This is a genomic window from Paenirhodobacter sp. YD-8, from assembly GCF_056590935.1.
In genome coordinates, this window is the sequence record NZ_CM152649.1 from 56,482 (window position 1) to 112,273 (window position 55,792).

49 protein-coding genes, 1 tRNA gene and 1 pseudogene (2 of these 51 running past the window's edge) are annotated in these 55,792 nt (G+C 69.4%); 22 read left to right on the forward strand and 29 right to left on the reverse strand.

Annotated features, from left to right (window positions below):
* A protein-coding gene (locus tag AC0QTQ_RS00260) for a MarR family winged helix-turn-helix transcriptional regulator (RefSeq protein WP_480257780.1) crosses the window boundary here: on the forward strand, window positions 1-100 show its end. It extends 398 nt beyond the left edge of the window; the window shows 100 of its 498 coding nt (coding positions 399-498); the start codon falls outside the window, past its left edge; the stop codon is at window positions 98-100.
* A gap of 429 nt (window positions 101-529) precedes the next feature.
* Window positions 530-768 (forward strand): annotated as a pseudogene (locus AC0QTQ_RS00265) (hypothetical protein); the annotation flags it as partial.
* A gap of 225 nt (window positions 769-993) precedes the next feature.
* Here AC0QTQ_RS00265 and AC0QTQ_RS00270 read toward each other — a convergent pair.
* Window positions 994-1,069 (reverse strand) — tRNA-Lys (locus AC0QTQ_RS00270).
* A gap of 117 nt (window positions 1,070-1,186) precedes the next feature.
* Between AC0QTQ_RS00270 and dapF the strand changes: the two genes are divergently transcribed.
* The 5 genes from dapF (at window position 1,187) to AC0QTQ_RS00295 (ending at window position 5,808) form a co-directional block, all read left to right on the forward strand.
* Window positions 1,187-2,017 carry a diaminopimelate epimerase gene (dapF, locus tag AC0QTQ_RS00275; protein WP_480257781.1) on the forward strand — a complete coding sequence of 277 codons (831 nt, stop codon included), beginning with the start codon at window positions 1,187-1,189 and terminating at the stop codon, window positions 2,015-2,017.
* Window positions 2,014-3,273, forward strand: coding sequence for a tRNA (N(6)-L-threonylcarbamoyladenosine(37)-C(2))-methylthiotransferase MtaB (gene mtaB / locus AC0QTQ_RS00280; RefSeq protein ID WP_480257782.1), 1,260 nt, complete (start codon window positions 2,014-2,016; stop codon window positions 3,271-3,273). Before dapF ends, mtaB begins: the two co-directional genes overlap by 4 nt.
* A gap of 89 nt (window positions 3,274-3,362) precedes the next feature.
* Entirely contained in the window at window positions 3,363-3,785 is a 423-nt protein-coding gene (gene arfB / locus AC0QTQ_RS00285) for an alternative ribosome rescue aminoacyl-tRNA hydrolase ArfB (protein WP_480257783.1), read from the forward strand.
* A gap of 4 nt (window positions 3,786-3,789) precedes the next feature.
* Window positions 3,790-4,233 carry an NUDIX hydrolase gene (locus AC0QTQ_RS00290; RefSeq protein WP_480257784.1) on the forward strand — a complete coding sequence of 148 codons (444 nt, stop codon included), beginning with the start codon at window positions 3,790-3,792 and terminating at the stop codon, window positions 4,231-4,233.
* Between the two features lie 102 nt (window positions 4,234-4,335).
* On the forward strand, window positions 4,336-5,808 hold the full coding sequence (locus AC0QTQ_RS00295; protein WP_480257785.1) for an inorganic phosphate transporter: 1,473 nt from the start codon (window positions 4,336-4,338) through the stop codon (window positions 5,806-5,808).
* Here the strand turns inward: AC0QTQ_RS00295 and pncB are convergent.
* The gene (gene pncB / locus AC0QTQ_RS00300) at window positions 5,805-7,112 is read right to left on the reverse strand and encodes a nicotinate phosphoribosyltransferase (protein WP_480257786.1); all 1,308 of its coding nucleotides are present in this window, start codon (window positions 7,110-7,112) and stop codon (window positions 5,805-5,807) included. The two genes, AC0QTQ_RS00295 and pncB, sit on opposite strands and share 4 nt — an antisense overlap.
* A 14-nt stretch (window positions 7,113-7,126) precedes the next feature.
* Window positions 7,127-7,735: a bifunctional nicotinamidase/pyrazinamidase gene (gene pncA / locus AC0QTQ_RS00305; protein WP_480257787.1), complete on the reverse strand. Its 609-nt coding sequence runs from the start codon at window positions 7,733-7,735 to the stop codon at window positions 7,127-7,129.
* Between the two features lie 93 nt (window positions 7,736-7,828).
* Between pncA and trhO the strand changes: the two genes are divergently transcribed.
* Entirely contained in the window at window positions 7,829-8,746 is a 918-nt protein-coding gene (trhO, locus tag AC0QTQ_RS00310) for an oxygen-dependent tRNA uridine(34) hydroxylase TrhO (RefSeq protein ID WP_480257788.1), read from the forward strand.
* Here trhO and AC0QTQ_RS00315 read toward each other — a convergent pair.
* On the reverse strand, window positions 8,731-8,883 hold the full coding sequence (locus AC0QTQ_RS00315) for a hypothetical protein (RefSeq protein WP_183077541.1): 153 nt from the start codon (window positions 8,881-8,883) through the stop codon (window positions 8,731-8,733). The genes trhO and AC0QTQ_RS00315 overlap by 16 nt on opposite strands.
* Window positions 8,884-9,039: 156 nt before the next feature.
* Here AC0QTQ_RS00315 and mbfA point away from each other — a divergent pair, with 156 nt between their 5' ends.
* From mbfA to AC0QTQ_RS00340, 5 genes are all read left to right on the forward strand, one after another.
* Window positions 9,040-10,017: an iron exporter MbfA gene (gene mbfA, locus AC0QTQ_RS00320; RefSeq protein WP_121534314.1), complete on the forward strand. Its 978-nt coding sequence runs from the start codon at window positions 9,040-9,042 to the stop codon at window positions 10,015-10,017.
* Window positions 10,018-10,121: 104 nt separating this feature from the next.
* Window positions 10,122-11,036 (forward strand): AEC family transporter, encoded by a 915-nt coding sequence (locus AC0QTQ_RS00325; RefSeq protein ID WP_480257789.1) that lies wholly within the window; start codon window positions 10,122-10,124, stop codon window positions 11,034-11,036.
* A gap of 9 nt (window positions 11,037-11,045) precedes the next feature.
* A complete protein-coding gene (gene fghA, locus AC0QTQ_RS00330; RefSeq protein ID WP_480257790.1) occupies window positions 11,046-11,876 on the forward strand; it encodes an S-formylglutathione hydrolase in 831 nt (276 codons plus the stop codon).
* Window positions 11,873-12,328, forward strand: coding sequence for a YaiI/YqxD family protein (locus AC0QTQ_RS00335; protein WP_480257791.1), 456 nt, complete (start codon window positions 11,873-11,875; stop codon window positions 12,326-12,328). Before fghA ends, AC0QTQ_RS00335 begins: the two co-directional genes overlap by 4 nt.
* Window positions 12,321-12,938 carry an HAD family hydrolase gene (locus tag AC0QTQ_RS00340; RefSeq protein WP_480257792.1) on the forward strand — a complete coding sequence of 206 codons (618 nt, stop codon included), beginning with the start codon at window positions 12,321-12,323 and terminating at the stop codon, window positions 12,936-12,938. Before AC0QTQ_RS00335 ends, AC0QTQ_RS00340 begins: the two co-directional genes overlap by 8 nt.
* A gap of 81 nt (window positions 12,939-13,019) precedes the next feature.
* Here the strand turns inward: AC0QTQ_RS00340 and dxs are convergent, their stop codons facing one another.
* The 8 genes from dxs to AC0QTQ_RS00380 form a co-directional block, all read right to left on the reverse strand.
* On the reverse strand, window positions 13,020-14,930 hold the full coding sequence (dxs, locus tag AC0QTQ_RS00345; RefSeq protein WP_480257793.1) for a 1-deoxy-D-xylulose-5-phosphate synthase: 1,911 nt from the start codon (window positions 14,928-14,930) through the stop codon (window positions 13,020-13,022).
* 13 nt (window positions 14,931-14,943) lie between these two features.
* Window positions 14,944-15,750: a polyprenyl synthetase family protein gene (locus tag AC0QTQ_RS00350; RefSeq protein ID WP_480259250.1), complete on the reverse strand. Its 807-nt coding sequence runs from the start codon at window positions 15,748-15,750 to the stop codon at window positions 14,944-14,946.
* A gap of 59 nt (window positions 15,751-15,809) precedes the next feature.
* Window positions 15,810-16,058 carry an exodeoxyribonuclease VII small subunit gene (locus tag AC0QTQ_RS00355; RefSeq protein ID WP_121534307.1) on the reverse strand — a complete coding sequence of 83 codons (249 nt, stop codon included), beginning with the start codon at window positions 16,056-16,058 and terminating at the stop codon, window positions 15,810-15,812.
* Window positions 16,059-16,387: 329 nt separating this feature from the next.
* Complete coding sequence (locus AC0QTQ_RS00360; RefSeq protein ID WP_480257794.1) at window positions 16,388-17,008, reverse strand: queuosine precursor transporter; 621 nt, start codon at window positions 17,006-17,008, stop codon at window positions 16,388-16,390.
* 93 nt (window positions 17,009-17,101) lie between these two features.
* Entirely contained in the window at window positions 17,102-18,016 is a 915-nt protein-coding gene (locus AC0QTQ_RS00365) for an esterase-like activity of phytase family protein (protein ID WP_480257795.1), read from the reverse strand.
* Complete coding sequence (mepA, locus tag AC0QTQ_RS00370; protein ID WP_480257796.1) at window positions 17,989-18,885, reverse strand: penicillin-insensitive murein endopeptidase; 897 nt, start codon at window positions 18,883-18,885, stop codon at window positions 17,989-17,991. The genes AC0QTQ_RS00365 and mepA overlap by 28 nt, the downstream gene beginning before the upstream one ends.
* Window positions 18,882-20,237 carry an MFS transporter gene (locus tag AC0QTQ_RS00375; protein WP_480257797.1) on the reverse strand — a complete coding sequence of 452 codons (1,356 nt, stop codon included), beginning with the start codon at window positions 20,235-20,237 and terminating at the stop codon, window positions 18,882-18,884. Before AC0QTQ_RS00375 ends, mepA begins: the two co-directional genes overlap by 4 nt.
* Before the next feature lie 94 nt (window positions 20,238-20,331).
* Window positions 20,332-20,859 carry an acyl-CoA thioesterase gene (locus AC0QTQ_RS00380; RefSeq protein ID WP_121534302.1) on the reverse strand — a complete coding sequence of 176 codons (528 nt, stop codon included), beginning with the start codon at window positions 20,857-20,859 and terminating at the stop codon, window positions 20,332-20,334.
* A gap of 136 nt (window positions 20,860-20,995) precedes the next feature.
* Between AC0QTQ_RS00380 and AC0QTQ_RS00385 the strand changes: the two genes are divergently transcribed.
* Together AC0QTQ_RS00385 and recQ are read left to right on the forward strand one after the other, a co-directional pair.
* Window positions 20,996-21,289, forward strand: a complete 294-nt coding sequence (locus AC0QTQ_RS00385) for a YggT family protein (protein ID WP_121534301.1) — start codon at window positions 20,996-20,998, stop codon at window positions 21,287-21,289.
* A gap of 1 nt (window position 21,290) precedes the next feature.
* Window positions 21,291-23,354 carry a DNA helicase RecQ gene (recQ, locus tag AC0QTQ_RS00390; RefSeq protein WP_480257798.1) on the forward strand — a complete coding sequence of 688 codons (2,064 nt, stop codon included), beginning with the start codon at window positions 21,291-21,293 and terminating at the stop codon, window positions 23,352-23,354.
* Here recQ and AC0QTQ_RS00395 read toward each other — a convergent pair whose 3' ends face one another.
* Entirely contained in the window at window positions 23,355-25,574 is a 2,220-nt protein-coding gene (locus tag AC0QTQ_RS00395) for a response regulator (protein ID WP_480257799.1), read from the reverse strand.
* A 150-nt stretch (window positions 25,575-25,724) separates the two neighbouring features.
* Between AC0QTQ_RS00395 and AC0QTQ_RS00400 the strand changes: the two genes are divergently transcribed.
* Entirely contained in the window at window positions 25,725-31,172 is a 5,448-nt protein-coding gene (locus AC0QTQ_RS00400) for an alpha-2-macroglobulin family protein (protein WP_480257800.1), read from the forward strand.
* Entirely contained in the window at window positions 31,169-33,211 is a 2,043-nt protein-coding gene (pbpC, locus tag AC0QTQ_RS00405; RefSeq protein ID WP_480257801.1) for a penicillin-binding protein 1C, read from the forward strand. Before AC0QTQ_RS00400 ends, pbpC begins: the two co-directional genes overlap by 4 nt.
* Before the next feature lies 1 nt (window position 33,212).
* Here the strand turns inward: pbpC and AC0QTQ_RS00410 are convergent, their stop codons facing one another.
* The 5 genes from AC0QTQ_RS00410 to AC0QTQ_RS00430 all read right to left on the reverse strand — a co-directional run bounded on the left by AC0QTQ_RS00410 (window position 33,213) and on the right by AC0QTQ_RS00430 (window position 38,397).
* Window positions 33,213-33,461: a helix-hairpin-helix domain-containing protein gene (locus AC0QTQ_RS00410; RefSeq protein ID WP_121534297.1), complete on the reverse strand. Its 249-nt coding sequence runs from the start codon at window positions 33,459-33,461 to the stop codon at window positions 33,213-33,215.
* Window positions 33,461-34,636, reverse strand: coding sequence for an acetyl-CoA C-acyltransferase family protein (locus AC0QTQ_RS00415; protein WP_121534296.1), 1,176 nt, complete (start codon window positions 34,634-34,636; stop codon window positions 33,461-33,463). Before AC0QTQ_RS00415 ends, AC0QTQ_RS00410 begins: the two co-directional genes overlap by 1 nt.
* A gap of 95 nt (window positions 34,637-34,731) precedes the next feature.
* Window positions 34,732-35,463 carry a metallophosphoesterase gene (locus tag AC0QTQ_RS00420; RefSeq protein WP_480257802.1) on the reverse strand — a complete coding sequence of 244 codons (732 nt, stop codon included), beginning with the start codon at window positions 35,461-35,463 and terminating at the stop codon, window positions 34,732-34,734.
* Between the two features lie 81 nt (window positions 35,464-35,544).
* Entirely contained in the window at window positions 35,545-37,140 is a 1,596-nt protein-coding gene (serA, locus tag AC0QTQ_RS00425; RefSeq protein WP_113901879.1) for a phosphoglycerate dehydrogenase, read from the reverse strand.
* Window positions 37,141-37,251: 111 nt separating this feature from the next.
* Complete coding sequence (locus AC0QTQ_RS00430) at window positions 37,252-38,397, reverse strand: phosphoserine transaminase (RefSeq protein WP_113901880.1); 1,146 nt, start codon at window positions 38,395-38,397, stop codon at window positions 37,252-37,254.
* A gap of 169 nt (window positions 38,398-38,566) precedes the next feature.
* On the opposite strand from AC0QTQ_RS00430, the gene serB reads away from it, so the two are divergent.
* Entirely contained in the window at window positions 38,567-39,439 is an 873-nt protein-coding gene (gene serB, locus AC0QTQ_RS00435) for a phosphoserine phosphatase SerB (RefSeq protein WP_113901881.1), read from the forward strand.
* Here serB and nagA read toward each other — a convergent pair.
* Window positions 39,415-40,563: an N-acetylglucosamine-6-phosphate deacetylase gene (gene nagA, locus AC0QTQ_RS00440; protein ID WP_480257803.1), complete on the reverse strand. Its 1,149-nt coding sequence runs from the start codon at window positions 40,561-40,563 to the stop codon at window positions 39,415-39,417. The two genes, serB and nagA, sit on opposite strands and share 25 nt — an antisense overlap.
* Window positions 40,551-41,369 (reverse strand): glucosamine kinase nucleotide-binding domain-containing protein, encoded by an 819-nt coding sequence (locus AC0QTQ_RS00445; protein WP_480257804.1) that lies wholly within the window; start codon window positions 41,367-41,369, stop codon window positions 40,551-40,553. The genes nagA and AC0QTQ_RS00445 overlap by 13 nt, the downstream gene beginning before the upstream one ends.
* Before the next feature lie 191 nt (window positions 41,370-41,560).
* Between AC0QTQ_RS00445 and AC0QTQ_RS00450 the strand changes: the two genes are divergently transcribed.
* The 3 genes from AC0QTQ_RS00450 (at window position 41,561) to AC0QTQ_RS00460 (ending at window position 43,491) form a co-directional block, all read left to right on the forward strand.
* Window positions 41,561-42,211, forward strand: coding sequence for a hypothetical protein (locus tag AC0QTQ_RS00450; protein WP_121534292.1), 651 nt, complete (start codon window positions 41,561-41,563; stop codon window positions 42,209-42,211).
* Window positions 42,212-42,356: 145 nt separating this feature from the next.
* Entirely contained in the window at window positions 42,357-43,130 is a 774-nt protein-coding gene (locus AC0QTQ_RS00455; protein ID WP_480257805.1) for a DUF6478 family protein, read from the forward strand.
* Between the two features lie 10 nt (window positions 43,131-43,140).
* Window positions 43,141-43,491 carry a hypothetical protein gene (locus AC0QTQ_RS00460; RefSeq protein WP_480257806.1) on the forward strand — a complete coding sequence of 117 codons (351 nt, stop codon included), beginning with the start codon at window positions 43,141-43,143 and terminating at the stop codon, window positions 43,489-43,491.
* Window positions 43,492-43,573: 82 nt separating this feature from the next.
* On the opposite strand, the gene AC0QTQ_RS00465 is transcribed toward AC0QTQ_RS00460, so the two are convergent.
* The 5 genes from AC0QTQ_RS00465 to AC0QTQ_RS00485 form a co-directional block, all read right to left on the reverse strand.
* Window positions 43,574-45,586: an oxidoreductase gene (locus tag AC0QTQ_RS00465; RefSeq protein ID WP_480257807.1), complete on the reverse strand. Its 2,013-nt coding sequence runs from the start codon at window positions 45,584-45,586 to the stop codon at window positions 43,574-43,576.
* Between the two features lie 81 nt (window positions 45,587-45,667).
* Window positions 45,668-46,768, reverse strand: a complete 1,101-nt coding sequence (locus AC0QTQ_RS00470) for an ABC transporter permease (protein ID WP_121534288.1) — start codon at window positions 46,766-46,768, stop codon at window positions 45,668-45,670.
* Window positions 46,769-46,770: 2 nt separating this feature from the next.
* Entirely contained in the window at window positions 46,771-47,916 is a 1,146-nt protein-coding gene (locus AC0QTQ_RS00475) for an ABC transporter permease (protein WP_480257808.1), read from the reverse strand.
* A complete protein-coding gene (locus AC0QTQ_RS00480) occupies window positions 47,913-49,673 on the reverse strand; it encodes an ATP-binding cassette domain-containing protein (RefSeq protein ID WP_480257809.1) in 1,761 nt (586 codons plus the stop codon). Before AC0QTQ_RS00480 ends, AC0QTQ_RS00475 begins: the two co-directional genes overlap by 4 nt.
* Window positions 49,674-49,678: 5 nt before the next feature.
* Window positions 49,679-50,665, reverse strand: coding sequence for an HlyD family secretion protein (locus AC0QTQ_RS00485; protein WP_480257810.1), 987 nt, complete (start codon window positions 50,663-50,665; stop codon window positions 49,679-49,681).
* Window positions 50,666-50,768: 103 nt separating this feature from the next.
* On the opposite strand from AC0QTQ_RS00485, the gene AC0QTQ_RS00490 reads away from it, so the two are divergent.
* Entirely contained in the window at window positions 50,769-51,422 is a 654-nt protein-coding gene (locus AC0QTQ_RS00490) for a TetR/AcrR family transcriptional regulator (RefSeq protein WP_480257811.1), read from the forward strand.
* On the opposite strand, the gene AC0QTQ_RS00495 is transcribed toward AC0QTQ_RS00490, so the two are convergent.
* The 4 genes in view from AC0QTQ_RS00495 to iolD are tightly spaced (at most 28 nt apart) and all read right to left on the reverse strand, a layout consistent with a single transcriptional unit that may run on beyond the window.
* Window positions 51,412-52,191: a TIM barrel protein gene (locus AC0QTQ_RS00495; protein ID WP_480257812.1), complete on the reverse strand. Its 780-nt coding sequence runs from the start codon at window positions 52,189-52,191 to the stop codon at window positions 51,412-51,414. The two genes, AC0QTQ_RS00490 and AC0QTQ_RS00495, sit on opposite strands and share 11 nt — an antisense overlap.
* A gap of 24 nt (window positions 52,192-52,215) precedes the next feature.
* Entirely contained in the window at window positions 52,216-53,022 is an 807-nt protein-coding gene (iolB, locus tag AC0QTQ_RS00500) for a 5-deoxy-glucuronate isomerase (protein WP_480257813.1), read from the reverse strand.
* A 28-nt stretch (window positions 53,023-53,050) separates the two neighbouring features.
* A complete protein-coding gene (gene iolE, locus AC0QTQ_RS00505) occupies window positions 53,051-53,953 on the reverse strand; it encodes a myo-inosose-2 dehydratase (protein ID WP_480257814.1) in 903 nt (300 codons plus the stop codon).
* 23 nt (window positions 53,954-53,976) lie between these two features.
* Window positions 53,977-55,792, reverse strand: the 3' portion of a protein-coding gene (iolD, locus tag AC0QTQ_RS00510; RefSeq protein ID WP_480259251.1) for a 3D-(3,5/4)-trihydroxycyclohexane-1,2-dione acylhydrolase (decyclizing). It continues 17 nt past the right edge of the window; only the last 1,816 of its 1,833 coding nucleotides appear in the window; the start codon falls outside the window, past its right edge; the stop codon is at window positions 53,977-53,979.

Below are 55,792 nucleotides of genomic sequence, written 5' to 3' on the forward strand. Positions count from 1 at the left end.
GAAGGCGCTGTTGGCCCCGCTTTCAGATAACGAGATCGCCGCACTGGATAACGGCTTGCGCAAGCTGATGGCGGCGGCAGAGCGGGATAGCGGTCACTGACGTACCTGCAGAGAATGCCCGCTTCGTCCGCTAATTGCCCTTTCGGGCTGTGCCTACCCAAGACAAAACCAGTGACGAAAAAGGGCACTTTGGTTGCCGATCCAAAATCGAGCCGAGTGTTTTCAAGGCGTTGGCACGGGCCAAAAGGACAGATCCTGTGACTCTCGACACCAGGCTTCACGAAACTCGCTTTGGTCGCAGGCTTTCGGCTCCGCCGGGCTTGTCGCGCTTATCGATGAAGGGGTTTCAGCCTTGGCAACCTGAGGTTTGGATTTGGGGCATGCCAAAGCCGGCCTCTTCCCGCTGCCGCACCACGAACCGGTCCGATCACAACGCCTCGCGCAGACGTCGCGGCTCCGGTCGGCCTCGCTCGACCCTGGCAGGGATTGGGACGCCGCTCGGACCGGCAAGCGCGGCCACGCCGAGCCGATCATTCCGGTCCGCCGAAACAGCCGGGCGTGGAAGCCGGAGTGCGCCGGGCGATCTGGAGAAAATGGGCCGGAGATCTTGTCCGAAGTCGGGTCGAGGCTCCGATGATGCCGCTGAAGCTTCTCGGCGGGCCGATCATCGCGCGCGATCCAGATCGGCAGACCGCCGGAATCCAGATCCGCATCCCGCGCGGCTGCGCCAGAACCAGTGGCGCTTGCTCCTCGGTCATGAACCGCTGATCGAAGCCGTCGCCTGAAGGCACCGGAAAGGGGGACGACAAGCACAAAGAGGCCGGCCCGGGCGGCAAATCTGCGGCAAGAACCGCACCATGGCGGCGCACCGGGCACGGGCGCGATGAAATTGCCGACTCGCGGCAAGACCGACCTGCCCCGCGGAAGATTGGCCCAAAAGCAGAACCCCGCCGGATCGGCGAGGCTTTTTGCTTTGCAAGGTTTTGGAAACAGTGGTGAGCCGTGCAGGATTCGAACCTGCGACCCACTGATTAAAAGTCAGTTGCTCTACCAACTGAGCTAACGGCCCACATGCTGGGGCGCTCTCTACAGGCAGCCCCCCCACGGGTCAAGACGCTGCCCGCCAAAAAAATCACGGCACTGGAAAAAACGGCGGCGCAGGTCTATATGCGCGGCCATGACCGACATGCGCACTCCCCCCGCCGGCCTGCCCTTCCTGAAGATGCACGGCCTTGGCAATGATTTCGTGGTGATCGACGCCCGCATGGGCGACGACCCGGTGACGCCTGCGCTCGCCCGCGCGCTTGGCGACCGGCATCGCGGCGTGGGCTTCGACCAGCTTGCGGTGATCCGGCCGGCGACGGAGACCGACTTCACCCTCGAGTTCTGGAACTCGGATGGCTCGATCGCCGGCGCCTGCGGCAATGCCACGCGCTGCGTCAGCGACTGGATGATGCGCGCGCTTGGCCGCGATGCCGTCAGCCTGACCACCGCGCGCGGCACGCTTTACGCCCGCCGCCGCGACGACGGGCTGGTGTCGGTGAACATGGGCGCGCCCATCCTGGACGCCGCGGCGATCCCGGTTGCGGGCGACCCGATGGCGCTGCCGCTTGCGGGCGACCCGGTTGCCGTGGGCATGGGCAACCCGCATTGCATCTATTTCGTCGAGGATGCCGAGGCGGTGGATGTCGCGGGGCTTGGCGCCGCGATCGAACATGACCCGCTGTTCCCCGAGCGCACGAATGTCGAGTTCGCCTCGCGTCTCGGCCCCGATCACCTGCGGATGCGGGTGTGGGAGCGTGGTGCGGGGATCACCCTTGCCTGCGGCTCGGGCACCTGCGCGACGGCGGTCGCGGCGCATCTGAAGGGGCTGACCGGGCGGCACGTGATCGTCGATGTCGACGGCGGCCGGCTGGAGATCGACTGGCGCGAGGACGGCGTCTGGATGACCGGCCCGACGGCGCTGGTCTTCGAGGGGCGGCTCACGCCCGCTTTCCTCGCGGCGGTCGGGGCATGAAACCGCCGGTCTTCGCCACGCTCGGTTGCCGGCTGAACGCCTATGAGACCGAGGCGATGAAGGAGCTTGCCGCCGCGGCGGGGGTCGAGGGCGCGGTCGTCGTCAACACCTGCGCCGTCACCGCCGAGGCGGTGCGCAAGGCCAAGCAGGAGATCCGCAGGCTGGCCCGCGAGAACCCCGGCGCGCCGGTGATCGTCACCGGCTGCGCGGCGCAGACCGAGCCCGAGACCTTCGCCGCGATGGCCGAGGTGACGAAGGTCATCGGCAATCACGAGAAGATGCAGCCCGACACCTGGGCCGGGCTGGTCCCGCAGGGCCCTGATTTCATCGGCGAGACCGAGAAGGTCAGCGTCGACGACATCATGTCGGTGAAGGAGACCGCGGGCCATCTGATCGACGGATTCGGCCGGCACCGCGCCTATGTGCAGGTGCAAAACGGCTGCGACCACCGCTGCACCTTCTGCATCATCCCCTTCGGCCGCGGCAATTCGCGCTCGGTCCCCGCCGGCGTGGTGGTCGAGCAGATCCGCCGCCTTGTCGACCGCGGCTTCAACGAGGTGGTGCTGACCGGGGTCGATCTGACCTCCTGGGGCGCCGATCTGCCCGGCGAACCGCGGCTTGGCGATCTGGTGATGCGGATCCTCAAGCTGGTGCCCGACCTGCCGCGGCTGCGGATCAGCTCGATCGACAGCATCGAGGCGGACGAGATGCTGATGCAGGCGATCGCCACCGAGCCGCGGCTGATGCCGCATCTGCACCTCAGCCTGCAGGCCGGCGACGACATGATCCTGAAGCGGATGAAGCGGCGCCATCTGCGTAATGACGCCATCCGCTTTTGCGAGGAGGCGCGCAAGCTGCGCCCCGGCATCGTCTTCGGTGCCGACATCATCGCGGGCTTTCCGACCGAGACCGAGGCGATGTTCGAGAACTCGCTGAAGCTCGTCGACGACTGCGGGCTGACCTTCCTGCACGTCTTCCCCTATTCGGCGCGCAAGGGCACGCCGGCCGCACGGATGCCGCGGGTGGCTGGGCCGGCGATCAAGGAACGGGCCGCGCGGCTGCGCGCGAAAGGACACGAGGCGCTCTTGCGTCACCTCGAGGCCGAGGTCGGGCAGGAACGCGCGGTTCTGGTCGAGGGCGGGCTGGCCGGGCGGACCGAATATTTCACCGAGGTCCGGTTCGACCGCGAGATGCCCGAGGGCACGATCCTGACCCTGCGCATCACCGGCCACGACGGCGAAAAATTGCGCGCCTGAGCGGGGCTCTGCCCCGCACCCCGAGGTATTTGCGGCAAGATGAAGCGGCGCCTCTTTCGTTTTCATCCGAGGTGGTTAGGGTTTCCCGCATGTTGTGGATCAATGACAGCGTGGCGATTGCCGACTGGGAGCTGAGCGAGAGCTTCAACCGCGCGCAGGGGCCGGGCGGGCAGAACGTCAACAAGGTGTCGACGGCGGTCGAGCTGCGCTTCGAGGCGGAGCGCTCGCCCAATCTGACCGCGGCGGTGAAGGCGCGGCTGAAGCGGCTGGCCGGGCGGAAATGGACGCTCGACGGGGCGATCGTGATCCGCGCCGAGGAGACCCGCAGCCAGCTGCGCAACCGCGAGATCGCGCGCGAGCGGCTGGCCGAGATGATCCGACAGGCCCTGATTGCGCCGAAGCGGCGGGTGGCGACGAAGCCCACACTCGGCAGCCAGCGCCGGCGGCTGAAGGCGAAGACGGTGCGCGGCGAGGTGAAGGCCCTGCGCGGTCGGGTGGACGAGGAGGGCTGAGGCGATGATCCGGTTTCGCGAGATCGTGTCGGGGCTGATGGGGCGCCGGCCGAGCCCGCTGCAGGTGGGCGCGCTGTGCCTGCGCCACCGCAAGGGCGCGCCCGAGGTGCTGCTGATCTCCTCGCTCGATACCGGGCGCTGGATCATCCCGAAGGGCTGGCCGATGCGCGGGCGCAGCCTCGCCGGCGCGGCGCTGCAGGAGGCCTGGGAAGAGGCCGGGGTCCGTGGCCGGGTGCGGCACGAGGCGCTTGGCAGCTTCAGCTATCACAAGGTCCGCTCGGGCGGGCTGGCGCAGCGCTGCGAGGTCCGGGTCTTCGCGATCGAGACCGAGGCGGTGGCCGAGCGCTTCCCCGAGATGGGCCGGCGCCGGCGCGAATGGCTGCCCCCGGCCGAGGCCGCCGCGCGGGTATCCGAGCCGGAACTGAAGGCGATTCTGCGCAGCCTGTGACCATTCGAGCGTTGTCTTGAACGGCCAAACCGGCTACTCGCGCCACGACTGTGACGGTTAGGTTGCAGTATCGTGACAATGCGCAGGGTGCAGGGGGACAACGTGGCCACGCCGCCGGTGAACCAGTGGAAGACGCTCGACAAGGATCTGAAGCGGATCGGCCGGCTCGAGGAGGCAACGCAATTCGTCGCACGGCCGCTGGTGGCGCCGGGCCTTGCCATCGCCTTCATCGTGCTGGCGGGCGTCGTCGCGGGGCTGGTGATCGGGGCACAGCCCGGGCACCTGATCGTGGTCGCGGCCGCGGTGATCGGCGCCTACATGGCGCTGAACATCGGTGCGAACGATGTCGCCAACAACATGGGCCCGGCGGTCGGCGCGAATGCCCTGACGCTGGGCGGCGCCCTCATCATCGCGGCGGTGTTCGAGACCGCCGGCGCGCTGATCGCCGGCGGGGACGTGGTCAAGACCGTCTCGACCGGCATCCTTGCCCCGGGCGCGGTCAGTGATTCCGCGCATTTCATCTGGGCGATGATGGCGGCACTGCTGGCCGCAGCGCTGTGGCTGCATCTGGCCACCTGGCTTGGCGCGCCGGTCTCGACCACCCATTCGATCGTCGGCGGCGTCGTCGGCGCGGGCGTCGTGGCGGCGGGGTTCGGCGCGGTGAACTGGGGCGCGCTCGGCTCGATCGCGCTGAGCTGGGTGATCTCGCCGGTGCTCGGCGGAGTGGTCGCGGCGGCCTTCCTCGCCTTCATCAAGGCGCGGATCATGTATGTCGAGGACAAGATCGCGGCCGCGCGGCTGTGGGTGCCGGTGCTGATCGGGATCATGGCCGGCGCCTTTGCCGCCTACCTTGCGATCAAGGGGCTGAACAAGCTGTTCCACGTCTCGCTCGGCCTCGCGACGCTGATCGGGCTGGCGACCGGGGTCCTGTGCTGGGCCGCCTCGGTGCCGCTGATCCGGCACCAGTCGGAGGGGCTCGAGAACCGCAAGCGCTCGCTGCGCAAGCTGTTCTCGCTGCCGCTCGTCGCCTCGGCGGCGCTGCTCTCCTTTGCGCATGGTGCGAATGACGTGGCCAATGCGGTCGGCCCGCTTGCCGCCATCGTGCATTCGGTCGAGGTCGGCGACATCGCCTCGACGGTGGGAATCCCGGTCTGGGTGATGGTCGTCGGCGCGCTCGGCATCTCGGTCGGGCTGATGCTGTTCGGGCCGAAGCTGATCCGCCTTGTCGGGTCCGAGATCACCAAGCTGAACCCGATGCGCGCCTATTGCGTGGCGCTCTCGGCGGCGGTGACGGTGATCGTGGCTAGCTGGCTCGGCCTGCCGGTCAGCTCGACCCATATCGCCGTCGGTGCGATCTTCGGCGTGGGCTTCTACCGCGAATGGCACGCCGAGCGGCGGGCGCGGATGCTCGGGCTGCAGAAGGGCAAGCCGGTGCCGCCCGAGGAACGCTCGCGCCGCCGGCTGGTGCGACGCTCGCACATGCTCACCGTCGCCGCAGCCTGGATCGTCACCGTGCCGGCCTCGGCCGGGCTCTCGGCGCTGCTCTACCTGCTGATGATCGCCTTCGCGCGCTAGACCACGACCTTCATCGCCTGCTGCTCGCCGACGCCGAAGACCCGCTTGTACCGCGCGATCTCCTCGGCGGGGCCGGTGGCCTTGCTCGGGTTGTCCGACAGCTTCACCGTCGGGCGCCCGTCGGCCGAGACCGCCTTGCACACCAGGCTGAAGGGGGCGAGCGCGTCATTCGGCACCAGCCCGCGGAAGTCGTTCGTCAGCAGCGTGCCCCAGCCGAAGCTGACCTTGACCCGCCCCGAAAAGAGGCCGTGCAGGCGCTTCATCTCGGCCACGTCGAGCCCGTCCGAGAAGATCACCAGCTTCTGCCGCGGGTCCTCGCCGCGCGCCTTCCACCAGGCGATCGCGGTCTCGGCGCTTTCGACCGGATCGCCCGAGTCGATGCGGATGCCGGTCCAGCCCGCCAGCCAGTCGGGCGCGCGTTCGAGGAACCCCTTCGTGCCGAAGGTATCGGGCAGGATGATGCGCAGGTTGCCGTCATGCTCCTCGTGCCAGTCGGCCAGCACCTTGTAGGGCGCCTGGCTCAGCTCCTCGTCATTCTGCGCCAGCGCGGCATAGACCATCGGCAGCTCGTGCGCATTCGTCCCTACCGCCTCGAGGTCGCGCCGCATCGCGATCAGGCAGTTCGAGGTGCCGGTGAAGGCGCCGCCCTTCGCGGCATCGCCCAGCCCCTCGATCATCGCCTGCACGCACCAGTCCTGCCACAGGAAGCCATGCCGGCGCCGGGTGCCGAAATCGGCGATCTTCAGCCCGGGGATGGTGCGCAGCTCCTCGATCTTTTCCCACACCCGTGCCATGGCGCGGGCATAGAGCACCTGCAGCTCGAAGCGGCGCATCTGGTTCAGCACGGCCCGGCCGCGCAGCTCCATCAGGATCGCGAGCGCCGGGATCTCCCACATCATCACCTCGGGCCACTTGCCCTCGAAGGTCAGCTCATACTGCCCGTCGCGTTTCTCGAGATGATAGGGCGGCAGCTGGAAATTCTCGAACCACTCCATGAAATCGGAGCGGAACATCTGCCGCTTGCCATAGAAGGTGTTGCCGCGCAGCCAGGTGCTTTCGCCCCGCGTCAGCCGCAGCCCGCGCGCGTAATCGAGCTGCTCGCGCAGCTCGCCCTCGTCGATCAGCTCGGCCAGACGCACGTCCTTGGCGCGGTTGATCAGGCTGAAGGTGACGGTCGTGTCCGGCTTGTTGCGGAAGATCGACTGGCACATCAACAGCTTGTAGAAGTCGGTGTCGATCAGCGAGCGCACGATCGGGTCGATCTTCCACTTGTGGTTATAGACGCGGGTGGCGATGTCGACCATGGGGCGGGGTCCTTTCACTTCTCGAGCACGACGCCCGCGGCGCGCATCGCGTCCCGGGCCGCGGCAAGCGATCCGGCAAGGTCGATCGCCCGGCACGCGCCTTCCAGCACGCGGGCGCGGAAGCCGAGCTTCGCCGCGTCGATCGCCGACCAGGCGACGCAATAGTCGAGCGCCAGCCCGACGAAGGTCAGATCGGTGATGCCGCGCTCGCGCAGATATCCTGCCAGCCCGGTGGGGGTGGTGTGGTCATTCTCGAAGAAGGCGGAATAGCTGTCGACCTCGGCGCGGAAGCCCTTGCGGAGGATCAGATCCGCCGGGTCGATCGACAGCGCCGGATGGAAGGCCGCGCCCGCGCTGCCCTGCACGCAATGCACCGGCCAGAGCGTCTGCGGCCCATAGGGCATCTCGATCGTCTGGAACGGCGCGCAGCCCGCATGGATCGCGGCGAAGGAGCTGTGCTCCTCTGGGTGCCAGTCCTGGGTCAGCACGGTGACCGGCAATTCCTGCATCAGCGCGTTGACGCGCGGGATGATCTCGTCGCCGCCCGCCACCGCCAGCGCACCGCCGGGGCAGAAGTCGTTCTGGATATCGATCACGATCAGGGCTTCGGTCACATCGGCCATGGCGCTCTCCCTTGGTTTTGCAATGGGTAAGGCCCATGGGCGGCGGGGTCAATCACGCTTGCGGGAGGGCGGGGCGGCGGCGTAAGGGAAGCCATGTTCACCGTTGCCGCACTTTACCACTTCACCCGCTTTGACGATCCGGCCGCGCTGCGCGGCCCGCTGCTGGCCTGCGCCGAGGCGGGCGGGGTGCGCGGCTCGCTGCTGCTGGCCCGCGAGGGGATCAACGGCACCGTCGCCGGCCCCCGCGCGGGCATCGACGCGCTCCTTGCCCATATCCGCGCCCTGCCCGGCTGTGCCGGGCTGGTGTGGAAGGAAAGCGGCGCGGCCGAGATGCCCTTCGGACGGATGAAGGTGCGGCTGAAGCGCGAGATCGTCACGATGGGCGAGCCCGACGTCGACCCGCGCGCGGCCGTCGGCCATTACGTCGAGCCCGCCGAGTGGAACGCGCTGATCTCCGCCCCCGATGTCGTGGTGATCGACACCCGCAACGATTACGAGGTCGCCATCGGCAGCTTCGAGGGCGCGATCGACCCGCAGACGAAGTCTTTTCGGGATTTCCCGAAATGGTGGAAGGAAAACGCCGCCCGCTTTCACAACAAGCGTGTGGCGATGTTCTGCACCGGTGGCATCCGCTGCGAGAAGTCCACGAACTACCTGCTGGCGCAGGGTGTCGAGGAGGTCTTCCACCTGAAGGGCGGGATCCTGAAATACCTCGAGGAGGTGCCCGAGACCGACAGCCTGTGGCACGGCGACTGCTTCGTCTTCGACGGCCGCGTCAGCCTGCGCCACGGGCTGCGACAGGGCGACTACGAGCTTTGCCACGCCTGCCGCCGACCGCTTGCCCCTGCCGACCGCGCCCGTCCCGAGTTCGAGGACGGCGTCAGCTGTCACCACTGCCTTGGCGAGTATTCAGACGCCGACCGCGCCCGGTTCCGCGAGCGCGCGCACCAGATCCGCCTGGCCGGGGAACGCGGCAGCGCGCACCTTGGTGCGGTTCACCGCCCCGACTGACCGGCACCCGTCGTCTGCGTCACCGGCGCCTCTTGGCTCGGGAAGCTGAAACGCGGAAGGTCGATGCCGAAGCCGCCCGCAGCTGCGGCACGGACGGTCAAGGCAAGCACGAAGAGGCCGGATGCGATGCGGTTCATGAGGTTCTCCACGATCTGAACTTGTCGGTTCACTTCCGCAATCTGAACCCGGAAGTTCAGATTCGCAAGCAGATAGTGAACTGGAAAGTTCAGATTTCGCAGTTGCAAAACATCTGCCCCCGGCTATTTTGGAATCATTCTAAAAAGGACGTCTCGATGATCCCCGGATTCGCCTCCCGCCGCCGTTTCTCGGAATTGTCCGAGCAGGAAGTCCTCGCCCTCGCGATCTCGTCCGAGGAAGATGACGCGCGCATCTATCGCCTCTATGCCGAGAAGCTGCGCAAGCAATACCCGGCCTCGGCCGCGGTCTTCGACGGCATGGCCGCCGAGGAGGACGAGCATCGCCGGCGCCTGATCGAACGCCACCGCGCCCGCTTCGGCGAGGTGATCCCGCTGATCCGGCGCGAGCATGTCGCGGGTTTCTATGCCCGCAAGCCGGTCTGGCTTGGCACCAATCTCTCGCTCGAGACGATGCGCGGCGAGGCCGAGTCGATGGAGCGCGAGGCGGCGAATTTCTACACCCGCGCGGCGCAGCGCAGCTCGGACGCCGACACCCGCAAGCTCCTGGGCGATCTTGCCGCGGCCGAGCAGGGCCACGAGAAGAAGGCCGAGGCGCTCGAGGCCGAGCACCTGACAGGGGATGCGAAAGCCGAGGAGGACCGCGCCGCCTATCGCCAGTTCATCCTGACCTGGGTGCAGCCGGGGCTGGCCGGGCTGATGGATGGCTCGGTCTCGACGCTGGCGCCGATCTTCGCCACCGCCTTCGCCACGCAGAACTCGCACACCACGCTGCTGGTGGGCCTTGCCTCGGCCACCGGCGCCGGCATCTCGATGGGCTTCACCGAGGCCGCACATGACGACGGCGTCATCTCTGGTCGCGGCAGCCCGCTGAAACGCGGCCTTGCCTCGGGGCTGATGACCGCGGCAGGCGGTTTCGGCCATGCCCTGCCCTATTTCATCACCGATTTCTGGACCGCGACCACGGTCGCGATGATCGTGGTGTTCATCGAGCTCTGGGTGATCGCCTGGATCCAGAACAAGTACATGGAAACGCCGTTCCTGCGCGCCGTGCTGCAGGTGGTGCTGGGTGGCGCGCTGGTCTTTGCCGCGGGCTCGCTGATCGGCGCCGGCTGAGCCGGCGGCAGCCGGGTCACGGCGAGCCTTTGAGCCAGGAAAAAGCCCGGGCCGCAAAGGGCCCGGCGCTGGCGTGGCGGCGGGGCCCATGCTAGCCCTGTCGCATGCTGGCGATTTTTCTCAAGACACTTCCGTTCTTTGGCCTGATCGGGCTTGGCTGGGCCGCCGGACGGGCACGGATGTTCCCGGCCGAGGCGACGGCCGCGCTGACGAAATTCGTCTTCTATTTCGCGCTTTCGGCGATGCTGTTCCGTTTCACCGCGACGCTGCCGATCGAACAGCTGTTCGACCCGGCCTTCTTCGCCGCCTATCTGAGCGGCTCGGCGCTGGTCTGGGGCCTCGGCTTCGCCGTGGCGCGCGCCCGCCGCCGGCCGCTCGCCGAGGCCGCGATGGAGGCCCACACCGCGATGACTGGCAATACCGGCTTTCTCGGCGTGCCGATGCTGGTGGTGCTGCTCGGGCCGCAGGCGGCGGGGCCGGTGCTGATGGTGCTCTCGGCCGACATGATCGTCTTCTCGACGCTGATCACCGCGGTCATCACCGGGGCGCGGCATGGGCGCATCGCAGTTCGGCCCATCCTTCTGGGAATCCTGAAAAATCCGATGGTGGTTTCGATGGCCGCGGGGCTTGCCTGGGCAGCGCTGCACCTGCCGATGCCCGCGCCGCTTGCCGAATTCCTGACACTGCTGGGTGCCGCGGCCACACCCGGCGCGCTTTTCGCCATCGGCGCCTCGCTTGCCGGCAAGTCGGCCGAGCGGGCGGGGCCGGCGCTCTGGCTCTCGGCGGCGAAGCTCTTCGTGCATCCGCTGGCCGTCGGCGGCGCCGCGCTGCTGTTCCACGTCGAGCCCTTCGCCGCCGGCGTGATGGTGGCCGCCGCGGCCTTGCCCGTCGCCGGAAACGTCTACATTCTGGCGGCACATTACGCCGTCGCGCCACAGCGGGTCTCGACCGCGATCCTGATCTCGACGGCGGCCAGCATTCTGACCATTCCGGGCGTCATCGCCTGGATCACACGATAGGAGGTGCCGATGCGCACGGTTTCGGAAAACAAGTGCTTCGGCGGGGTGCAGGGCGTCTATAGCCACACGTCGGAGGTCACCGGCACGGAGATGACCTTCGGCCTGTTCCTGCCGGCCGAGGCCGAGACGCGCCCGGTGCCGGTGCTGTGGTATCTGTCGGGGCTGACCTGCACGCATGAGAACGCGATGGTGAAGGCCGGGGCGCAGTGCTATGCGGCCGAGGCGGGCATCGCGCTGGTCTTCCCCGACACCTCGCCGCGCGGCCCGGGTGTGGCGAATGACGAGGCCTATGACCTGGGGCAGGGCGCGGGGTTCTACGTCAACGCGACCGAGGCGCCCTGGGCCGAGCATTACCGGATGTGGGATTACGTCGCTGAGGAGCTGCCCCGCGTCGTCACCGCCGCCTTCGACATCGACGAGGAACGCCAGGGCATCACCGGCCATTCGATGGGCGGGCACGGCGCGCTGACCCTTGCGATGGGGTTGCCGGGGCGCTTCCGCTCGGTCTCGGCCTTTGCGCCGATCGCACAACCCACGCGCAGCGACTGGGGCCGCAAGCAGCTGACCGCCTATCTTGGCGCGGATGAAACCGCCTGGCTCGCGCATGACGCCACCCATCTGATGCGCGAGACCGGCTTTGACGGCGAGGTGCTGATCGACCAGGGCGGCTCGGACCAGTTCCTCGACCTGCTGCGCCCCGAGGCGCTGGCTCAGGCGATGGCCGCACGCCGCCAGCCCGGCGCCTTCCGCATGCAGGCGGGCTATGACCATAGCTATTTCTTCGTCGCGACCTTCATCCCCGATCACGTCGCCTTCCACGCCGCGGCGCTGAAGCGGTGATCTGGGTCGATGCCGATGCCTGCCCGGTGAAGGCCGAGGCCGAGCGCGTGGCGACGCGGGCCGGGATGCCGATTGCCTTCGTCTCGAACGGCGGGCTGCGGCCCTCGGCCAATCCGCTTGTCACCATGGTCTATGTGTCCGAAGGACCGGACGAGGCCGACAAGCACATCGCCGAACGTGCGGGGCCGGGCGATGTGGTGATCACCAACGACATCCCGCTCGCCGCGAAATGCGTGGCAGCGGGGGCGCGGGTTCTGCGCCCCGACGGCTCGGCCCTGACCGAGCGCAACATCGGCGAGGTGCTTGCGATGCGCGACCTGATGTCCGACCTGCGCTCGGCCGATCCGTTCCGGCAAGGCGGCGGGCGGCCGTTTTCAAAGGCCGACCGGGCAGAATTCCTGCAGGCGCTGGAACGCGCCGTGCAGGCGGCAAAGAGGGAAACCCATGGTTGACGCAGTGATCTTCGACATCGGCAATGTGCTGATCGAATGGCAGCCCGAACGGCATTACGACACGCTGATGCCGCGCGCCGACCGCGAGGCGATGTTCGCCGAGGTCGACCTGCACGGGATGAACGACCTCATCGACCGTGGCGGCCCGTTCCGCGAGACGATCTATGACTGGGCCGAGCGTTATCCGCGCTGGTCGCGCTGGATCCGGCTGTGGCACGACGACTGGATCCGCATGGCAACGCCCGAGATCCCGCACTCGGTCCGGCTGATGAAGGCGCTGCAGGCGAAGGGCGTGCCGGTGTTCTCGCTGACCAATTTCGGCATCGGCTCGTTCGACTATGCGACCGGCTTCTACCCGTTCCTGCGCGATTTCGACCGTGCCTATGTCTCGGGGCACATGGGGGTGACGAAGCCCGACCCGAAGATCTACGAGATGGTCGAGGCGGACAGCGGCCTTTCGGGCGCGCAGATCCTGTTCACCGACGACCGCGCCGACAACATCGCCACCGCGCACATCCGCGGCTGGAAGACGCATCTCTTCGAGGGGCCCGAGGGCTGGGCGAAGCGCCTTGTCGCCGAGGGCCTGCTGAGCGAGACCGAGGCCGCCTGACATCTTCCCGGGCGCTTCGGCGCCCGGTCTTTTTCCTGACCCGAATACTTCCGCCGGAGGCGCCCTTCCGCGCCCCCCCGCTCAGGCCCGTTTCGCCACGGCGACGCCCAGCAGGTCGAGCACCTTCGCCTCGATCTCGGGCGCGTTCATGCCGGCGCTGCGATACATGTCCTCGGGGCTTGCGTGGTCGATGAAGGTGTCGGGCAGCACCATCGAGCGGAAGCGGAAGCCGCGGTCAAAGACCCCGCTCTCGGCCAGGAATTGCGCGACATGGCTGCCGAAGCCGCCGATCGCGCCTTCCTCGATGGTCAGGATCGCCTCGTGCTCGGCCACCAGCCGCAGGATCAGATCGGTGTCGAGTGGCTTGACGAAGCGGGCATCGGCCACGGTCGGGGCCAGTCCGCGCGCCGCCAGCGCCTCGCGCGCCTTCAGCACCTCGGCCAGTCGCGTGCCATAGCTGAGGATCGCGACGCGCGCGCCCTCGGCCGCAATCCGGCCCTTGCCGATCTCGAGCGGCACGCCCGCCTCGGGCATCTCGACGCCCATGCCCTCGCCGCGCGGATAGCGGAAGGCGATCGGCCCCTCGTCATGCGCGGCGGCGGTGGCGACCATGTGGACAAGCTCGGCCTCGTCGGCCGCGGCCATCACCACCATCCCGGGCAGCGAGGACATGAAACCGATGTCGAAGCTGCCGGCATGGGTCGCGCCATCGGCGCCCACCAGCCCGGCGCGGTCGATGGCGAAGCGCACCGGCAGGCGCTGCACTGCGACATCATGCACGATCTGGTCATAACCGCGCTGCAGGAAGGTCGAGTAGATCGCGCAGAAGGGCTTCATCCCGGCCGCAGCCAGCCCGGCCGAGAAGGTCACCGCGTGCTGCTCGGCGATGCCGACATCGAAGCAGCGGCGCGGGAAGCGCTCGGCGAACAGGTTCAGCCCGGTGCCCTCGGGCATGGCGGCGGTCACCGCGACGATCTTCTCGTCACGCACGGCCTCCTTCACCAGGCTCTCGGCAAAGACCCGGGTATAGGAGGGCGCGTTCGAGGGCGCCTTGACCTGCACCCCGGTCGCCACGTCGAAGCGGTTCGTCGCATGGCCACCGTCGGGGCGGCTTTCGGCCGGGGCATAGCCCTTGCCCTTCTTCGTCAGCACATGGATCAGCACCGGCCCCGTCGCCCGCGCCTTCAGCATCCGCAGCAGCGGCAGCAGCGCATCGAGGTCATGGCCGTCGACCGGCCCGACATAGGTGAAACCGAGCGCCTCGAAGAGCGTGCCGCCGACGGCCATGCCCTTGAGCATCTCCTTCGCGCGCCGCGCACCTTCCTGCAGGGTCTCGGGCAGCAGGCTGACCGCGCCCTTCGCCACCGCCTTCAAGTCCTGCATCGGGCCTTCGGCATAAAGCCGGGTCAGATAGGCCGAGAGCGCACCGACCGGCGGGGCGATCGACATCTCGTTGTCGTTCAGCACCACGAAGAGCCGCTTGCCGAGATGGCCCGCGTGATTCATCGCCTCGAAGGCCATGCCGCCGGTCATCGCGCCGTCGCCGATCACCGCAATCGCATCGCCCGTCGGCGCGCCCAGCTCGCGCGCCGCGGCAAAGCCCACAGCGGCCGAGATCGAGGTCGAGCTGTGCCCGGCGCCGAACGGGTCATAGGGGCTTTCCGAGCGCTTGGTGAAGCCCGAAAGCCCGCCCTTCGCGCGCAGCGTGCGTATGCGGTCGCGCCGGCCGGTCAGGATCTTGTGCGGATAGCACTGATGGCCGACGTCCCAGATGATCTTGTCGCGCGGCGCGTCGAAGACGGCATGCAGCGCCACGGTCAGCTCGACCACGCCCAGCCCCGCGCCCAGATGCCCGCCGGTGACCGACACCGCCGAGACCGTCTCGGCGCGCAGCTCGTCGGCCAGCTTGCGCAGCTCGCGATCGGTCAGCGCCTTGAGGTCAGAGGGCAGCTGCACGCGGTCGAGGATCGGGGTCTTCGGGGTCTCGCTCATCGGCACTCCCGTTTCATCTGTCGCGCGAGATAACGAAGCGCGCCGTTTCCCGCAATGTTTCGGCCTTCTCGCCATAGGGCGCAAGGGCGGCTTCGGCCTCGGCCACCAGCGCCGCGGCGCGGGCCTTCGCACCGGCAAGGCCCAGCAGCGAGACGAAGGTCGCCTTGCCCGCCTCGGCATCCTTGTGCAGCCGCTTGCCCGCCGCCTCTTCCGACCCCTCGACATCGAGGATGTCGTCGGCGATCTGGAAGGCAAGGCCAAGCGCCTGCGCATAGGTGGCCAGCGGCGCCCGGTCGGTGCCGGCGAGGATCGCCCCCGCCTCGGCCGAGAAAGAGATCAGCGCACCGGTCTTGCCCGCCTGCAGCCGGGTGATTTCGGCCAACGTCAGCGGGATCGGGGCAGTCTCGGCCGCGATGTCGAGCATCTGGCCATGCACCATCCCCGCCGCGCCCGAGGCCTGCGCGAGCGCGGCGACGAGCGCGATGCGCCGCTCGGCCGGGCCAAGCACCGGCTCGGCGCAAAGCTCGAAGGCGAGGGTCTGCAGCGCGTCGCCCGCAAGGATCGCCGTCGCCTCGTCCCATTTGCGGTGCACCGTGGGCTGGCCGCGGCGCAGGTCGTCGTCATCCATCGCCGGCAGGTCGTCATGCACGAGGCTGTAGGCATGCAGCGCCTCGACCGCCACCGCGGCGGGCATCGCCTGCGCCGCGGGAATGCCGAAGAGCGCCGCCGATTCGAGCACGAGGAAGGCGCGCAGCCGCTTGCCGCCCTGCGCCGCATAGCCCATGGCATCGCGCAGCGGCCCCTCGGGGAACCGCGTCATCGCCTGCGTGAGCGCCGCGCCAACGGCCTGCTGCGCCGCGTGAAGACGAGTGTCGAACATCACAGGCCTTCGACCGGCACCGTGCCCGTGGGCGCGCCATCGGCGCCGAGGGTGATCTTCTCGACCCGCTCCTCGGCCTCCTTCAGCAGCGCAGCGCAGCGCGCCTTCAGCGCCGCACCGCGCTCGTAGAGCCGGATCGAGGCATCGAGCGGCACCTCGCCGCGCTCGAGCTGCCCGACGACGGTCTCGAGTTCCTTCATCGCCTGTTCGAAGCTCATCGCCGCAATGTCGGCATCGGTCGCGGTCATCGCATTCTCCCTTGCTTGCCGGACGGGATGCCACGGACGGGGGCGGTTTTCCAGCCAAACCATGCGCGCCGCGGCGGAATCGCGCCAAATAGAAAGGGCCGCATGCCTCCGGCAGCGGCCCCCGAGATCTACGGAGATGGTCCGGTTAGGGTCTGGATCAGATCCTCCGTCCCAGCCAGGGTTCTCGACCCTAGGGTTTGCCCTCAGGCCTCGGCCCCCCTGACTGTCCCGACACCTCTCTCCAATATCACTCTAGACACTGGACCACCTCCTTTCATGCGTTGCCGATAGGGAGAGGGTGGCACAGATCTGGTGTATGGCAAGCGAATTTACGCAACGCTTGGCGAGTTGCGCCAGGTAAATGCCCGAAAAGGCGCCAGAGCGATCACCGCAAGTGCAATTTTTACACACCAGTCGGCGCAGGCGAGCGAGATCCACAGCGGCACCATCGGTCCGAAGCTCAGCAGCGGCAGCATCTCGTTCGCCCAGGAGACGTCGTTGCCCGGTTCGAGCCAGGCAAGCTGCAGCGAAAAGGCCGTGGTGAAGAAGATCGCGGTGTCGAGGCTCGCGCCGATCAGGGTGGAGACGAGCGGCGCCTTCCACCAGCGGTCGCGGCGCAGCGCGTTGAACACGCTCACGTCGGTCAGCTGCGCCGAGAGGAAGGCCGCGCCCGAGCCGAGCGCCACGCGGAAGCTGACGAGCGGGCCGAACTCGCCGATGATCTGCGAGCCGATCAGCGAGCAGATGATGCCGACGACGAAACCGGCCACGACCACGCCGCGCGCCGCGCGCGGGCCCTGCAGGCGGTTGGTCAGGTCGGTGACGAGGAAGGCGAAGGGATAGGTGAAGGCGCCCCAGGTCAGCCACTGGCCGAACAGGTATTGCACCAGGATGTTGGAGGCCACCACGATGGCGGCCATGGCGAGAACGCCGGGCAGATAACGTTTCATGGTTCACCGTTTTTACATGGTCGCGGAGACATGGCCCGGCCAAGCCGGACAAGGGGCGCGGATACGCCTGCGCGCCCCGTCGGTCAAGCGCGATCAGGGGCGCAGCCGGTATTCGACGATCTCGGTGCGCTGCAGCAGGAAGAAATTGTCGTCCGAGATCATCGTCAGGCGAATCGCCCCCTGCGCGTCGCGCCAGACCGACAGCCCCTCGAGGTTGTCATGGGTGCCGACGCTGGTCTGCACCAGCACCTCGCCGCCGGTGATCGTGTCGCCCTTGATGTCGAAGACCCGCACCCGGGTGAGGAAGCCCAGAAAGCCCCAGAAGTCGCGCTCGAGCAGGTAGAAGCGCCCGTCGGGGCCGAAATCGGCATCGGTCGGCAACCAGCTGCCGTCGCGCGGGATCGAGAAGGGCTGGTCCCAGGCGCCGTTGCGATAGCGCCAGACCGGGAAGGGCAGCTCGAGACTGCCCGAACGTTCGGGCAGGGTGTAGAGCGTGCCCTCGGCGTCGATCGCCAGCGACTCGAGCGAGGAGTTGCGCTGGAAATGCTTGAACGCCTCGGGGCGCGGCAGGCGCTCGGCCGGGCCGTCGTCGGTGGGGTAATGGGCGACGCGCGCCACCCCCTCGAACGAGATGTAGACACTGCCGTCGGGCGCCTCGGCCAGCCCCTCGGAATCGCCCGTCACGGTGTCGAGCGGCCTGCCCGCGCTGTCGTGGAGCTGCACCGGGCCGCTGGTGGAAACGCCGAGGATGCGGCCGGTGGCATCGCGGCTGATCCGCCCGCGCCAGATCGTGGCCCGGTCCGACTGGGTGACGAAATCGCGCCCGTCGGGGCCGAGTTCAATGCCGGAAAAGCCGCCGAAGGCGGGGTTGGCCACCGTCCAGACCCAGCTTTGCAGGAATTCCGCGCGCGGCACCTGCGTGCCGGCGGCGCTTCCCGCCCCGCCGCCAAGGCCGAGAACCAGCCCGACCAGGGCGCCGGTCAGCGCGAGGCGAGGACAGTGCGGCATTCGGCAGGCAGATCCGACAGGACATAGGTCTTCGCCGTCTTCGGCGCAGGCCCCGGGTTTGCCGGCGGCTTCGGCGGGTGGCGCAGCTCGTCGAGATAGGTGGTCACCCACCAGTTCAGCGTCTCGTCGCAGCCGTCGCCGCCCTTCGACAGCTCGTCGACGGTGGGGCTTTGCACCTGGCACAGGGGCGAGCCGGGCGGGCATTTCAGCCGCACGTGGAAATGCTCGTTATGGCCATAGATCGGGCGGATCTTCTGCAGCCAGGCCCGATCGCCCTTCGGCGCGGCATTGCACATCGCGATCTTCGCGGCGGCGGCGACGAACACCCGGTCGACCCGCGGGTCCGAGGCGGCGGCCCGCAACAGCGCCATATGCGCCGGCGTCCAGTTGGCGTTCACCCGGGTCTGGTCCTCGGTGCGGATCGAGATCGAGGAGATCTTCTCGCGGTCGGCACGGCTCAGGGTCAGCCGGCTCGCAGGCAGCATCCAGATATCGGCATCAAGGCCGATCTGGTGGCTGGCATGGCCACCGGTCATCGGGCCGCCGCGGGGCTGGCTGATGTCGCCGATGTAAAGCCCGTTCCAGCCCGGCAGCGTGGCGGCATAGCGCGACAGGTCCTGAAGATAGGAGATCATCTCGGGCTGGCCGTAATAGCGGTTGCGGCTGAGCCGCATCGCCTGCCAGGTCGGCCCGGTTTCGGGCAGCGCCACCAGCCCCGCCGCACAGCCGCGCGAGTAGAAGCCGATCGGTGTCGGCGCCCCCGCCGTCGGCGCCGTCTCTGCCCCGAACAGCTGTCGCGCCAGCGGCTCGGCCCGGGCGGGCAGCGCGGCGGCAAGACACAGCATCACGGCGGCAAGCAGACGGATCATGCGGAGGGACCTCCTTCGGACGGCGCAGCGGGGCGGGATTTCACCCAACCTAGCAGCACGAGACCGAGAACGAAAAGCACGATGATGGGAGTGATGCCGATCGACTGGTTGTCGGTCAGCTGCGTCATCACCCCGATCGACAGCGGCGCGATGAAGGCCGTGGCCTTGCCGGTAAGGGCATAAAGGCCAAAGCTTTCGGTCATCTTCGCCGGGTTTGCCTGACGCACCAGCATGGTGCGGCTTGCCGATTGCAGCGCCCCGCCCGCCGCCCCGATCAACCCGCCCATGGCATAGAAGGCGATGTCGGGGAGATGGCTGTCGGGCCCGACCGCGATGCCCCAGACGCTTTCGCGCGAGATGAAGACGACGGCGACGACGACCGCGGTCAGCACCACCAGGTTGAACACGATCACCGCCTTCGGGCCGAAGCGGTCATCCGCCTTGCCGCCCAGCCAGGCAAAGATCGCCCCGGTGATCGTGCCGAGGATGCCGAAGATGCCGATCATCGTGATCGACCAGTTCAGCACGCCCTTCGCGTAGAGCCCGCCGAAGGTGTAGATGCCGTTCAGCGCGTCGCGGTAGAACATCGACGAGACGAGATAGGCGAACAGGCTGCGCTCGGCCGGCAGGGTCTTCAGCGTGGTGCGCAGCTCGGGCCAGGCCTCGCGCACGGCGCGGGTCACCGGCACCGCGCCCGGCCGGCGCGGCTCGCGCACCCACAGGAAGAACGGGATCATGAAGACGGCATACCACACCGCCGTCAGCGGCCCGACGATGCGCGTGTCCTCGCGCGCGGCAAGATCGAGGCCGAACATCGGCGGCAGGCCGATCATCGTGTGGCCGGTGTTCGGATTGACCTGCAAGAAGCCGAGCATGACGATCAGCGACAGCATCCCGCCGACATAGCCGAAGGCCCAGCCCGAGCCCGAGACCTTGCCCATCTCCTCGCGCGAGGCCAGGTCGGGCAGCATCGCGTTGGTGAAGGTGGTGGCGAATTCCATGCCGATCATGCCGATCGCAAACGAGGTCATCACCAGCAGCAGGCTGAAGCTGCCGGGCACCGCATACCAAAGTCCCCAGGCGCCGCCGACATACATCAGCGAAAACAGCCAGATGAAGGGCATCCGCCGGCCCGAGCGGTCGGCAATGGCACCAAGGAAGGGCGAGGCGAGCGCAATCACGATGCCCGCCAGCCCGACGCCATAGCCCCAGACCGTCTGCGCCGTGCTGCCGCTGCCCAGCAGGTCCTCCATGAAGGGGGCGAAGATGAAGGTGATCAGCAGCGTGTTGTAGGGCTGGCTGGCCCAGTCGAAGAACCACCAGCCCCAGATCCGCTTGCGCGTGGTGATCATACCCGTCCCCCGTGTGCCGCGGGCACCCGCGTCGCCCGTGGCGCGATCAAGCCGCAAATCGCGCCGCGGCGCAAGCCACCGCGCGGGGGCGGGTTCAGAGCGCGGGCGGCCAGGGGCGCTCGTGATCGGCGGCGATCCAGTGCTGCACCCAGGCCGGCAGCTCGGGGCTTTGCGCCGCCTGCCCCATCGCCGCGACCACCGTGTCGGGCGGCACGATCCCGGCCTTCGAGGTGACGGCGGCGCGGATCAGGATGTGGTTGCAGCATTCGCCGTCGCGATACATCCCCTGTTCCATGTAGACGAAGCGCTTGTCCCAGCCGATGCAGCGGGTGCGCATCTCGAAACGCTGCAGCATGGTGATGCGCTTGCGGTAGCGGGTGGTGTTGCCGGCGACGACGATGCCCCAGCGATTGGCCAGCAGCGCCCGGTTCAGCCCCGAGCGGCTGGCAAGCTGGATCCGGCCGAGGTCGAACAGCGTCAGGATCCGGCCGTTGTTCAGGTCCTTCCACGGGTCGATGTCCCAGGGCCAGGCGACATGCGTGCTGACCACCGGATCGAGAATGCCAAGCGGCGCGCCCCGCCCGACCAGCAGGGCCTTGCCCATGCGAATGACTGGATACATCTGCGTCTCCCCTTTCCCGATCGGTGCCGCAGCGCGGCGCGGCGGTCAACGGCTACGTGGCGGCAGATGCGCCCTTGCGGTTGCAAGCGGCCCCGTGCTGCCTTACCTCTGACCCGGCACCACCCGGAGGTTTCGCATGGTCACGCTGTTTCAGGCACTCAACCTGATCCTGAACGTCATCTGGTTCGTGATGATCGCCCACATCATCATGAGCTGGCTGATCAACTTCCAGGTGCTGAACCTGCGCCAGCCGCTGGTGGCACAGCTCTGGTACGGGCTGAACAACCTGCTCGAACCGGTCTATGGCCGGATCCGGCGGTTCCTGCCGATGACCCCGGGGCTCGATCTGGCGCCGCTCGTGGCCTTCATCGCGCTGATCATCCTGCAACGCGCGCTGCTCAACAACGCGGGCTTCTTCTACAGCTACTGAGATGTCCGCACCGGCCCTGCCCGCGCCGGAAGAGGCGCTTGCCTCCGTCTTCGGCTTCCGCGCCTTCCGGCCGGGGCAGGAAGAGATCGTGCGCGCCGTTCTGGCCGGGCGCGACACGCTGGCGATCATGCCCACCGGCGGCGGCAAGTCGCTGTGCTATCAGCTGCCGGCGCTGTGCCTGCCCGGGCTGACGGTGGTGATCTCGCCGCTGATCGCGCTGATGCGCGACCAGGTCCGCTCGCTGCGCGAGGCGGGGGTGGAGGCCGGCGCGCTGACCTCGGGCAACACCGAGGAAGAAACCGAGGCGGTGTTCCGGGCGATCGACGAGGGTCGGCTGAAACTTCTGTACATGGCGCCCGAACGGCTGGCCTCGGGCGCGGCGGTGTCCTTGCTGCGCCGCGCCGGCACCGGGCTGATCGCGGTCGACGAGGCGCATTGCGTCAGCGCCTGGGGCCATGACTTCCGCCCCGATTACCTGCGCATCGGCGAGCTGAAACGCGCGCTGAACGTGCCGCTCGCGGCCTTCACCGCCACCGCCGACGAGGAAACCCGCGCCGAGATCGTCACCCGCCTGTTCGAGGGCCGCGCGCCCGAGACCTTCCTGCGCGGCTTCGACCGGCCGAACATCCACCTTGCCTTCGCGCCGAAGGACAGCCCGCGCAAGCAGATCCTCGACTATGCCGCCGCCCGGCGCGGCCAGTCGGGCATCGTCTATTGCGCCTCGCGGGCGCGCACCGAAAGCCTGGCGCAGGCGCTGCGCGAGGCGGGCCACCCCGCCTGCCACTATCACGGCGGCATGGAGGCCGAGGACCGGCGCGAGGTCGAGGCGCGGTTCCAGCGCGAGGACGGGCTGATCGTGGTGGCGACGGTCGCCTTCGGCATGGGCATCGACAAGCCCGACATCCGCTGGGTGGCGCATGCCGACCTGCCGAAGTCGATCGAGGGCTATTATCAGGAGATCGGCCGCGCCGGCCGCGACGGTGCCCCGGCCGAGACGCTCACCCTCTACGGCCCCGATGACATCCGCCTGCGCCGCACCCAGATCGACGAGGGCCTGGCGCCGCCCGACCGCAAGGCCGCCGACCATGCCCGGCTTAACGCGCTTCTGGGCCTGGCGGAGGCGACGGGGTGCCGCCGGCAGCGGCTGCTCGCCTATTTCGGCGAAGACTCGCAGCCCTGCGGCAATTGCGACCTGTGCGAGCATCCGCCCGAACTCTTCGACGGCACCGACGCGGTGCGCAAGGCGCTGTCGGCCGCGCTGCGCACCGGCGAGAGCTATGGCGCCGGCCACCTGATCGAGATCCTTCTTGGCAATACCAACGACCGCATCCGCGCCCGCGGCCATGATGCGTTGCCCACCTTCGGCGTCGGGCGCGAGCTGAGCCGGCCGCAATGGCAGGCGGTGTTCCGGCAGATGATGGGCCATGACCTCGTGCGCCCCGATGCCGAGCGCCATGGCGCGCTGGTGATGACCGAACGCGCGCGCCCGATCCTGCGCGGCGAGGAGCAGATCACCCTGCGCCACGACCTGGTGCGCCGCGCGCAATCGAAACCCGTGGCGAAGGCGCTGGTCTCGGACGAGGACGCGCCGCTCCTGTCGGCGCTGAAGGCGAAGCGGCGGGCGCTGTCCGAGGCGGCGGGCCTGCCCGCCTACATGATCTTCCCCGACCGCACCCTGATCGAGATGGCCGAAAGCCGCCCCGACACGCTCGACGCGATGGCGCGGGTGAACGGGGTCGGCGCGAAGAAGCTCGAAAGCTATGGCGCGGCCTTCCTCGAGGTGATCGCGGGGGCGGGCGCCGCGCCGCTGCACCCGGCGCGGATGAAGCTCGCGGGGCGCGACGAGGGCGCGCTCTTCGACCGGCTGGCCGAGGCGCAGCTGGCGCTCGCCCGCGGCGAGGACGGCCACGACCGCTATCTCAGCTGCACCCATTCGACCCTGCGCCGCATCGCCGAGACGAAGCCGCGCAGCCGCGAGGACCTGTCGCGCATCGCCGGCCTTGGCGAGGCGAAGATCGACCGCTTCGCCGACACCTTCCTCGCCCTCGTCGAGGAATACCGCTGATCACTCGGCCGCGGCGGGGCGCAGGCAGGGCCGGGTGCCGGGCGGCTGATGCGCCAGAAGCTGCTCGAGGATCGCGCTCTTCTTCAGCGGCTTCGTCAGATAGGCATCGATCCCCGCGGCAAGGATCGCGGCGCCGTCGCCCTCCATCGCGTGGGCGGTGAGCGCACAGATCGGGACGTGTTGCCCCGCCGTCTCCTCGGCACGGATCCGCCGCGTCGCCTCGCGCCCGTCCATCTCGGGCATCGAGATGTCCATGAAGATCAGGTCGGGCTGGAAGCGGCGCCAGACCTCCACCGCCTCGCGCCCGTTCTGCGCATATTCCAGCACGATGTCGAAATCCTTCACCATCTTGCGGAAGACCAGCTGGTTGGTGCGGTTGTCCTCGACCGACAGCACCCGCATCGGCCGCGCCTCTCCCGTCGCCTCGACCACCGGCGCGGGGGGCGTTTCCTCGACCTCGGGCGAAGGACCGCCCGACAGCTTCTGCAGCATGTGGAACAGGTCCGAACGCAGCACCGGCTTTTCCAGCCAGTCGATGCCGCGGCAATCGGCCTGCGCCGCGCGGAAGGCCTCGGCATCCGAGGTCAGAAGCAGGATCGGCGTCTCGATGCCGCGATCGCGCAGGCGGCGGATCAGCTCGATCCCGTCGATGTCGGGCATGCGGTGATCGGTCAGCACCACGTCGAAGGCGCCGCCGTCGTCGAAGGCCCGCAACGCCTCGGCCGCGTTGCGGCACAGCGTGACCTGGAGCCCGTAGGTCTGCAATTGCCGCTCGAGGATCATCCGGTTGACGAGGACGTCATCGACCACCAGCGCCGCGCGCAGCGTGATCGGCGTCGAGGGCCCCTGCCCCTCGACCGGTTCGGCGGGCTCGGCACTTGGCACGGTGATGCGCACGCCAAAGCAGGATCCGCGCCCCGGCTCGCTGTCCACCCAGACCGAGCCGCCCATCATCCGCACCAGCTCGCGGGTGATGGCAAGGCCAAGCCCGGTGCCCTCGAAGCGGCGGTTGGTGGCGCTGTCGACCTGATTGAACTCGCCGAAGATGTGCTCGACATGCTCGGCGGCGATGCCGATGCCGGTGTCCTCGACGGTCATGTGGAGGTCGTACTCGCCATCCGCCCGCTCGATCCCCACCACGCGGGTCAGCACATGGCCGGTCGCGGTGAACTTGACCGCATTGCCGATCAGGTTGGTCAGGATCTGCCGGACCCGGCCCGGATCGGCGCGGAAGCGCGTCGGCAGGAACAGATCGTAATCGACGAGAAGCTTGATCCCCTTTTCCTTCGCCGTCGGCTGTAGCAGCACCATCACCTCGTGGATGCAGCGCTCGAGGTCGAAGACCTCGGGATAAAGCCGCAGCCGCTCCGCCTCGATCTTCGAGAAGTCGAGCACGTCGTTGATGATCGTCAGAAGCGCCTCGCCCGAGGAGCGGATGGTCTCGGCATAAAGCCGCTGTTCCTCGGACAGACCACTGTCCACCAGCAGCTCGGCCATGCCGACAACACCGTTCATCGGAGTGCGCAGCTCGTGGCTCATGTTGGCAAGGAAGGCCGATTTCGCCCGGTTCGCCGCCTCGGCCCGCGCGCGGGCGCTTTCAAGCTCGGCCTCGCGGGCGATGGTGCGCGAGATGTCCTGCACCACGCAGACAAGGTCGCCCCCCTCGCCCCAGCGGTCGATCAGCCGCAGGTGGCGCCCGCGATGCGTGCGCACGGTCATCGGCTCGATCTTCTGGCGACGGATGCGCGCGACCATCTCGTGGTGCCAGTCGAGCGGATCACGCCCCTCGAGGTCCACCATGTGATGCGTCGCCACGAGCTTCACCACCGCGTCATAGGCAACCCCCGCGGCCAGTGCGACCTCGCCGCGAAAGAAGGACAGATAGGCCCGGTTCGCCACGACCAGCCGCAGATCGCGATCGAAGACGGCAAAGCCGTCCTCGATCGTCTCGACCGCATCCCACAGCCGGCGCTGCGCGATCAGCGCGACCGAGGTCGCCCGCTCCAGATCGCCGCGCACCCGGCTGTTCTCGCCCTTGAGCGATTCCGCTTCAGTGAGCGCGCGCTGCAGCCCGTGGCGCTGCTGCACGATCTGCTCGGACAGCGCCCGCGCATGCAGCGCAAGCTTTTCGTTCGCAGAGAAGAGCTCGCGCTTCTTCTGCTCCAGCAGCCGTTCCGCCGCCAGCCGCGCGCGCCGCTCCTGCGCCAGTTTGTCTGCCAAGCTTGCGCTCATGCCCGGCCTGTCCCGTTCCGATTCGCCTTCTGATGCACCGTCGCAGCGTGGCGTGAATTTAGGCTTAACCGGTTCCGGCCCGGTTGATCCCGCCCCGGCCGCGTGAGACGATCACGCCATCTCGGAGGAGTTGTTTTCATGCGCGTGCCGTCTTTCCTGATTCCCGTTCTTGCCGCTGTGCTGAGCCTTGCCCCGCCCCCCGCCGGGGCCGAGCCGCAGCGGGTGATCCCGGAACGGCGGCTCTCCATCGCCGAGGGCATGGACCTGAGCGGCCGCGACCTGGCGCAGATCTTCGACACCACGCTCGAGGGCTGCGAGGCGGCCTGCCTTGCGCGCAGCGACTGCGAGGCGGTCACCTTCAACGCGCGCAACAATTCCTGCTTCCCGAAGGCCGGCATCAGCGGGATGACCCCCTATCAGGGCGCCTTCTCGGGCGTCGTCGTGGCCAGCCCGGCGGCGGCCGGGACCCGGGCAAAGACCCGCGCCGCCGATCTCGGCTTCCTGTGGGACGGCAGCCTTGATGCCGCGCTCGATCAGGCGCGCGGCATGGGGCGCGCGCATCTGACGAATTTCGCCCGGCCCGAAGACCTGACGCAGGCGCTGTCGGCGGCCCGCGCGCAGGGCGACGTGAACCGCGAAATCGCGATCGAGGGCGCGCTGATCGTGCTTACCGACGCCTCGGATCTGTGGAGCGATTACGCGCTGTTGCAGCTGCGCCGGCCGCAGGGTGCGGACAGCGGTGCCGCGGTCACGGCCGCGGTGAACGGCTATCTGCGCGCCGCGAATGCCGCCCAGCAGGCCGAGGCGCTGAGCACGCTCGCGCAGGCGCTCGAGGCCGATGGCCGCACCCGCGAGATGGTCGCGGCGCTGCGCCTTGCCGCCAGCCTCTCGCCGCGGCAGGACATTGCCGCCGCGCTCGATGACGCGGTGGCGAAATACGGCTTCCGCATCACCGAGCATCAGGTCGAGGCCGACAGCGCCGCGCCGCGGATCTGCGCGGTGTTCTCGGATGATCTGGCGCGTTCGGGCGTCGATTACGCCAGTTTCGTGCAGCTGCCGAAGGCCGGGCTGTCGGTCGAGGCCGAGGCGAACCAGCTCTGCGTCGCCGGCCTTGCGCATGGCGAGCGCTATGCACTCACCTTCCGCAAGGGGCTGCCCTCGGCGACGAAGGAGACCCTCGCCAAGGACGTGACGATCACCGCCTATGTCCGCGACCGCGGCCCCGCCGTCACCTTCCCGGGCCGCGCCTATATCCTGCCGAAGGGCGAGGATTCGGGGCTGCCGGTGCAGACGGTGAACACGAAGCATCTCGATCTGAAACTGCTGCGCGTGTCGGACCGCAACCTCGTGGCCTCGATGCAGCGCGACTATTTCGCCCGCTCGCTCGACCAGTGGGATGCCGGCAACCTCGAGGACTCGCTGGCCCAGACGGTCTGGACCGGCACCGCCGATGTCGGCATGGAGGTGAACCGCGACGTCACCACGCGCCTGCCGGTGCAGGAGGTGACGGGCCCGCTTGGCCCCGGGGTCTATGTGCTGCGCGCCTCGATCCCCGGCGCCGATCCCTATGAGCACCCGCCGGCGACGCAATGGTTCGTGATCTCGGATCTCGGCCTGACCAGCTTCTCGGGCACCGACGGGCTGACGGTGGCGGTGCGCGGCCTGTCCGATGCGAAGGCGGTCGGCGGCGCCACGGTCACGCTGGTGTCGCGCGCGAATGCGGTGATCGGCAGCGCCACGACCGATGCCGAGGGCGTCGTGCATTTCGACCCGGCGCTGGCCGCGGGTGCGGGCAACGCCGCCCCCGCCCTCGTCTCGGTGACGCAGGGCGAGGACATGGCGTTCCTGTCGCTCACCGATGCCGAGTTCGACCTGTCCGACCGTGGTGTCGAGGGCATGCCCCCCGCGCCGCCGATCGACGTCTTCCTTGCCACCGACCGTGGCGCCTATCGCACCGGCGAGACGGTGCAGGCGACGATGCTGGCGCGCGACGGCAGTGCCGCCGCGCTGCCCGGCGTGCCGCTGACCGCGGTGTTGATGCGCCCCGATGGCGTCGAATATTCGCGCAGCCTTGCGCAGGACGCGGGCGATGGCGGCGCCACCGCGGCGCTGCCGATCGGGGCGCAGGCGCCGCGCGGCACCTGGCGGCTCGATGTCTTCGCCGACCCGAAGGCCGCACCGCTTGCCACCACGAAATTCCTCGTCGAGGATTTCCTGCCCGAACGCATCGACTTCGCCCTGACCCTGCCCGAGGGCATTCTTTCGGGCGGCGATCTGCCGGCGATCGGCATCGCGGCACGCTATCTCTTCGGCGCGCCGGGCGGCGGGCTCGGCTTCGAGGGCGATCTGCGTCTTGCCGCGGCCGACAGCCTGCCGGGCTTCGACGGCTATCGCTTCGGCCGCTACGACACGCCCTTTGAGCCGCGCTATGACAGCCTCGAGGCCGGCGAGACCGACGCCGAGGGCGCGGGCGAGATCCAGGCGGCGCTGCCCGATCTGGGCACCGAGGCCGCCCGCCCGCTCGAGGCGCGCTTCACCGTGCGGCTGCGCGAGGGCTCGGGCCGGCCGGTCGAGCGCAGCATCTCGCGCCTCGTCATGCCGGCGCTGCCGGTGATCGGCATCCGCCCGGGCTTTGACGGCGCGGTGGCCGAAGGGGCCGAGGCGCGTTTCCGCCTGATCGCGCTTGGCCCCGATGCGAAACCCGTCGCGCTGCCGCTGCACTGGACGCTGAACCGCGTCGAGACCCGCTATCAGTGGTATGCGATGGACGGGCAATGGAACTGGGAGCCGATCACCCACCGCACCCGCGTGGCCGAGGGCGACGCGACCCCCGGCACCACGCCGGCCGAGATCGCCGCGAAGACCGACTGGGGCGAATACGAGCTGGTGGTCGAGGCCGGTCATGGCGACAGCTACACCTCGGCCTCGATGCGCTTCGATGCCGGCTGGTATGCGCCCGCCGACGTGATGGCAAGCCCCGACCGGCTGGACCTTGCGCTCGACAAGCCGGCCTATGCGACGGGCGACACGGCGCGGCTGCGCCTCGTGGCGCCGGCGCCGGGGGTGGCGCTGGTCTCGGTGCTGTCGAACCGGCTCATCGCGCTGAAATCGGTGCCGGTGAAGGCCGGCGAGAACCGGATCGATCTGCCGGTGACCGACGAATGGGGGGCGGGCGCCTATGTCACCGCCTCGGTGATCCGGCCGCTCGCCGAGGAGGCGCCCGCACGCGCGCCGATGCGGGCGATGGGGTTGAGCTATGCGCAGGTCGACCCCGGCCCGCGCGCGCTGACGGCAAGCTTCGACGTGCCCGCGGCCTCGGACCCGCGCGCGCCGCTTCCCGTGGCGCTGAAGGTCGAGGGCGCGCAGCCCGGCGAGACGGTGCATGCGACCATCGCCGCGGTGGACCTTGGCATCCTGAACCTCACCGGCTTCAAGGCCCCCGATCCGCAGGCGCATTACTTCGGTCAGCGCCGGCTGGGTGTCGGGCTGCGTGACGTCTATGGCCGGCTGATCGACGGCCGCGCCGGCACCGAGGGGGTGCTGCGCTCGGGCGGCGATGCCGGGCGCGAGATGTCGATGCAGGCCCCGCCTCCGACCGAGGAGCTGGTCGCCTATTTCTCGGGCCCGCTGACGGTGGGCGCCGACGGCATGATCCGCACCAGCTTTGACATGCCCGCCTTCAACGGCACCGTGCGGCTGAGCGCCATCGCCTGGTCGAAGACCGGCGTCGGCCAGGCCTCGGCCGATGTGCTGGTGCGCGATCCGGTGGTGGTGACCGCCTCGCTGCCGCGCTTCCTCGCGCCGGGCGACCACTCGCGGCTGCTGCTTGAAATCGTGCATGCCACCGGCCCCTCGGGGCGGATGGGGCTTGATGTCAGCGCCGCCGGCGTGACGCTGGGCGAGCGCCCCTCGGGTGTCGATCTCGCCGATCTCGGCAAGGCCGAGGTCGAGATCCCGCTCACCGCCCCCGCGGCCGAGGGAGTGCAGCAGATCCGCATCGCGCTGACCACGCCCGACGGCAAGCTCCTCGAAAAGGTGGTGACCGTGCCGGTCGAGCGCAACGACCCGCAGGTGGCGCATGAATCGCGCTTCGATCTGGCCGCGGGCAAGACCTTCACCTTCGACGCGAATGTCTTTGCCGGCATGGTGCCGGGCACGGCGCGGGCGACGCTGGCGGCAGGCCCGATTGCACGCTTCAACACGCCGGCGCTGCTGGCCGCGCTCGATGCCTATCCCTATGGCTGCACCGAGCAGATCACCTCGAAGGCGATGCCGCTTCTGTATCTGAGCACGGTGGCCGAGAAGATGCGGCTGGTGACGCCCGCCGATCTCGGCGACCGCATCGACACCGCGATCCGCAAGGTGCTGACCAATCAGGACGCCTCGGGCGCCTTCGGGCTGTGGTCGCCCGAATCCGGTGACGGCTGGCTGGATGCCTATGTCACCGACTTCCTCAGCCGGGCGAAAGCCGCGGGCCATGCGGTGCCCGACACCGCCTTCCGCAATGCGCTCGACAACCTGCGCAATCAGGTGAATTACGCCGCCGATTTCGACAGCGATTCGAATGGCGGCGGGCAGGTTCTGGCCTATGCGCTGATGGTTCTGGCGCGCGAGGGGGCGGCGGCCGTGGGTGACCTGCGCTATTACGCCGACGTCAAGGGCGACGATTTCGCGACGCCGCTGGCCGCGGCACAGCTGGGCGCGGCGCTCGCCTCCTATGGCGATCAGGGCCGGGCCGATGCGATGTTCGCGCGCGCCGGGCGGATGCTGAGCGCGAAGGGCGCCGAGACCGGCTGGCGCGACGATTACGGCACCGGGCTGCGCGACACCGCGGCGGTGCTGGCACTCGCCGCGCAGGCGGGCTCGAACGCCGTCAATCTCGAAAGCACGGGCAAGGCGCTGGCCGCGCGGCTGGCTTCGGTGCCGCTCTCGACGCAGGAGGCGGCCTGGACGCTGATGGCGGCGAGTGCGCTCATCGACCGGCCGGATGCCGGCGGCCTGACGATCGACGGCGCGCCGGTCAAAGGCCCGCTCGTCGAGGTGATCGACGCCGAGACCGCGGGCCGGGCCATTGCCATCGCGAACCCGGGCGACAAAGCGCAGACCCTGACGCTGACCACCTTCGGCGTGCCCGAGGTGGCTGAACCCGCCGGCGGCAAAGGCTGGTCGATCTCGCGCAGCTGGTACACGCTCGAGGGCGATCCGGCCGATCCCGCCACGGTGAAACAGGGCACCCGCTTTGTCGCGGTGCTGGAGATCTCCCCGCTCGGCCAGCAGGATGCGCGGCTGATGGTCGACGACCCGCTGCCCGCGGGCTTCGAGATCGACAACCCGAACCTGATCCGCGGCGGCGACATCGCCGCGCTCGACTGGCTCGACGTCGCCGAGGACACCCGGATGACCGAGTTCCGGCAGGACCGCTTCCTGGCCGCGATCGACGCGCATGGCGACCGGCCGTTCCGGCTGGCCTATATCGTGCGCGCCGTCAGCCCGGGTCGCTTCCACCTGCCGGCGGCCTCGGTCGCCGACATGTATCGCCCCGAGATGCGGGCGCAAAGCGACGCGGGCGAGGTGGTGATCGAGTGAGGGCGGGCGCGCTTGCCGCGCTCGCGCTCGGCCTCGCGCTGGCGGCGGGGGGGCGCGATGCGCTCGACACCTGGGTGGCGGCGACCGCGCTGCCGCCGCTCACCGTCGCGACCGGGACCGAGGTTCTGGCCCGCGACGGCACGCTGTTGCGCGCCTTCCCGGTCGCCGATGGCCGCTGGCGGCTGGCGCCCGGGCCGGTCGACGGGGGCTTTCTCGCCGATCTGGTGGCCTATGAGGACGGGCGGTTTTACGACCACGCCGGCATCGACCCGGTCGCCGTTCTGCGCGCCGGCGCGCAGGCACTGGCGGCGGGCCATGTCGTCTCGGGCGCCTCGACCCTGACGATGCAGGTGGCGCGGCTTCTGGAAGAGGGGCCGACCGGCACGGTGGCGGGCAAGATCCGTCAGGCGCGGGTGGCGCTTGCGCTCGAGCGCAAGCTGAGCAAGGCGCAGATCCTTGACCTCTATCTGCGGCTCGCGCCCTATGGCGGCAACCTGGAAGGGGTGCGGGCGGCAAGTCTTGCCTGGTTCGGCAAGGAACCGCGGCGGCTGACGCCGGCCGAGGCGGCGCTGCTGATCGCCCTGCCGCAATCGCCCGAGGCGCGCCGGCCCGACCGCGCGCCCAAGGCCGCGCAGGCGGCGCGCGACCGGGTGCTGACCCGCCTTGCCGCCGCCGGCGCGCTGAGCGAAGACAGCGCCCGCGCCGCGATGCGCGAGCCTGTGCCCACCCGCCGGCGCGACTTTCCCGCGCTTGCGCCGCACCTGACGGCGCGTCTGGCCACCGCCGCAGCCCCCGGCGCGCGGATCGAGACGACGATCGACGCGGGCCTGCAGCGGGCGGCCGAGCGGCTTGCCCGGCGCGCCGTCGCGGGGATGGCCGGGCAGGTCTCGGCGGCGATGGTGCTGGCCGATCACCGCAGCGGCGAGATCCTGGCCGAGGTCGGCGGTGCCGACTGGACCGACACGGCGCGGGCGGGCTTCGTCGATCTGACGCAGGCGCCGCGCTCGCCGGGTTCCACGCTGAAGCCCTTCGTCTATGCGCTGGCCTTCGACGACGGGCTTGCCCATCCCGAGACGCTGATCGAGGACCGACCCGTCGCCTTCGGCAGCTGGCATCCGCAGAACTTCGACCACGCCTTTCGCGGCACGGTCAGCGTGCGGCAGGCGCTGACGCTGTCGCTCAACATCCCGGTGGTGCATCTGACCGAGGCGCTCGGCCCCGAGCGGCTTCTGGCCACGCTGCGCCGCACCGGGGCGCGGGTCGAGTTGCCGGGATCGGGGGCGCCGGGGCTTGCGGTGTCGCTTGGCGGGCTTGGCATCAGCCTCGAGGATCTGGTGCAGGCCTATGCGGCGCTTGCCCGGATGGGGCGGCCGGTCACCCTGTCGGCGCTGGCGGGCGGGGCGCATCCGCGCGAGGGGCAGCTCTTCGGCGCCGTCGCGGCCTGGCAGGTGGCTGACATCCTGTCGCGGATCGCGCCGCCGCCCGGCGGCACGCCGAACCGCATCGCCTACAAGACCGGCACCTCCTATGGCCACCGCGACGCTTTGGCGGTGGGGTTCGACGGGCGCCATGTCGCGGGGGTCTGGCTCGGTCGCGCCGATGGCACGCCGGTACCCGGCGCCTTCGGCGGCGAGATCGCGGCGCCGGTGCTGTTCGAACTTTTCGACCGGATCGGGGCCGAGCGCGCGCCACTGCCGCCGCCGCCGCCCGCGACGCTGATCTTGCCGAATGCGCGGCTGCCCCAGCCGCTGCAACGCTTTCGCCCGCGCGATGCGGCCTTCGCCGAGGCGCCGGCCGGGGGGCCCGAGCTGACCTTCCCGCCCGATGGCGCGCAGGTCGAGGTGCCCGAGGGCGGATTGACGGTGAAGCTGCGTGGCGGCGTGCCGCCCTTCACCTGGCTCGCGAATGGCGCGCCGGTGATGGTGGGGGCGCGGGCGCGGGAAAGCCTGCTTCCCCTGCCCGCAGCCGGGTTCGTGACGCTGACGGTTCTCGACGCCGAGGGGCGCTCGGCCAGTGCCCAGGTGCGGCTGATGCCCTAGCTCAGCCGCGCCCGGCGGCCAGCGCCTGCGCCGCGGCGATGGCATTTGCCACCGAGGCCCGCGCCCGCGGCGCATTCGCCCAGCAAGTCGTGCCCAGATGGGCCGCGACCAGCCGGCACAGGTCTTCGGGCTGCGCCGCGGCGAGGGCTTCGACCGTGCCGAAGCCCACCTCCTCGAACCGGCGCAGGACCGTCGGCCCCACCAGGGGCGCGGCCAGCAGGGCTGCCCGCTCCTCTGGCGAGAAAGCCATCAGACCAGCTCGATCGCCAGCGCGATGCCCTGACCGCCGCCGATGCACATGGTGATCAGACCGCGTTTGCCGCCGGTGCGCTCGAGGTGATAGAGCGTCTTCACCGTCAGGATCGCGCCGGTGGCGCCGATCGGGTGGCCAAGCGCGATCGCGCCGCCGTTCGGGTTGACCTTGGCCGGGTCGAGGCCAAGCTCCTTCGAGACCGCCAGCGCCTGCGCCGCGAAGGCCTCGTTCGACTCGATCACGTCGAAATCGGCGACCGTCATGCCGAGCTTCTCGCACAGCTGCTGCACCGCCGGGATCGGGCCGACGCCCATCACCTCGGGGCGCACACCCGCGACCGAATAGCCGAGGATCTTCGCGCGCGGCTTCAGCCCCGCCGCCTCGGCGGCATCGGCACGCGCCAGGATCAGCGCCGCAGCGCCGTCATTGATGCCCGAGGCGTTGCCGGCGGTGACGGTGCCGTCCTTCTTGAACACCGGCCGCAGCCCGGCCAGCGCCTCGGCCGAGGTCTTCTTCGGGTGCTCGTCGGTGTCGAAGACGACGGTCGCACGGCGCGACACGATCTCGATCGGCGCGATCTCGTCCTTGAAGAGGCCGGCCTCGATCGCCGCGGCAGCGCGTTCCTGGCTGGAGAGCGCCAGCGCGTCCTGCTCCTCGCGCGAGATCGAATGCTCGCAGGCGACGTTCTCGGCGGTGACGCCCATGTGGCCGGTGCCGAAGGGGCAGGTCAGCGCGCCGGTCATCATGTCGATGGCCTTCACGTCGCCCATCTTCTGGCCGAAGCGGGCCTGCTGCAGGATGTAGGGCGCGCGCGACATGCAGTCGACGCCGCCGGCGAGCGCGAAATCGGCATCGCCCAGCATCAGCGACTGCGTCGCCGAGACGATCGCCTGCGCGCCGGAACCGCACAGCCGGTTCACGTTCATCGCCGGGGTGCCGACCGGAACGCCGGCCTGCACCGAGGCCACGCGCGAGACATACATATCGCGCGGCTCGGTGTTGATGACATGGCCGAAGACCACCTGGCCGATCTTCTCGGCATCGATCCCGGCGCGGGCGATGGCCGCCTTCGAGACATGGGTGGCGAGGTCGATCGGGCAGAAGCCCGACAGGCTGCCCCCGAAGGTGCCGATGGCGGTACGGGCGCCGGAAAGAATGACGATGCCGGTCATGGAGAACTCCCCCTTTGAGATGTGGGGGGAGGTTAGCGTGGCACCGCGGCCGGCGCCAGTTGCCCCAGGGGCAAGTGACGGGGCGTCACATCGCCTCAGACAAGCGGAATGCGGCCCCCGGGGGTCAGCAGCCAGGCCTTGCGCCCCTCGATCACCGCAGCCGAGACCGGGCCGCCATAGGCCGCGCTCGAATCCATGTTCAGGCGGTTGCCGTAAAAGGTGACCTTGTCGATCGCGGTATGGCCATGCACCACCAGCACGCCGTGATCGCGCGGATCGTCGAGGAACTCGGCCCGGATCCAGAGCAGATCGTCCTCGACCTGATCGGCAAGGGCGACGCCCGGGCGGATGCCGGCATGGACGAAAAGCTGCTCGCCGTGCAGGAAATGCGTCGGCCGCGCCGCGATCCAGGCCCGCACCTCGGGCGCGACGGCGGCCAGCGTATCGGCATGGACCTCGGGCAGCGGCCGTTCCTCGGGGTTGCGCACCCCCCAGGAGGCGAGCGTCGTCACCCCACCGACGCGCGGGTGCATCCATTCGATGCCACTGCGCAGCATCGGGTCATGGGCATAGGGGTCCTCGAGGAAGCGTTCGAACATGCGGTCGTGATTGCCCTTCAGCACCACCCAGTGCTCGCCCCGCGCCTGGCCCGCCATCAGATGCTCGACCACCTGGCGCGAGCGCGGACCGCGGTCGATCAGATCGCCGATATGGACCAGCGGCGCCTCGGTGTCGCCGACCCGGGCGCGGTCCTCGGCGACAAGCGCCTGTGCCGCCTGCAGCAGGTCGAGATGACCGTGGATATCGCCGATCGCATAAGCGCGCATGCTGTTCCTCCGAACCTCGGGACCGAATGCAATGGGCCCCCCGCGGCAGCGGAGGGCCCGGATCTCATCCTCTCATGTCGCTCAGGCGACGAGGAATTCAAGCGGCTTGACCTGCTGGAAGAGGCCCGTCGCCTCGAGTTCCTTCACCACTTCCGGGGCGAGCGGCGCATCGAGATAGGCGATGGCGATCGCTTCGGCGCCGGCCGCGGCACGGCCGAGGGTAAAGTTCGCGACGTTGACCTTGTGGTCGCCAAGCAGAGTGCCGAGCTTGCCGATGATGCCGGGGACGTCCTTGTTCGTGGTGTAGAGCATGTGCGGCCCCACCTCGGCGTCGACGTTGATCCCCTTGATCTGGATGAAGCGCGGCTTGCCATCCGAGAAGCAGGTGCCGGCCACGGCGCGCTCGCGCACGTCAGTGACGACGGTGACCTTGATGTAGCCGTCGAACACGCCCGACTTGTCCTGCGTGGTCTTCGAGAGCTGGATCCCGCGTTCCTTCGCGATCACCGGCGCCGAGACCATGTTCACGTCCGGGTTCGCCTTCTTCATGATCCCGGCGATCACCGCGCAATCAAGCGCCTTCAGGTTCATCTTCGAGACGATGCCGTCATAGGTGATGTTGATCGCCTTGATCGGTTCGTCGGTCATCTGGCCGATGAACGAGCCGAGGTATTCGGCCAGCTTCACCCAAGGGCCCATGACCTTCGCCTCTTCGGCGGTCATCGACGGCAGGTTCAGCGCGTTCTCGACGGCGCCGTCGAGCAGGTAGTTCGACATCTGCTCGGCGACCTGCAGCGCAACGTTTTCCTGCGCTTCCGAGGTCGAGGCGCCGAGGTGCGGCGTGCAGACGACGTTCGGCAGGCCGAAGAGCACGTTCTCGGTCGCCGGTTCGACGGCGAAGACGTCGAGGGCGGCACCGGCCACATGGCCCGACTTCAGCAGATCGGCGAGGGCGTCCTCGTCGACCAGACCGCCGCGGGCGCAGTTGATGATGCGCACACCCTTCTTGGTCTTCTCAAGGTTCTCGCGCGACAGGATGTTGCGGGTCTGCTCGGTCAGCGGCACGTGCAGGGTGATGAAGTCGGCGCGCTCGAGCAGCTCGTCAAGCTCGACCTTCTCGACGCCCATCTTCGCGGCCTTCTCGTCCGACATGAAGGGATCGTAGGCGATGACCTTCATCTTCAGGCCCTTGGCGCGGTCGCACACGATGCCGCCGATGTTGCCGGCGCCGATCACGCCGAGCGTCTTGCCGGTCAGCTCGACGCCCATGAACTTCGACTTCTCCCACTTGCCGGCCTGGGTCGAGGCCGAGGCTTCGGGGATCTGGCGGGCGACGGCGAACATCATCGCGATCGCGTGCTCGGCGGTGGTGATCATGTTGCCGAACGGCGTGTTCATCACGATCACGCCCTTCTTCGAGGCGGCTTCCTTGTCGACGTTGTCGACACCGATGCCGGCGCGGCCGACGACCTTCAGCTTCGTCGCCTTCTCGAGCAGGGCGGCGGTCACCTTGGTGGCCGAGCGGATCGCAAGACCGTCGTAATCGCCGATCACCTCGGCCAGTTTGTCCTTGTCCTTGCCGAGTTCCGGGCGGAAGTCGACTTCGATGCCGCGGTTCTTGAAGATCGCGATGGCGGCGTCGGAAAGCTTGTCGGAGATGAGAACCTTGGGGGCCATTTCTGGATTTCCTGAATATACGGGATTTCGGAAAGGGCGGGTCGTCACGGAGTCTATAGACGTCCCGCCGCGCTTTCGCATGCGGCCCGCCCGGAGGCAAGCCGCCTGAAATCAGGCCTGAGCCGCGATTTCCGCCTCGAAGGCGTATTCGATCCAGGGCATCAGCGCCTCGAGATCGGCCTTCTCGACGGTCGAGCCGCACCAGATGCGCAGGCCGGCCGGGGCGTCACGATAGGCGCCGACGTCAAGCGCGACGCCTTCCTTCTCGAGCCGCTTCGCGACGGCCTTGGCGAAGGCCGCGCCGTCCTTGATGCGGGCGTCGTTGAACTTCAGGCACACCGAGGTGGTCGAGGCGTTCGCCGGGTTGTTGGCGAGGTTCTCGATCCAGGGCTTCGCCGCGACGAAGTCCCACACCACCTGCGCGTTCGCCTCGGCGCGGCCGATCAGGCCCTTCAGGCCGCCGATCGACTTGGCCCATTTCAGCGCCACGAGGTAGTCTTCGACGCAGAGCATCGAGGGGGTGTTGATCGTCTCGCCGACGAAGATGCCGTCGATCAGCTTGCCGCCCTTGGTCATGCGGAAGATCTTCGGCATCGGCCATTTCGGGGTGTAGGTTTCCAGCCGCTCGACGGCGCGCGGGCTGAGGATCAGCACGCCATGGCCGCCTTCGCCGCCCAGAACCTTCTGCCAGGAGAAGGTGACGACGTCGAGCTTGTCCCAGGGCAGATCCATCGCGAAGGCGGCCGAGGTCGCGTCGCAGATGGTCAGGCCCTGGCGCTCGGCCGGGATGTCGTTGCCGTTGGCGACGCGCACGCCCGAGGTGGTGCCATTCCAGGTGAAGACGACGTCGGTGTTGAAGTCGACATCGGTGAAATCGACGATGTCACCATATTCGGCCTTCTTCACGTCGGCGTCGATCTTGAGCTGTTTCACCACATCGGTGACCCAGCCCGAGCCGAAGGATTCCCAAGCGCACATGGTGACCGGACGGGCACCGAGCAGCGACCACAGCGCCATCTCGACGGCGCCGGTGTCCGACGCGGGAACGATGCCGATGCGGTAGTCGGCGGGCACACCCAGGATCTCGCGGGTGGTCTCGATCGCCTCTTTCAGCTTCGCCTTGCCGACGGCGGCACGATGCGAGCGGCCGAGGGGCGCGTCAGCGAGCATGTCGAGGGAGAAACCGGGGATCTTCGCGCAGGGGCCCGAAGAAAAACGCGGATTGACCGGACGCGCGACCGGAGCTTCGTAAGCCATCAATGGTATCCTTCCAGATAAACGCCCCTCGTTGGGGAGAGGTGTCCCGCTGCGGCAGATACGCCTCCGCCTGCTCTGGCACAAGGGGGGAAATTGCGATATTGCGCCGCATCGGCGCCCGAAAGCGACGCCGCGCTCCACTATCGGAAACTTCTCGCGGAATCCCCCAATGTTCATTGCCGTCCTCCTCGCCGATCCGAAAGCCGCCAATCTCGAGCGCGTCACCGTTGAATCGCTGCGCAACGCCTGGGGCGGGGGCGAGGCGCGCTGGCTGAGCCCCGGCATCGCCGCCGAGTTCGAGCTGAGCGAGATGCCCTCGAATCGCTGGGACGTGTGGGAAAGCCTGCAGGGGCTGGGCCACGACCTGGTCATCGTGCCGGCCGAGGGGCGGCGCAAGAAGATGCTGCTCGCTGACATGGACAGCACGATGATCCAGCAGGAGTGCATCGACGAGCTCGCCGACGTCGCGGGCGTCGGTGCCCGGGTGAAGGAGATCACCGCGCGGGCGATGAACGGAGAGCTTGATTTCGAGGGCGCGCTGACCGAACGCGTCGGTCTGCTCCGGGGCCTGTCCGCCGACGTCATCCGCCAGGTGATCGACGAGCGGCTCAGCTTCATGCCGGGGGGCCACGACCTTTTGCGCACGATGAAGGCGAACGGCGCCTATTGCGCGCTGGTCTCGGGCGGCTTCACCGCCTTCACCGGCCATGTCGCCGAGGTGCTGGGCTTTGACGAGAACCGCGCCAACGTGCTGCTGGTCGAGGACGGCAAGCTCACCGGCGTGCCCTCGCGCCCGATCCTCGGTCGCGAGGCGAAGGTGCAGGCCTTCCACGAGATCTCGGCCCGGCTCGGCCTTGCCGCGACCGAGGTGATCGCCGTGGGCGACGGCGCGAACGACCTTGGCATGCTGCATCTGGCCGGCATGGGCGTGGCGCTGCACGCCAAGCCCTCGGTCGCCGCGCAATGCGATATCCGCATCAACCACGGCGACCTGAGCGCGCTGCTGTATATCCAGGGCTATTCGGTCGAAGACTTCGCCTGAACCGCGACACCGCCGCGCCAGGTGCCCGCAAGGCGCCAGTCGGCGGTGAGATGCACCAAATCGGCGGCCAGGCCGGGGGCGATGCGTCCGGCCGGCGCCCCGATCAGCCCGGCAGGCCGCGCCGTCGCCATCGTCAGCGCCGCCTCGGGCGCAAGGCCAAGCCGGGTGATGCACAGCCGGATCGCCTCGGGCAGGGTCAGGTCCGCCCCCGCCAGCGTGCCGTTTTCCAGCCGCAACGCGCCCTCGCGGCGCAGGATGCGGCGCCCGGCCAAGGTGAATTCCTGCGCCTCGGTGCCCGCGACCGCCATCGCATCGGTCACCAGGAACAGCCGATCCCCCGCCAGCCGCAGGGCAAGCGACAGGGTCTCGGGGCAGACATGGATGCCATCGGCGATCAGACCGGCGGCGAAGGGCAGGCTCAGCGCCGCCCCGACCAGCCCCGGCTCGCGCGAGCCAAGCTGTGACATCGCGTTGAAGAGATGGGTGACCATCCGCGCCCCGGCGGCATGGGCCGCCTGCGCCTCGGCAAAGCTCGCCTCGGCATGGCCGAGCGAGACGAGGATGCCGGCCTCGGCCAGTTGCGCGATCTGATCGGGGGTGGCAGAGGCGGGCGCCAGCGTCACCACCAGCGCGGGCAGACCGGTCTTCGCCTCGGTCAGGATGTCGATGTCGTCCTGCGTCAGCGGCCGGATGCACTGCGGCGGGTGGCAGCCCGGCCGCTTCGGATCAAGATGCGGCCCCTCGAGGTGCAGCCCCAGAAAGCCCGGCACCCGCGCCGCCGCGGCGATCCCCGCCGCCAGGACCGAACGCGTCGCCGCCGCGGTGTCGGTGATCAGCGTCGGCAACAGCCCGGTGGTGCCAAGCCGCGCATGCGCGTCGCAGATCGTCGCGATGGTCTCGACCGTGGCCGAACCATCGAGCATCACGCCGCCACCTCCGTTCACCTGCAGGTCGATCAGCCCGGGCGCAAGGGTGCCACCCGGCAACGTGATGCGCGGCCCCTCGGGCGCCTCGGCCTCGGGCAGGACCCCGCCGATGCGCCCCCCCTCGACCACAAGTGCGGCGCCGTCGTGAAAGCGCGTGCCGTCGAAGATCCGCGCGCCGGTAAAGATCAGTCGGTCCATGTCATCTCCTCGCGCGCAAGGGCCAGCGCGCCGTCAAGCGCCGTGCCCGCGGGCGCCAGCGCCGGCCAGTCGGGCAGAGCGAGCCGCGGCCCGAGCCCGCCCATCCAGACGACGGGCAGCGCGACCTCGGGTTGCAGCAGCTGCACCGCGGCGCGGATCTCGGCCGCGGCGGCCGCGCGCACCGCCTGCGCGGCGGGGTCGTCCTCGAAGGCGCGCGGGGCAAGGCGGGCCCAGTCGGCGGGCGTCGCAGCCAGCGAAAAGGCCACGAGCCCCGCCGGCCCGCCCAGCTCGTCCGAAAGCGCCGCCAGCAGCGGCGTCAGCGCCACGAAGCCATCAAGCGCACGGGTCGTGCGCATCACCAGCGCCCGGCCGATCCAGGCGCCCGAAGCCTCGTCGCCAAGCCGCAGGCCCCAGCCGCCGATCGCGCGCATCCGCCCGCCCAGCTGCCGGGCAAAGACCGATCCTGTGCCGATCGCCACCGCGATGCCGTCGCGCGGACCAAGCGCGCCGCGCACCGAGGTGGCGACGTCCTGCACCACCTTGGCGGGAAACGGCAGCGCTGCCGCAAGCCGCGGCCCCGCCCCCGACAGGTTCGCGCCGGCAAGGCCCAGCACCGCGCGCACCTGCGCCGCGGGGCGATCGCCGATCACCGCCCGCGCGACGGCGGACACCTCGCGCAGCGCGGCATCGAAATCGGTGGCGATATTCGCCGGGCCGCCCTCGGCCCGGGCCAGCACCGTGCCCGAGGCATCGGCCAGTGCCGCGCGGCATCCGGTGCCGCCGCCATCGATCCCGAGATAGAACATCGCCCCTCCTGCCCGGTTGCGTAGGCCGGGCCCGTATCGGCGCGAAGATGCCGCGCCGGGGGGCGGGGGGCAAGGCGAAAGGCCGCCCGCGCCGCAGCGCACCGGCGGCCGGCCGCACACGCGGCTTCACCCCTTCGGCACCGGCCGCGGCAAGGCTTGCCCGAGGCCGCCGCCGCCGCTATGCCTTTTGCATGAGCACGAGGATCAGCCCCTTTTCGCTGCGGCGCCTGCTGCTGCCGGCCCTGCTGGCAGGGCTTGCCGGCTGCGTCGCCCCCGGCACGCCTGCCACCGACCGCGCCGAGGTTCTGGGTGGCACGATGACCCTCGTTGCGCCCAAGGGCTTCTGCGTCGACCCCGGCTCCCGCCGCGAGGAGCGCGCGGGCAGCTTCGTGCTCTGGGGCAATTGCGCGGCGATCTCGGGCGATGCGACGGCGCCGAAACCGCCCTATCGCGCGATGCTGACGGCCACCGTCGGCCCCGAGGGCGCGGGCCCTGTCGAGGCGACCTTCCCGGGCTTCGAGCGTTTCTTCCGCTCGGGCGCGGGGCGCGCGGCACTCGCCCGCTCGGGCGCACCCGACGATGTCGAGATCCTGAAGGTCAAGCGCAGCGGGCATCTGCTGCTGCTGAAGATCCGCGACCGCTCGCGCGTGCAGGGCGCCCCGGTGAGCGAGACCTACTGGCGCGCGATCACCGGGCTTTCCGGGCGGATCACCGCACTTTCGGTGCTGCCGCTCGAAGGGGCCTCGATCACCGATGCCGCGCAGATCCGCCTGCTGACCGATTTCGACGCAACCATCCGTGCCGCGAACCCGGAAACGATCACCGCCTCGCCGAAAAGTTGAACCAAGGCCTCCGTTTTCCCGCGAAACCCATGGAAACCGGAACGATTCCACTTTTCCCGCTTCAAATTCAGAAATCTCACGAATAAGACTCTGAAATGCAGGGATTGTTTCCAAGGCATTAACGATTTGTCGCGAGGGTCGAGGCATGGTCAAGAAACAGGACTCCTTTCTCGATCGGCTTGTGCAACGACGGGCGCTTGCGCGCTGGCAGCGGGCGACACGGCTTGCCCCCTCTCTCGATCTCGACGACCTGAGGCAGCTGCGCAGCGATGCCGCGCAGGTGCGCCACGCGGTCGGTGAACTTCTGCACATCGCCGACGGCCGGCTGACGATGCCGATGGCGGGCGGAGACGGCATCGATCGGCCGCTTGGTGCGGACTGGGCCTGGCGGCCCGCGCTGTGGCGCGGCCCGATCGAGCCGCGCGGCATTGCCGCCGCCGAGAACCGCCAGCGCCTCGGCGACGAGGTGACCCTGTTTCACGACTGCAAGGTGTCGGAGCTGACGCTGCACCAGCTGCGCAACACGCGCGAGAAGGACCCGGCCCCCTACGGTCTGCGGATGGACGTGTTCCGCTTCGACGGCTCGTTCCTGTCGCTGGTCCTCGACCTGCCCGAAAGCGGGCTGCGGGGGATGCGGCGCAACCATCTGGTGCGGCTGAACATCGATGTCGAGGTGGAAAAGCCGCTCGAGATCTTCTGCCGGCTGAACGTCAAGCACGGGCCGAACACCGAACAGCTGGTGCGCGAGCTGCCGCTGAGCACCGGGGCGAGCCATGTCGACTTCGACCTCGCCTATACCAAGATGAACGAGAAGCGGCTGGAGAAGGCCTGGGTCGACCTGATCTTCGAAGGGCCGCAGATGAACCAGGTGATGCTGCGCGACGTGACCTTCGTGCGCCATCCGCGTGCGGATATCTGAGGGGAAAGCCATGCTGGAAATGTCGCGGGTGCGCAATGGCCGCTGGGAAGCGATCTGGGACGGGGCGGATGACGCCCGCATCGCCGTGCTGCATCAGGGCGAGGAGCTGCCCGGCCTGACCTTCGAGGCCACCGGAGACGGCAAATGGCGGCTGAGCCTGCCGATCCCGGCCGAGCTCCTGTCGGACGGGGTGCAGAGCTTCGTCATCCGCGAGGGCAGAGACACGGTGGGCAAATTCTCGATCGTCACCGGCGCGCCGCTGGAAGATGACCTGCGCGCCGAGATCGAGCTTCTGCGGGCCGAGCTCGACCTGCTGAAGAAGGCGTTCCGGCGCCATTGCGTCGAGACCGGCGCGGCCTGACGGCGACGACTGGAAGGGGTGATGGCCGGGGGGCGCCGCCCCCCCCCCCGACCCCCACGAGGTATTTCGGGCAAGATGAAGATCAGAGCGCCGCGCCGAGGCGGGTGCCCTGATCGATGGCCCGCTTCGCGTCAAGCTCGCCCGCGACATCGGCACCGCCGATGACCTGCGGCGTGATCCCGGCGGCGATCAGCTGCTCGGCAAGGCTGCGCTCGCTCAGCTGGCCGGCGCAGAGCACGACGGTGTCGGCGGCAATCAGCGTGGGGTCCTTGCGCTCGGGGCCGAAGCTGATCTGCAGCCCCTCGGCGGTGATCGCCTCGTAATTCACCCCGCCCATCATCCGCACACCCTTGGCCTGCAGCGCCGCGCGGTGGATCCAGCCGGTGGTCTTGCCAAGCTTGCGGCCCGGTTTTTCCGGCTTGCGCTGCAACAGCGTCACCTGCCGCGCGGGCGGTTCGGGCTGCGGCGCGGCCAGGCCGCCCGGGGTGCGCGCCGGATCGCCGACGCCCCATTCGCGCATCCATTCGGCCCGGTGCAGGGTGGGGCTGTCGGTGACGGTCAGGAACTCGGCGACATCAAAGCCGATGCCGCCCGCGCCGACGATCGCGACGCGCGGGCCGGCGGTGACGCGCCCGGTCAGGATGTCGATGTAGCTTGCGGCCCGTTCCTCGCCCGGGATGCCGGGGCTGCGGGGCGTGACGCCGGTGGCGATGATGACCTCGTCGAAGCCCGCGAGCGTCTCGACCGTGGCCTCGGTGTTCAGGCGCAGCGTGACGCCGGTGCGCGCCAGCATCGTCGCGAACCAGTCGGTGAGGCCGTGGAACTCCTCTTTGCCCGGCACCCGGCGCGCCATGCACAGCTGGCCGCCGATCTCGGCCGCGCGGTCGATCAGGGTAACGGCATGGCCGCGCCCGGCGGCGGTGATCGCGGCGGAAAGGCCCGCGGGCCCCGCCCCGACGACGGCGATGCGCTTCGGCGCGGGCGTCGGGGTCAGCGTCAGCTCGGTCTCGTGCCCGGCGCGCGGATTGACGAGGCAGCTCGAGATCTTGCCCGAGAAGGTATGATCGAGGCAGGCCTGGTTGCAGGCGATGCAGGGGGCGATTTCCGCCGCGCGCCCCTCGGCGGCCTTGGCGACGAAGTCGGGATCGGCAAGGAAGGGGCGGGCAAGCGAGACCATGTCGGCATCGCCGCGGGCGAGGATCTCCTCGGCGACGCCCGGGGTGTTGATCCGGTTCGAGGTGATGACCGGGATCGAGACCTCGGGGCGCAGCCGCGCGGTGAGCCAGGTGAAGGCCGCGCGCGGCACCGAGGTGGCGATCGTCGGCACCCGCGCCTCGTGCCAGCCGATGCCGGTGTTGAGCATGCTGGCGCCGGCGGCCTCGATCGCCTTCGCGAGCGTCACCACCTCGTCCCAGGTCGAGCCCTCGGGCACCAGGTCAATCAGCGAGATCCGGTAGATCACGATGAAATCGGGGCCGACCGCGGCGCGCACGCGTTTCACCACCTCGACCGGCAGGCGGATCCGGTTCTCGTAGGAGCCGCCCCAGCGGTCCTCGCGCCGGTTCACGTGGCGCACGAGGAACTGGTTCAGGAAATAGCCCTCGGAGCCCATCACCTCGACGCCGTCATAGCCCGCCTCACGGGCGCGGGCGGCAGCGGTGGCGATGTCGGCGATCTGCTTCTCGATCCCGGCCTCGTCGAGTTCCTTGGGCGGGAAGGGCGAGATCGGCGATTTCACCGCGCTGGCCGAGACGCAGTCGGGCGAATAGGCATAGCGGCCGGCGTGCAGGATCTGCATCGCGATGCGCCCCCCCGCCGCATGCACGCGCTCGGTGATGAGGCGGTGATGGGCGATGTCCTCGGGGGTGAACAGCCCCGCCGCCCCCGGAAACACCCCGCCCTCGCGGTTCGGCGCCATGCCGCCCGTCACCATCAGCCCGACGCCGCCGCGGGCGCGTTCGGCGTAGAACTCGGCGACGCGGTTCCAGTCGCCGGTCTCCTCGAGATTGGTGTGCATCGAGCCCATCAGCACGCGGTTCTTCAGAACCACGTGACCGAGGTCGAGCGGCGCAAGCATGTGCGGATAGTGGCTCATAGGTCTCCTCCCTGGCTGGCGCCAAAGTGACGTGCACGGAAGCCTCTGTCACGCCGAACGCGGCGTCAATGGCGGGCGGCGTCAGGACCGCGCCTGCCGGTCGAAGACCCGATGCGCGACGAAAAGCGTGACGGCGGCGATGGCGAAAAGCGCCGAGACCGCCGGCACCACCTCGGCGAGGCCAAAGCCCTTGAGGAAGATCCCCTTCGACAGCGCGATGAAATGGGTGAGCGGGTTCACCGCGCTCAGCAGCTGCAGCGCGGCCGGCATGTTCTCGACCGGGGCGAGATAGCCCGAGAGCACCACCGAGGGCACCATGAAGCAGAAGACGCCGAGGAAGGCCTGCTGCTGGCTGGCGCTGATCGCCGAGATCAGCAGCCCCACGCCGGAGAGCGCCAGCGCATAGGCGAACATCGCAAGCAGCAGCATCCACAGCTGCCCGGTGAAGGGCACGCCATAGAGGAACACGGCCGCCGCGGCGATCACGCTGGCCTGTGTCATCGCCACCAGGATGCCCGGCACCGCCTTGCCGACCATGATGTAGCCCGGCGTCAGCGGAGTGACCAGCAGCTGGTCATAGGTGCCCTCCTCGCGCTCTCGCGCCAGCGACAGCGCGGTGACCAGCAGGCAGCCGATGGTCGAGATGATTGCGACAAGGCTGGGCAGCACGAACCACTTGTAGTCGAGGTTCGGGTTGTAGAGGTTGCGCCGCTCGATCCGTGCCGGCAGCACCTGCCCCGCACGCTCGTCGGCGAAGGTCGAGGTGATGTCGCGGATGTAGGAAAAGGCGATCTGCGCGGCGTTCGACTTGCGCCCGTCGATCAGCGCCTGCACCGTGACGGGGGTGCCCTCGAGCAGCTTGCGCGAGAAATCGGGCGGGATGCGCAGGCCCAGAAGCGCCTTTTGTGCGTCGATCGCCTGCTCGAGCTCGGCCTCGCTATGCACCGGGTGGAGCGTGCCGAAGGCCGAGGCGGCGGCGATGCGGTTCACCAGCTCGACCGCCTCGGCGCCCGGATCCTCGTTCAGGATCGCGACGGCGGCATTGCGCACCTCGAGCGTGGTGGCGAAGGGGAAGACAACGAGCTGCACCAGAAGCGGCATCATCAGCATCGCCACGTTGCGGCGCGAGGACAGCAGCTGCGCCAGCTCTTTCGCGATCAGGGTGAGGATGCGGCGCCACATCGTCAGCCGTCCAGTCTCATGCGGGTGCGCCGCGCCGTCAGGCCCAGCCAGAACAGCGCCGAGACCAGCAGGAACAGCAGGTTCGGCAGCAGGATCGCGGCGATGTCGCCGGCCTGGAACAGGGTCTGCATCACCGTCACGAAATAGCGCGCCGGCACGATCAGCGTCACCGCCTGCACGAAAGCCGGCATCGAGGAGATCTCGAAGATCAGCCCGGACAGCATCACCGCCGGCAGGAAGGCGGCATTCAGCGCCGCGAGCGCCGCATTGAACTGGTTGCGGGTCAGCGTCGACAGCAGCAGCCCGAGGCCAAGCGCGCTGCCCAGGAACAGGCTGGTGGCGATGAACAGCATGGCGATCGAGCCGCGCAGCGGCACGTGCATCAGCACCACCGCGATGACGACACAGACCGCCATCGCGATCAGCCCGAGCCCGTAATAGGGCAGCGCCTTCGACAGCAGCAGCTCGCCCCGCCGCACCGGGGTGGCGAGCAGCGCCTCCATCGTGCCGCGCTCCCATTCCCGCGCGACAACGAGCGAGGTCAGCAGCGCGCCGATGATCGTCATCACCACGGCGATCGAGCCCGGGATCAGGAAGTTGCGGCTTTCGGTCGAGGGGTTGAACCAGTAGCGCGGCTCCAGCGACACCGGCGGATCGGCGCTGAGCCCGCGGGCATCGGCGCGCGCGTGCAGCCAGCTTTCGAACAGGCCCTGGGCATAGCTTGCGACGAAATTCGCGGTGTTCGGCTCCGAGCCGTCGGTCAGCACCTGGATCCGCGCGCTGCCGTCGCCCGCCGCCAGCCGCGCGCCGAAATCTTGCGGGATCACGATGAGACCGCGCAGCGCGCCCTCGGCCATCGGCGTGGCCAGCTCGGCCCGGGTCCGGGCAAAGCGCGGGTGGATATAGGGCGAGCCCGCGGCCACGGCGGCAAAGCGCTGCGCCTCGGCGCCCTGATCCTCGAGCACGATGCCGAGCGACAGCCGGTTGGTGTCGAGCGAGATGCCGAAGCCGAAGATGAACAGCAGCACGACCGGCAGCACCACGGCAATCAGCAGACTGCTCGGGTCGCGCAGGATCTGCTTCGTCTCCTTGATGCAGAGCGCCCGAAGCCGGCGCAGCGAAAAGCCTTCATGCGGTGTGCGGGTCATGGCGCCCCCCCTGCCGCGGCGCGGGCGGCATCGTCGCGCTCGATCAGCCGGATGAAGGCATCCTCGAAGGTCGGATCGGGCAATGCGGCATCGGCCACCTGCCGCTTCAGATCGTCGGGCGGGCCGACGGCGATCAGCCGGCCGCGATAGACGAGGCCGATGCGGTCGCAATATTCCGCCTCGTCCATGAAATGGGTGGTCACCATCACCGTCACCCCGCGGTCGACAAGCGCGTTGATATGCGACCAGAACTCGCGCCGGGTCACCGGATCGACACCGGAGGTCGGCTCGTCGAGGAACAGCAGCGGCGGCTCGTGCATCAGCGCGCAGGCCAGCGACAGGCGTTGCTTGAAGCCAAGCGGCAGCTCAGCCGCCTGCGTGCCGCGGTAATGGTCAAGCTCGAAGCTTTCCAGCATCTGCGCCACCTTGCGGTCGCGGCTGCGGCCGCTCAGCCCGTAGATGCCGGCGAAGAAGCGCAGGTTCCGCTCGACCCCGAGATTGCCGTAGAGCGAGAATTTCTGCGCCATGTACCCCAGCTTCTGCCGCGCCGCGGGGGCCGAATGCTTCAGGTCGATCCCCATCACCTGCGCCTCGCCGGATGTGGGCGCGAGCAGGCCGCACATCATCCGGAAGGTGGTCGACTTGCCCGCGCCGTTCGGGCCGAGCAGGCCGAAGATCTCGCCGCGCCGGACGGAAAAGCTGACGTGATCGGTGGCGACGAAATCGCCGAAGCGGCGGGTCAGGTCATGGGCGCGGATCACCGCCTCGGGGTCGATATGCGCCGGCAGCGCCACCTCGGCGAGCGTGCCGGCAAGCGTCGAGCGGCCGTCGGGCCCGCCGCCCACGAGATCGATGAAGGCATCCTCGAGCCGCGGCTCGACCGGCACGATGCGCGGCGCGTCCTCGCCCAGCTCGGCTATGGGCGGCGCCTGCCCCTCGGCGAGCACAAGCCGCACCGCATCGCCCTGGATCACCCCGTCGATCACCCCCGGAAGGCCGAGCGCGCGGCGCAGGAAATGGCGCCGGTTGCCGCGGATGTCACAGGCCAGGACCGAGCGGCCGCGCATCCGCGCGATCTGCTCGCCCGGGGGGCCGGCAAAGATCACCCGCCCGGCGTTCATCAGACATAGCGCGTCGCAAAGCTCGGCCTCCTCGAGGTAGGCCGTGGCCCAGACCACCGCCATGCCCTCGGCGGCGAGCGCCTGCACCATCCGCCACAGCTCGCGCCGCGAGATCGGATCGACGCCCACCCCGGGTTCGTCGAGCAGCAGCAGCTCCGGCTGCCCGACCAGCGTGCAGGCAAGGCCGAGCTTCTGCTTCATGCCGCCCGACAGCTTGCCCGCCAGCCGCCCGGTGAAGCGGTGCAGATCGGTGAAATCGAGCAGCCGGTCGAACTGCGCCTGCCGCGCCGCGCCGGTGACGCCGCGCAGATCGGCATAGAGAACCAGGTTCTCCATCACCGTCAGATCCTCGTAGAGGCCGAATTTCTGCGGCATGTAGCCCACCCGCAGGTGCAGCTCCGACGCGGCGCGCAACGGGTCGAGCCCCAGCACCTCGATCTCGCCCGAGACGGGTATCAAGAGCCCCGCCATCAGCCGCATCAGCGTGGTCTTGCCCGCGCCATCGGGCCCCGCCAGCCCGGTGATGACGCCGCGATCGACGCTCAGCGCCACATCGTTCAGCGCGTGTTCCTCCGCGCCCTGCCCGGCATAGCGGTGGGTCAGGCCGCGGATCGAGACCGCCAGACCCGCCGCCATCGCGCTCACCCCGCCTCGGCGGCAAGGCGCACCGTCACCGGCATGCCCTGACGCAATGCGGTGTCGCCATCCTCGACGGTGAGCCGCAGCCGGTAGACGAGGGCGCTGCGCAGGCTCTGCGTCTCGACCTGCTTCGGCGTGAACTCGGCGCGCGAGGAGACGAAGCCGACCGTGCCGTGATAGGGCGCGCCCGGGCGGGCATCGGTGAAGACAAGCACCTTGGTGCCCGGCGCGACCCGGCCAAGGTCGGGCTCCCCGACATAGGCCCGCACGCGGATGGGGGTGTCGAGCGACAGCGTCACCACCGTGGTGCCGGCCGCGACCATCGCCCCCGGCTCGACCGCGCGGGTCAGCACGGTGCCTGCCTCGGGCGTGGTCAGCACGGCATCGTCGAGCTGGATCTGCGCTGCGTCGCGCGCGGCGGCGGCGGCCTGTCGCTGTGCCACGGCCTGCGCGATCTCGGCCGGGCGGGCGCCGGTCACCGCGGCAAGATGCGCCTGCACCGCGGCCTCATGCGCCGCCTGCGCCTGGCCAAGCGCGGCCTCGGCGGAATCGAGCGCCTGCTGCAGCGAGACCGAGGTGGTCTTCAACGCCTTCTGCCGCGCATAGGTCGCCTCGGCATTGCGCAGCGCCGCCTCGGTGCCGGCGACCTGCGCAGCGAGCTGGGCGATCTCCTCGGCGCGCGCGCCTTCCTTCAGCAGCGTCTCGGCCGCCGTCGCGGCATCGAGCGCGCCCTGCGCCTGTGCGAGCGCCGCGCGCTGCGGCGCCGCGTCAAGCCGCGCGATCTCATCCCCGGGCGCCAGACGGTCACCCTCCTCGACGGCAAGCGACGCGATGCGGCCGCCGGTGCGGAAGGCGAGGTTCAGCTCGCGGATGTCGACATTGCCGCCAAGAACCAGCGGCCCCTGCGCGGCCGGACGCGCCTGCCACAGGACAAGGCCGCCCACCGCCAGCGCGACGGCCAGCCCCGCCATGATCGCCCCTCGCCGCATCGCGCCGCTCCCCCGTGGTTCCGCGCCAGCCTAGGAAGGCACGAACTCGCTGACAACTGAAAAATGACTGGCGGGTCATTTTGTCCCGTGCAAGGATGGCACCATGCAGGAGACCACGCCAGAGCCAGAGCAGGCCCAGCCCGAAGCGGGGCTGCGCGACCGCAAGAAGGAAGCCAAGCGCGCCGCGATCATCGCGGCGGCGCAGGCCGAGTTCATCGCCCATGGCTTTGCCGAGGCGCGGCTGGCGCGTGTGGCGGCGCAGGCGGGCGTGGCGAAGGGCACGCTCTACCTGTATTTCGACAGCAAGGAGGCGCTCTTCGATGCGGTGCTGCGCGGCGCGCTGCCGCTGATCTTCGCGCCGCCCGTGGCGCCCGATCCCGGCACGCCGCCGCAGGTCGCCTTTCGCCGCCGGCTGCGCGCGGCGATCGCCGACATGCAGGCCTCGGGGCGCGACAAGCTGGCGCTGATCGTGCTGAGCGAAAGCGCGCAGTTCCCGGGCCTTGCACGGATCTATCTCGAGGCGATCCTCGAGCCGCTGTTCGAGCTGGTGCGCGACTATGCCCGCAGCTCGGGGGTGGCGCGGCTCGAACCGCTCACCCGCTATCCGCAGCTGCTGCTGGCGCCGATGCTGGCGGCGACGATGTGGAACCGGCTGATGACCGAACGCCCGCCGCTCGACCTGCCCGAGATGCTCGAGACGCATCTGACGCTGGTTCTGGGCCCGCCCGAGGGCGAGCCCGCCGGGGTCACAGGGTGAAGGCCGCGACGAAAGCGTCGACGGCGGCGTCGCTGTCGCCCGCGGCGAAGGCCTCCATCCCCACCGGGCCGCGATAGCCCATCGCCCACAGCCCCCGCGCCACGCCGAGATAGTTGATCTCGCCGGTGCCGGGTTCGCAGCGGCCGGGATTGTCGGCGACCTGCACCTCGCCGATCCAGGGCAGGCATTTCTCGCACCAGCGCAGCAGATCCCCCTCGCCCAGCTGGGTGTGATAGAGGTCGAGGTTGATACGCAGCTGCGGCCGGTCGACCGAGGACACCAGCGCCAGAACATCCGCGGTGCGGCCGAAGGGGCAGCCGGGGTGGTCGAGCGGGTTGAGGTTCTCGAGGGTGAAGACCACACCCTCGGCCTCGGCCAGATCGCAGATCCGCATCAGCGTGTCGCGCGCGCGCAGCCACATCGCGCCGGTGACGACCTCGCTCTGGCGCAGCGGAATGCCGCCCGGGCCAAGCCCCGTGCCATGCAGGTTCAGCCGCGCCACGCCAAGCCGCTTGCCCACCTGCACCGTCTCGCGCGCCGAGGCCAGCAGCCGCTCGGCCCCCTCGGCATCGGCGAGCCGCCCCTCGAGATAGCCGTTCATGATCGTGTAGCTCGCGCCGAGCCGCTCCAGTTCGGCGATGTCATGGTCGGGCCAGTTCCACAGCCCGACGCCAAGGCCGCGCTCGGTCAGCCGGGCGACACGCCACGCGATCGGGCGCTCGGGCCAGAGCATCTCGGCGCAGACGGCAAGGGGAAAGGGGCGGGTCATTCGTGTCACTCCGGTAAGCCGCGCTCAGCCGTCGCGGTCGAGGATCCAGGTCACCGCCGGGTCGGGCTGAAAGCGCCAGTTGCGGCGCGGCCCGGCCATGACGTTGAGGTAATACATCTCGAAGCCATAGGGCGCGCCGCAGGGGTGATGGCCGCGCGGCACCAGCACGACATCGCCGTCCTGCACCGCCATCGTCTCGTCGAGCGTGCCGTCCTCGGTATAGACCCGCTGGATGCCGAAACCCTGCGCCGGGTTGATCCGGTGGTAATAGGTCTCTTCGAGATAGGTGATGCGGGGGAAGTCGTCCTCGTCGTGGCGGTGGCTCGGATAGGAGGACCAGTGGCCGGCCGGGGTGAAGACCTCGGTCACCAAAAGGCTGTCGCAGATCTCCTCGGCCTCCATCGCGATGTTGTGCACATAGCGGGTGTTGGTGCCCCGCCCGCGTTCGGTGAGCGCGATGCCCCCGGGCCCGATCCGGCGTGCCGGATGGTTGCCGCGGCCCGGTGCAGCACAGACCGCGACGGTGCAGTCGGTCTCGGCAACCAGGCTCCAGTCCTGCCCGTTCGGCACATAAAGGCAATGCGGCGGCGTGCGCTCGAACACATTCATCCGCTCGCCCAGCACGCCCCAGTCCTGCCCGGCGGCATGGATGCGCGCCCGGCCCTCGACCAGGACGAGGATCACCTCGGTCGTGCCGGTCGCCTCGGCCGCGCTCTCGCCCGGGCGCAGCCGGTAAAGCGAGAAACCGACATAACGCCAGCCGGCCGAGGCCGGGGTGATCTCGTGCACCTTGCCATGGGTGCCGAAGGGTTTGCGCAGCAGATCCGCCATCATCCTCTCCTTTTCATCGAAACCCGCCTCAGGCGGCATCAAGCCCCGCCTCGTGCGCCGCGGCCTTCAGCGCCTTCAGCCCCATGCTCTGGTAGACAAGCGGGGAGCGGACCGTCGGGTCCTGCTCGGCCTCGATCACCAGCCAGCCGTCATAGCCCGCCTGCGCCAGCAGCCGCAGCAGCGGCACGAAGTCGATCTCGCCCTCGGGGTCGCCCGGCACGGTGAAGGCACCGGCCAGCACCCCCTCGATGAAGGACAGATCCTCGGCCCGGACCCGGTCGCAGATCGCGCGGCGGATGTTCTTGGCGTGGAAATGGCGCACCCGGCCGACGTGGCGGGCCAGCACCTCGGCCGGCACGCCGCCGCCAAAGGCGCAGTGCCCCGCATCGAACAGCAGATGCGTCGCCGGCCCCGTCGCCGCCATGAAGGCGTCGATCTCTGCGGGGCTTTCGACCACGGTGCCCATGTGGTGGTGATAGACGAGGGTGATCCCCTCGCCCGCCAGATAGGCCGCGAAGGCCTCGATCTTGGCGCCGAAGTCGCGCATCTCGTCGGCGCTCAGATGCGGGCGGTCGTTCACCGGGTGGCTCGGGTCCGAATGCACCGCGTTCGAGGTCTCGCAGACGATGCAGACGGCACAGCCATTTTCCTTCAGCTTCGCAAGATGGCCCTGCACCGCTTCGATCTCGGCCTCGACGGAGCGGGTCAGAAGCTCGGTCGAATACCAGCCCGAGATGAAGGCAAGGCCATAGGAGCCCAGCAGCGTGCGCAGCGCCTGCGGGTCCTCGGGCCAGCGGTGGCCGTTCTCGATACCTTCGAAGCCGATCACTTCGCCGGCCTCGTGCAGGATCTGCGCGGTGGGGATCTCGGCGCCGATCGAGCGGTCGTCGTCGTTCGCCCAGGCGATGGGGTTGGTGCCATAGCGGATCATCTGGTTCTCCTGTCGGGCGGGGGTCAGTTGGCGCGCCGCACCCGGGCGGCCTGCGCAAGGTAACGGTCATAGGCGGCGGCGATCTCGGGGCGGTGGCTGACCTCTGGCACGGCCACGTCCCACCAGTGCCCGGCGGCGCCGAAGCCCGGCCCCTCCTTGGCGCTGGTCTCGATCACGATCACGGTGGGAATGTCGCGCCCGCGCGCCGCAGCGATCTCGGCCTCGAGATCCGCAATGGTGGTCGCGCGGACGGCATGGGCGCCAAGCGAGGCGGCATGGGCGGCATAGTCGATCTGGGGCTGTGCCTCGACCGCGCACTCCGTGTAGAGGTTGTTGAACGCGGCCCCGCCGCAGGCCTGCTGCAGCCGGTTGATGCAGCCGTAACCGCGGTTGTCGGTCAGCACCACGGTGAAGGGCACGCGCCGCATCACCGCCGTCGCCAGCTCCGAATTCGCCATCATGTAGCTGCCGTCGCCGGTGAAGCAGATCACCTCGCGTTCGGGCCGCGCAAGCTTCAGCCCCATCGCGCCGGCGATCTCGTAGCCCATGCAGCTGAAGCCGTATTCCATGTGATAGCCGCCCTGCGACGGCTGCCACAGCAGCTTGAGCGCGCCGGGCATGGTGCCCGCGGCGCCCATCGCGATCGCCGCGGGGCCGGTCGCGCGCTGCACCGCGCCGATCACCTGCGCGTCGCTCGGCAGCGGGCCGTCCGGGTCGGGAGCGGCGCAATGGGCGTCGACGGCCGCAAGCCAGGCGGCGCGCGCCGCGGCATCGACGGTGCCGCGACAGGCGCCCAGCTGCGCCGACAGCCGCGCGAGCGCCACACGTGCATCGGCGACCAGCGGCACCGCGCCATGCTTGCGCGCGTCATGGGCCTGCACGTTCACCGAGACCAGCCGCCGGGCGGGATTGGCGAAAAGCGACCACGAGCCGGTGGTGAAATCCTGAAACCGGGTGCCGATGCCCAGCACCAGATCGGCCGCCGCCGCCGCCGCATTCGCCGCGGCCGAGCCATCGACCCCGGCCGCGCCCAGGTTCATCGGATGTGCCTGCGCCAGCGCCGACTTGCCCGCCTGGGTCTCGATCACCGGGATCGCGTGGCGGGTGGCGAACTCGGCCAGCGCCGCCTCGGCGCCGGAATAGATCACCCCGCCGCCCGCCACGATCACCGGCGCCTGCGCGCCGCGGATCAGCGCCGCCACCTCGGCCAGCTCGGCCGCGTCGGGCTCGGGCCGGCGGATGCGCCAGACCCGCGGCGCGAAGAACTCGCGCGGCCAGTCGAAGCCCTCGGCCTGCACGTCCTGACAGAAGGACAGGCACACCGGGCCGCAGTCGGCCGGATCGGTCATCACCGCAAACGCGCGCGGCAGGGCGCTCAGCAGCTGTTCGGGGCGGGTGATGCGGTCGAAATAGCGCACCACCGGGCGGAAGCAGTCATTGGCCGAGACCGTGCCGTCGCCGAAATCCTCGATCTGCTGCAACACCGGATCGGGCCGGCGCCCGGCGAAGACATCGCCCGGGATCAGCAGAAGCGGCAGCCGGTTCACATGCGCGAGCGCCGCCGCCGTCACCATGTTCGTCGCCCCCGGCCCGATCGACGAGGTCACCGCCATCGCCCGCCGCCGCGCATGGCCCTTGGCGAAGGCGATCGCGGCATGGGCCATCGTCTGCTCGTTCTGGCCGCGCCAGGTCGGGAAGGTGTCGCCCGCCTCGTGCAATGCCGCCCCCAGACCCGCCACGTTGCCATGGCCGAAGATCGCCCAGATCCCCTCGAGGAAGCGTTCGCCCTCCTCGGTCATCTGCGCGGCAAGCCAGCGCACCATCGCCTGCGCCGCCGTC

What these genes read in the sequence shown, in the direction of transcription:
- dapF (WP_480257781.1), top strand. Translation starts at nt 1,187, where the DNA reads ATGCGCACTCCCCCCGCCGGCCTGCCCTTCCTGAAGATGCACGGCCTT.
- mtaB (WP_480257782.1), top strand. Translation starts at nt 2,014, where the DNA reads ATGAAACCGCCGGTCTTCGCCACGCTCGGTTGCCGGCTGAACGCCTAT.
- arfB (WP_480257783.1), top strand. Translation starts at nt 3,363, where the DNA reads ATGTTGTGGATCAATGACAGCGTGGCGATTGCCGACTGGGAGCTGAGC.
- AC0QTQ_RS00290 (WP_480257784.1), top strand. Translation starts at nt 3,790, where the DNA reads ATGATCCGGTTTCGCGAGATCGTGTCGGGGCTGATGGGGCGCCGGCCG.
- pncB (WP_480257786.1), bottom strand. Translation starts at nt 7,112, where the DNA reads ATGGTCGACATCGCCACCCGCGTCTATAACCACAAGTGGAAGATCGAC.
- pncA (WP_480257787.1), bottom strand. Translation starts at nt 7,735, where the DNA reads ATGGCCGATGTGACCGAAGCCCTGATCGTGATCGATATCCAGAACGAC.
- trhO (WP_480257788.1), top strand. Translation starts at nt 7,829, where the DNA reads ATGTTCACCGTTGCCGCACTTTACCACTTCACCCGCTTTGACGATCCG.
- AC0QTQ_RS00315 (WP_183077541.1), bottom strand. Translation starts at nt 8,883, where the DNA reads ATGAACCGCATCGCATCCGGCCTCTTCGTGCTTGCCTTGACCGTCCGT.
- mbfA (WP_121534314.1), top strand. Translation starts at nt 9,040, where the DNA reads ATGATCCCCGGATTCGCCTCCCGCCGCCGTTTCTCGGAATTGTCCGAG.
- AC0QTQ_RS00325 (WP_480257789.1), top strand. Translation starts at nt 10,122, where the DNA reads ATGCTGGCGATTTTTCTCAAGACACTTCCGTTCTTTGGCCTGATCGGG.
- fghA (WP_480257790.1), top strand. Translation starts at nt 11,046, where the DNA reads ATGCGCACGGTTTCGGAAAACAAGTGCTTCGGCGGGGTGCAGGGCGTC.
- AC0QTQ_RS00340 (WP_480257792.1), top strand. Translation starts at nt 12,321, where the DNA reads ATGGTTGACGCAGTGATCTTCGACATCGGCAATGTGCTGATCGAATGG.
- dxs (WP_480257793.1), bottom strand. Translation starts at nt 14,930, where the DNA reads ATGAGCGAGACCCCGAAGACCCCGATCCTCGACCGCGTGCAGCTGCCC.
- AC0QTQ_RS00350 (WP_480259250.1), bottom strand. Translation starts at nt 15,750, where the DNA reads ATGACGCGGTTCCCCGAGGGGCCGCTGCGCGATGCCATGGGCTATGCG.
- AC0QTQ_RS00355 (WP_121534307.1), bottom strand. Translation starts at nt 16,058, where the DNA reads ATGACCGCGACCGATGCCGACATTGCGGCGATGAGCTTCGAACAGGCG.
- AC0QTQ_RS00360 (WP_480257794.1), bottom strand. Translation starts at nt 17,008, where the DNA reads ATGAAACGTTATCTGCCCGGCGTTCTCGCCATGGCCGCCATCGTGGTG.
- AC0QTQ_RS00365 (WP_480257795.1), bottom strand. Translation starts at nt 18,016, where the DNA reads ATGCCGCACTGTCCTCGCCTCGCGCTGACCGGCGCCCTGGTCGGGCTG.
- mepA (WP_480257796.1), bottom strand. Translation starts at nt 18,885, where the DNA reads ATGATCCGTCTGCTTGCCGCCGTGATGCTGTGTCTTGCCGCCGCGCTG.
- AC0QTQ_RS00375 (WP_480257797.1), bottom strand. Translation starts at nt 20,237, where the DNA reads ATGATCACCACGCGCAAGCGGATCTGGGGCTGGTGGTTCTTCGACTGG.
- AC0QTQ_RS00380 (WP_121534302.1), bottom strand. Translation starts at nt 20,859, where the DNA reads ATGTATCCAGTCATTCGCATGGGCAAGGCCCTGCTGGTCGGGCGGGGC.
- AC0QTQ_RS00385 (WP_121534301.1), top strand. Translation starts at nt 20,996, where the DNA reads ATGGTCACGCTGTTTCAGGCACTCAACCTGATCCTGAACGTCATCTGG.
- recQ (WP_480257798.1), top strand. Translation starts at nt 21,291, where the DNA reads ATGTCCGCACCGGCCCTGCCCGCGCCGGAAGAGGCGCTTGCCTCCGTC.
- AC0QTQ_RS00400 (WP_480257800.1), top strand. Translation starts at nt 25,725, where the DNA reads ATGCGCGTGCCGTCTTTCCTGATTCCCGTTCTTGCCGCTGTGCTGAGC.
- AC0QTQ_RS00410 (WP_121534297.1), bottom strand. Translation starts at nt 33,461, where the DNA reads ATGGCTTTCTCGCCAGAGGAGCGGGCAGCCCTGCTGGCCGCGCCCCTG.
- AC0QTQ_RS00415 (WP_121534296.1), bottom strand. Translation starts at nt 34,636, where the DNA reads ATGACCGGCATCGTCATTCTTTCCGGCGCCCGTACCGCCATCGGCACC.
- AC0QTQ_RS00420 (WP_480257802.1), bottom strand. Translation starts at nt 35,463, where the DNA reads ATGCGCGCTTATGCGATCGGCGATATCCACGGTCATCTCGACCTGCTG.
- serA (WP_113901879.1), bottom strand. Translation starts at nt 37,140, where the DNA reads ATGGCCCCCAAGGTTCTCATCTCCGACAAGCTTTCCGACGCCGCCATC.
- AC0QTQ_RS00430 (WP_113901880.1), bottom strand. Translation starts at nt 38,397, where the DNA reads ATGGCTTACGAAGCTCCGGTCGCGCGTCCGGTCAATCCGCGTTTTTCT.
- serB (WP_113901881.1), top strand. Translation starts at nt 38,567, where the DNA reads ATGTTCATTGCCGTCCTCCTCGCCGATCCGAAAGCCGCCAATCTCGAG.
- nagA (WP_480257803.1), bottom strand. Translation starts at nt 40,563, where the DNA reads ATGGACCGACTGATCTTTACCGGCGCGCGGATCTTCGACGGCACGCGC.
- AC0QTQ_RS00445 (WP_480257804.1), bottom strand. Translation starts at nt 41,369, where the DNA reads ATGTTCTATCTCGGGATCGATGGCGGCGGCACCGGATGCCGCGCGGCA.
- AC0QTQ_RS00450 (WP_121534292.1), top strand. Translation starts at nt 41,561, where the DNA reads ATGAGCACGAGGATCAGCCCCTTTTCGCTGCGGCGCCTGCTGCTGCCG.
- AC0QTQ_RS00455 (WP_480257805.1), top strand. Translation starts at nt 42,357, where the DNA reads ATGGTCAAGAAACAGGACTCCTTTCTCGATCGGCTTGTGCAACGACGG.
- AC0QTQ_RS00460 (WP_480257806.1), top strand. Translation starts at nt 43,141, where the DNA reads ATGCTGGAAATGTCGCGGGTGCGCAATGGCCGCTGGGAAGCGATCTGG.
- AC0QTQ_RS00465 (WP_480257807.1), bottom strand. Translation starts at nt 45,586, where the DNA reads ATGAGCCACTATCCGCACATGCTTGCGCCGCTCGACCTCGGTCACGTG.
- AC0QTQ_RS00470 (WP_121534288.1), bottom strand. Translation starts at nt 46,768, where the DNA reads ATGTGGCGCCGCATCCTCACCCTGATCGCGAAAGAGCTGGCGCAGCTG.
- AC0QTQ_RS00475 (WP_480257808.1), bottom strand. Translation starts at nt 47,916, where the DNA reads ATGACCCGCACACCGCATGAAGGCTTTTCGCTGCGCCGGCTTCGGGCG.
- AC0QTQ_RS00480 (WP_480257809.1), bottom strand. Translation starts at nt 49,673, where the DNA reads ATGGCGGCGGGTCTGGCGGTCTCGATCCGCGGCCTGACCCACCGCTAT.
- AC0QTQ_RS00485 (WP_480257810.1), bottom strand. Translation starts at nt 50,665, where the DNA reads ATGCGGCGAGGGGCGATCATGGCGGGGCTGGCCGTCGCGCTGGCGGTG.
- AC0QTQ_RS00490 (WP_480257811.1), top strand. Translation starts at nt 50,769, where the DNA reads ATGCAGGAGACCACGCCAGAGCCAGAGCAGGCCCAGCCCGAAGCGGGG.
- AC0QTQ_RS00495 (WP_480257812.1), bottom strand. Translation starts at nt 52,191, where the DNA reads ATGACCCGCCCCTTTCCCCTTGCCGTCTGCGCCGAGATGCTCTGGCCC.
- iolB (WP_480257813.1), bottom strand. Translation starts at nt 53,022, where the DNA reads ATGGCGGATCTGCTGCGCAAACCCTTCGGCACCCATGGCAAGGTGCAC.
- iolE (WP_480257814.1), bottom strand. Translation starts at nt 53,953, where the DNA reads ATGATCCGCTATGGCACCAACCCCATCGCCTGGGCGAACGACGACGAC.